Raw genomic sequence first — 52,361 nt, 5'->3', positions numbered from 1 at the left:
ATTAACGAGTTTAGAGGTTAAAATGGTATTTTCATCAAAGCATCATAGTTGTTTAGAGGCAAAAATTAGAGAGTTAAATGAAATATCATCCAGGCTCAATTTACGATATCTTTCTGATGTTAGAAGCAAAAACGGTTTTTTTTTCGAAACGAATGAACTAATAAGAAAGGTTAATCACGAGGTAGGCTCAAATTGCTTGTCTGTTGATGGGGGTATTGAAATCATTCAAAGTGAAATAGATAATCTGAAGAAACAGGAATTTGACCTGCGAATAAACGATAGCCAGCAATATCTGATTGTTCAAAAAGAAAAAAAAGATGACAGAATCAATTTATTTTTGAAACAAGTTGGTTTTGTTAGTGGTGGCTCTCAAATTTTTGCCGGTATTGGGGTATGCGTGGCCTCCCTCGGTGCAGCTTGTGCGGGTTTTGGTGTTCCGCTATTGGTGCAAGGAGGAAATAATGTTTATGAGAATGGGTATTACCTGTTATTAAGAAAAGGGGTTTCAGGTCCGGCAAGAGATGTTTATCGTGATGTGGCTAAAACACTTGGTTATAGTGAAGCTGATGGTGATAGCGTTTACGGCTATGTAGATTTGAGTTTGTCTGGATACGGCATGATGAGATCTGTTGTGAGGCCTGGAACTTTTCGTTTATTTAGATATATTAAAACTGATTACATCAGGGGGTGGCAAGAGATGGGGAAAGTACCTCTGGTTGCTGAACTTTTCGGTGATGCTGTGACTGGTTTCGGTATTTATTCGATTTCTGATGGTGAAAAAAATGAATAATGATGTGACATTGTCATATTACAATATCTTTTTTGTTATTGTTTATTACGCAATATCTATTTTAGTATTTATTATACTTGTTAAGCTGAGAGGGTACGTAAAGGCCCATATTCAAGAAGTGTTTTTTATTCTTATTCTTTTGGTTGTTAATACTGTTCAATATGCTATTTTAGCAAATGGTGGTGTGCTGATATATATATTTCCACATTATTTTAGTATTTACGATTATGATTCAATTACTTATGGTGCTTTGTTTTTTTTAATTGCATATTCCTGTCTTGTGCCTGTGAGTAAATCTTATCGTGATGCATCTGATACAGAGGAAAAAGAAAAGAAGAACAAAGGTAATGGTGAAAAAAATGAATGATGATGTGACATTATCATATTATAATTTATTTTTTGTTGTTATTTATTATGCAATGTCTATTTTCATATTTATTATACTTGTTAAGCTGAGAGGGTATGTAAAGGTCCATATTCAAGAAGTACTATTTACTCTTGTTCTTTTATTTTTTAATACTGTTCAATATACCATTTTAGCAAATGGTGGTGTGCTGATATATATATTTCCACATTATTTTAGTATTTACGATTATGATTCAATTACTTATGGCGCTTTGTTTTTTTTAATTGCATATTCCTGTCTTGTGCCCGTGAGTAAATTTTATCGTGATAAAGAAAATAAAAAAGATTGAGACTTGCTTAATAGTTTATAAATTGCAGTCTATTTTAAAATTATAGAACCCCACCTCCCAAAGAAGTGGAGTTTTATTAGGTATTAATATACCGTATCTTCCCATATACTATAACCACTCGTCCCTGCGATAACATGGCTCCATGTTATGCTTTTATATATTAATGACAATGTTTCTTGAGGTTGCTGGTCATTATGTTCTAAAGAGTTAGGATGGAGGATACTGTATTCCAATATTTTAGCCCCGATGAGCTTTAATTTAAAATATAATTCCAGTCCTCCAATTGAACTTATCCGATAAAGATCAATAAAGCAATCCAATAATTCATTATTGGAAATTGCAACACCTAATAAAGGCGTTGATTTATCAACAGGATTTTTAATTATCACCGGTTGATGATTGACATTTTTCTTACGCAACATTGAGTGGCTTAAACTGTAAACCAAAATTTCATCCTGATGATTTGCCTGGTATTTATTACCAATTGAGTCAAGTGACGAGCAACCAGCGGAAATTAATCCCTGATCCTTCCCTTTTATTGTTAAATAAATTAAGTCAGCCACAATATGTTTACTCCTGTGTCATTTGTATGAATGGTATATGTAAGAAAGTAGTTTGATTTTTAGCTTCATCTCTTTTTCTAACTTCCATCATGCTATCAAAAGGTCAAACGTAGGTATGTCTGCCTGTTTGGAAAGCACTTTGAAGTATTCTGATTTAGTATCTTCTAATGAGGAGAATGTTGATCAAGACTCTTTCCATTCCTCAAAAATAGCGTAATCTGAGTAAAAGTCAACCATTTGAATTAATTTATAGGCAATGATTCATTAGCGATATCGGTATTGCTAATATGATATTCAGTAATGTTGGCTTTGGTACTTGGATATTCTGTTAGGCGTTATTGCTCATTGATTTTACTGATCGGCAAGAAAAACGCAGGAATAGAATCCCGGGGTGGAATATTCCACCCCGAGTTTTTCAGCAAATTGTAAACAGTATTATCTCTTATCGTTATATTGGCGTTATTTATTTTATTTCTGGCATCACACCAATAAAAGAGGTTTTCTTCCTTGGCTCAGATATCAGGGATGCAAGCTCTTCAACACATTTTAGATAATGAGGTGTTTTTTTATGTGCATTGGCAGCCTCTTCATCGACATACGCTTCATAAATATAAAAACGGGTAGGAATATTTTCATCCCGTAATACATCAAAGCGCAAATTACCTTCTTCCTGAATTGAACCCAGATGATTGAAGCGGAAAACTTCAAGAAACTTATCTAATTTGTCCTGTTTAACATTAATTTCAACCATAGTTACGTGCATCTCAATTCTCCTTACCCTTTTTCACTTAAAAACAGCTCATAAGCTTTACTGGCATTTTCATTCTGGTGTACGACCGCGTGAACGGCTTTCAACATAGCAACCGGTGCTTCGGATTGGAAAATATTGCGTCCCATATCGACACCCGCAGCGCCTTGATCAATTGCCTGATAACACATCTCCAGCGCCTCTTTTTCTGGCAGCTTTTTACCACCAGCGATCACAATAGGCACCGGGCATCCGCTGGCAATACGCTCAAAGCCAGTATCGACATAGTAAGTTTTGATAATTTGCGCGCCCATTTCGGCAGCAATGCGGGTCGCCAGAGAAAAATAACGTTGATCCCGAACCATATCCTTGCCAACGCCGGTGACTGCCATAGTTGGCATCCCGTAACGCATTCCCTGATCGACTAACTTGATAATATTTTTGATCGACTGATGCTCATGTTCAGAGCCGATATACACCTGAGCGGCTACCGCACAGACATTCAGGCGTAAAGCGTCTTCCATAGCGACAGCGACTGCTTCATTGGATAATTCCGTCAGAATCGAGTTGGCACCGGAAGCACGTAAAACCACCGGTTTATTGGTTGCGGGCGGAACCTGACTGCGAAGAATACCGCGGGTACACATCAATACATCAGTATGCGGAAACAACGGCGCAATATTGATATCAATGCGTTCAAGGCCGGTTGTTGGCCCCTGAAAGTAACCGTGGTCGAAAGCCAGCATAACCGTTCGATTGGTTTTGGGATTGAAAATACGTGATAGCCGTGATTGCATTCCCCAATCAAGTGCGCCGCAACCTTTCAGTTCAAATAAACTGTTCTTTTGCGGGACATCAAGACCAAAATCTTTACCATCTTTAATATCGTCTAAATCTGCCATTTTTCCTCTCCTAACTAGCTTACACTGGGCCAGCAACCCTTAATGGCGGAGATTGCCGGGCAGTAGAATTAGAAATCGTACTGATTGATATTGTCTTTGGTGAAAATCACCCGTTCAGGTAAAACAACAATACCGTTTCCTTTGGCTTCATAGCTGTAGCCCTGAATGCTGTTTGGTGCAACTGCGACGGTGCCAATATCAGGAATATCGAGTTTATCTCCGACATTTAAATCACCTTTCCTGAGTAATTCGTTGGCGACATGGATTGAAATCCTGCCTTGACTCACAACATCCCATAGCCCGAATTGTTTCACGGTGCCGCGTTCAAGATAGGGGCGCATGACATTGGGGGTACTGAAACCCACTATCGCAACATCTTGTCGTTTCAGATTTTCCGCCGCTTGTGCTGCCGCAGGTAGGGCGTTGGCATCCGGAGCAATAATTGCATCCAGATCACTCCAGGCGTTTAAAATCCCTTCCGCAGTTTGTAAGGATTTCGTGGCATCGTTATAACCAAACTGAGTGGTAACAATTTCCCAACCTGGGTGCTCTGCGGCAATTTTATCTTTGGCTTGTTTTACCCATTGGTTTTGGTCGGTGACTGTTGGGCTGGAGTAAAAAAACGCAACTTTGGCCTGCTCTTTTTTCACCTGATTAGCGGTCATATCAACCAGCATTCCGCCTAATTGATTTGGTGTTCCCTGATTGATATAGATAGAACGGCATTCCGGTGAAGTGTCTGAATCCCAGGTCAGGATTTTCACTCCCCGTTTCATTGCCCGTTTTAGTGCAGGGCACAAGCCTTCCGGTGAAACCGCAGACACCACAATAACGTCATAGCCCTGGTTGACGAAATTATTGATAAGCTGGACCTGTCCGGCAACACTGGGCTCTGTTGGTCCATCATAGGTCACACTGACACCCAGTGTTTTTCCGGCGGCTACGGCTCCCTGACCTCCACTGGTAAAAAAGCCGACACCGACCAGTTTAGGGATAAAAGCGATTCTTTCAGCCGCATGTACCCAAGAGGTGCAAGCCAGACTTAATACACTGATCAGTGCCAGTTTTTTCAGGATTGGTGCTTTCATTACTTTCTCCTATTGTTGGGTTTCCGCATGGCGTTACCTCTGTCGATCAGGAAGGTAATTTCTGATTTCGTCGGCGTTGCATCCAGCCACGGATTTGATGACGATGTAAACTGATTGAACGGCCTACTACCGCAATAATCAGCAGTGCGCCGGAAAGGGCGCTGGATATCTGGTTCGGTATACCGATCATCTGTAACCCCTGTTGCAAATAACCGATTAACAGCATAGCCAGCGCTGTACCGATAATTGAGCCAGAACCGCCGTAAATATTGGCCCCACCTAATACGACGGCGGTGATTGCCGGCATCAGAAATGACGAACCAAGATCAGAACGCGCCGATCCAAAATAGGAAACCAGCACAATAGCGGCGATAGCGGCGGCGATACCCGTCAGGGAATAGATAAGATACAGGGTTCGGGCAACCGGAATGGCGGCATAGTGGGCAGCTTTGTTGTTTTGACCAATCAGAAAAATGTTGCGTCCACTGTGAGTACGATGCATGAAAAGCCAGAAAACCACTACACAGATGATAAACATAGCTAATGGTACAGGCAGACCCAATAAAGTCAGATTGGCGAAGTCAGTGAATGCCTGTGGAAAGCCGCCAATCCCTTCATAACCTGTAGCGCCGAAAATACCGGAAAGCAGAAGCGCACTGCCACCAAACAGGTACAGAGTACCGAGCGTAATAACCAGGGGGTTAACGCCGGTATATAAAATCAGCGCTGCATTGATTATGCCACACATTGCACCGACCATCAGCGTCAGGGGAATGGCTGCGGCCATCGGGATATCCACCTGATTCATCATACCCAGTGATATTGCACACAGGCCAATGGTTGAACCGAATGAGATATCAATACCACCACTGACGATAACCATGGTCAGTGGCAGGGCAACAATGCCGATACAGATAAAATCACTGGTACTGAATAACAGTATATTGATATCCAACATGCGTGGGTTTGCTATCCCAAATAATAAAATTTCCATAACCAGTAATGTGGCTAAGACTAATTCCCAGCCATAACGTTGACCGATATTCATTATGTCACCTGGTCACTTTTGTCATTCTTGAGGAAACGGGCATATTTCTGCTGGCGAATATTCTTCTCAATCGCACAACGAAGGCGTCCGTCAAAAACCAGCACGGCCAGCAGAACAAATCCGGCAATAAAATCGTTCCACCAGGCGGGAAGTTTTAGCAGTACCAATCCGCTGTTTATCTGGGTCAGAAAAAATGCGCCTAAAATAGCGCCCATCACTGAACCTGTCCCGCCGAGCAAACTAATACCGCCCAGCACACAAGCCGCGATAGCTTTCATTTCCAGTCCGTTACCGGTTTGATTGGGGATAAAACCAATCTGGGAAGCAAAAACAATCCCGGCCAGAGCCGCCATAACACCGTTAACTGAAAAAGCGATAATCCGGATGCTGTTTGTACGGACACCAAGCTGGCGTGCGCCTTGCAGGTTGTCACCTGTTGCGTAAAAGCCACGGCCGAAAGCGGTTTTTGCCAGGATCCAGGCCATTGCCAGTACCAAAATCATTAACAACCAGCCGATGGGCGAGATATTCAGCCATAGCGGTGCGGAAAGACTTTTTAGTTCATCAGGCAGACCTTCAATCCATTTACCATCGGTGAGTAATAGCATGAATCCACGGTAAAGTCCCAGCGTGCCAAGGGTGGCAACAATGGCGGGAATTTTTAGCCAGGTGACCAACACGCCGTTAAACAACCCGGCACACATACCGAGCAGAAGAGTGAACAAACAGGAAACGGGCAAACTGAATCCCGCATTCAGTGACATCCCCATGATAACCGCGCATAAGCCGGTAATGGAGCCGACAGAAACATCAATATTTCGGGTTAGCATGACTAATGTTGCACCCATTGCAAGCAGGATAAGGATCTGCGCACTGCTGAAAATCAGGGTGACGGTTTGCAAACTAAAGTATTGCCGGTCGATAACGCCCAGTAAACCAAACAGGGCAAGAATGGCGATTAATGCGGTTATTTCGCGGTTATTCTGGATAAATTTCAACATGATGCTGCCTTATCTGTTTTTATGGTGGAGACAGCCTGCTGTGATTTATGTTCACCAAAGGCGATATGCATAATGGTATCGACATCTATTTGTTGTTTAGTCAACTCGCCATTGATTTCTCCCTGATGCATCACTAATACCCGATCTGCCATCTGAACCACCTCATCCAGATCGGATGAAATGAAAATAATCGCCACCTGTTGCTGGGCGATATTATGAATCAGTTGGTAAATATCGTTGCGTGCCGCGATATCCACGCCACGTGTAGGTTCATCAATAATAAGTACTGCGGGGTGAGCTTCGAGGCATTTAGCAATCAGAATCTTTTGCTGATTACCTCCGGACAGGGTTTTGACTGGCTGATTGATATGGCTGAATTTGATATTCAAAGCTTGACGATAGCGTTCAACGACGGTGGCGTCATAAGTAGGGTGTACCCAAAATGTACTGTTGTTATGGGTTAACGAGCAGATATTCCAGCTTAGGGATGAATCCGGAAATAACCCTGATGATTGTCGATCCTCTGGCAAATAGACTAACCCCTGTTTCAGACGCTGAACAGTTTTTAGCCTGGTAATTGGACACTGTTTTAATTTGATTTCGCCAGATAGCACAGGACGCAGGCCATAAAGTGTTTCGGCTAATTCTGTACGACCCGCACCGACAACACCGGCCAAACCCAAAATTTCGCCGGGTTTCACTGATAACGTGATATTGCGGAAACCTTCGCCATTCAGGTTAGTCACTGTCAATACAGGTAAATCAGATGAGGTCTTTTGCGGGTTATCGTTCAGCTCTGACCACCGCTTTTCTGTGTCGGTTAAGGGTTTATTTTTCGCTGCGGGTGTAATAGCCCGAATGATGTCATCCGTGGTGTAATCGCGGATTTTACCACTCAGCGCAATGCCACCGTCACGCATGACACTCACCTGATCCGCCAACTGACGAATTTCAGGGATTTTGTGAGAAATAAAAATAATGCCGACGCTTTGCTGCTGTAGTTCACGGAGCTGGGTAAATAAGCGTTCGGTTTCCGCCGGTGTCAGGGAGGCAGTAGGTTCATCGAGAATTAAAACGTTTGAATTACGTATCAGGCCACGCATAACTTCTACCAGTTGCTGATCGGCAACATTGAGGCTGCCTGCATTGGCATTGAGATCTAATTGACAGCCAAGTAATTCCAGCAAATGTTTCATTCTGGCTTTATCTGCCTGATGCTTGGGCAAACGAAACAGGATATTTTCCTGTACAGACAAATTAGGAAACAGCAATGGTTCCTGTGGTATCAGATAAATACCAAGTTGATGTGCTTTGGTGGGATTGAGATGGCTAACATTATTGCCGTCAATCTTGATAGATCCTTTATCCGGTTGTTCTATACCGGCAATGATCTTCATCAGTGTTGATTTGCCTGCACCATTACCCCCTAACAGAGCATGTATCTGCCCTGGAAGCAGAGTAAAATCAATATGTTTCAGTACCATTACGCCGGAAAACTGCTTACTGATGCCACTGACTTCTAATAGCGGTGGTACTGCGGTGTTGTTATGTAACATCGCGGCATCCTCTTAATGCAGGTGCTGAGGCAAAAAAATGAACATTTATGTAAATAAAAAACAATTGTTCAACATGGTAGCTGTTAAATTATGATATTGGCACTATTTAGATCACATTTTGTGAAAAAATTAGATCTTCGTAATATTATGTTCAAATTTTTACGGTAAGACTCTGGCGTGTTATACGTTTTAATGGTTATCTGTTGAGTGCGGATAAAAGAAAGTGGTTATGTCGATAAAATCAGCGAAAGAAAAATCAGTTAAAGAGAAAAATGTGTCGTCCGAAGACACCTATCCGGGTAATAGCATGAGTGAAGAAGAGCTGCTTGCGCGTATTGCATGGTTTTACTATCACGATGGCCTGACACAGGGGGACATCGGCGATCTGTTGGGTTTGAGCCGGTTAAAAGTTTCCCGATTACTGGAAAAAGGGCGGCAGTCAGGTGTGATTCGGGTACAAATTAACTCCCGTTATGAGGGGTGTCTGGAACTGGAAGATACCCTGCAAAAACATTTCTCTTTGAAACAGGTGCGCGTTTTACCTGCACTGGCTGATATGAATCTTAATGCCAGATTGGGGGTTGGGGCGGCCCATTTGCTGATGGTGTTGATTGAACCACAGCAATTACTGGCAGTCGGGTTTGGTGAAACCACCATGTGCACATTGCAGCATTTAAGTGGTTTTATCTCATCACAACAAATCAGGCTGGTCACGTTGTCCGGTGGTGTCGGTCCTTATATGACTGGCATCGGCCAGCTGGATGCCGCCTGTCCAATCAGTATTATCCCCACACCACTGCGTGCTTCGACTGCTCAGGTAGCCGAAACATTCCGTCAGGAGAGCAGCGTCCGTGATGTGCTGTTGGCAGCTTGCGCGGCTGATGTGGCTATCGTTGGTATCGGCGCAGTTAATCAGAAACAGCAGGCGACAATTATGCGTTCTGGCTATATCAGCGGTGGTGAACAACTGATGTTTGGCCGGAAAGGTGCGGTAGGCGATATCCTTGGTTATTTTATGCAAGCAGATGGTCAATTGGTGGAAGATATGCAAATTCATCAAGAGCTGATTGGTATCTCTATGCCGGAACTGAAAACGATTCCGACGGTTATTGGTGTTGCGGGAGGAGAAGACAAAGCGGAAGCCATTGTTGCTGCACTTAATGGTCAATATATCAATGCGCTGGTGACGGAAGAACAGACCGCCAGAGCGATGCTGAATTTGCTGCGCTGAACCCACATTCAATCTATCCGTGAATAAACAGAAAAAATTTGAGGTAAGGCTATAAGTTCAAAAAGTCATTAAATTGAGGATAGCATCATGAATCAACGCCGTAGTGTTAATCCATCGGGAAAATATCTGATGGCGCTTGATGCAGGAACAGGGAGCGTTCGTGCAGTAATATTTGATCTTGAAGGGAATCAGATAGCCGCAGGGCAGGCTGAATGGATACATCAGCCTGTACCTGATGTACCGGGCTCAATGGAGTTTGATTTAGTGAAGAACTGGCAACTGGCTTGCCAGTGTATCCGTCAGGCACTGAAAACGGCGGAATTGCCCGCCAGTGCTATCCAGGGGGTGGCGTCCTGCTCTATGCGGGAAGGGATTGTGCTTTATGACAGCAACGGTGAACCGATCTGGGCTTGTGCCAATGTGGATGCGCGTTCCAGCCGTGAAGTGAGCGAGTTAAAAGCGCTGTATAACAATACCTTTGAATATGATGTTTATCGGTGTTCAGGACAAACGTTAGCACTGGGGGCGATGCCTCGTCTGTTATGGCTTGCGCATCACCGTCCGGATATTTACCGTCAGGCGGCCGCCTTAACGATGATCAGTGATTGGCTGGCAAATATGCTCAGTGGTGAATTGGCCGTCGATCCCTCTAATGCCGGTACCACAGGAATGCTGGATTTGGTGAGCCGTGACTGGCGTCCCAACCTGCTTGAGATGGCCGGTTTGCGTTCTGATATTCTTTCTCCGGTAAAAGAGACAGGCACCCTGTTAGGTTACATCACTGAAAAAGCCGCTTCTCAATGCGGGCTTAATATTGGAACACCGGTCATTATGGGTGGAGGTGATGTACAGCTCGGTTGTCTTGGCTTAGGGGTTGTCAAGCCTGCCCAAACCGCGGTTCTCGGGGGTACGTTTTGGCAGCAGGTTGTCAATTTACCGGAGCCGGTCACTGACCCGAATATGAATACCCGGATAAACCCGCATGTTATTCCCGGTATGGTTCAGGCGGAATCCATCAGTTTCTTTACCGGTTTGACAATGCGTTGGTTTAGGGATGCATTTTGTGCGGAAGAGAAATTATTGGCGGAGCGTCTTGGCGTTGATACATATAACTTACTGGAAGATATGGCCGCCAGAGTACCTGCCGGCGCTTATGGTGTCATGCCGATTTTTTCTGACGTGATGCGGTTTAAAGCCTGGTATCACGCGGCACCTTCTTTTATTAACCTTTCGATAGATCCTGAGAAATGCAATAAAGCGACATTATTCCGTGCATTGGAAGAAAATGCGGCGATTGTCTCGGCCTGTAATCTGGATCTGATTTCTGCATTTTCGGCGGTTAAACCGGATTCACTGGTATTTGCTGGTGGTGGTTCGAAAGGAAAATTGTGGAGCCAAATTTTATCTGATGTGACAGGGCTGCCGGTTCGGGTACCGATGGTTAAAGAATCTACTGCTTTGGGGTGTGCTATTGCTGCTGGCGTGGGGGTTGGGCTTTATGATGCCATGAGTGAGACAGGGGAAAAACTGGTGCGTTGGCAACATGAATATCAGCCAAATCCTGAACACTATGAAGTGTATCAAAAGGCTAAAGAGAACTGGCAGGCGATATATGCCGATCAGTTAACTTTGGTCGATCATGGTTTGACAACTTCATTATGGAAGGCGCCGGGATTATAAAAATTTCAGGTGTAATCTTGTCCCTGATTTTCATTTTCTTGTTCTGCTTTTTTTACTACCTATCCCATTAAGGCTATTTTATTTGTTCTTCTTTGTAATAAAGAGTGAGCTTGTGGTGGGATAGGCTCTTTGAGTCACATTTTTTCGTTATTATTAATGCGATTTTTTTATCTGCAATTCTTTAATTCTTATCTTTCTGTTCGAGATATATTCGATAATCTTGTGGTAACATTTATCCTGAAAGACTTCTATTGATTGATGTTAATGTCTTTAATGTCAGATTTCTGGTTAGTTGATACAGTAATAAATTGAAAATAATAACGTCAATTATATTTTCCATAGTAATAATATGAGCATAAATAAAATTAACACAGAAAACATTAAAACAGTTTTCTTTACGATTGGTGATTCAAGATGAATAGCACTAAAACAATCAATATCCAAGATGTTATTAATAATCAAAAACTTTCGAAAGTGCAATGGCAAGTATTAATTCTCTGTTTCTTAGTTGTTGTTATTGATGGTTTTGACACTGTATTAATGGGATATATTGCACCGGCAGTGATAAATGATTTTAAAGTAGAAGGTGCTATTCTTGGCCCGACTATGAGCGCTGCACTTTTTGGGTTATCGTTGGGCTCGATCTTTTCTGGTCCACTTGCCGATCGGTTTGGTCGAAAGTCAGTGCTGACAATATCAGTCACTGTTTTTGGCCTATTTAGTCTTGCCACAGCTTTAGCAGGTTCAATACAGACATTAACTATTTTGCGTTTTTTGACTGGGTTAGGTCTTGGTGCAGCAATGTCAAATGCAGTAACTCTAATGTCTGAATATGCACCAGAGCATCGGCGATCGTTGTTAATAAATATCGTTTTTTGTGGTTTTCCTCTTGGCGCAGCAGTAGGGGGGATAGTGTCTGCATGGATTATTCCACATTTTGGTTGGCAGGGAGTTCTAATTTTAGGGGGGATTTTGCCATTACTTCTATCTCTATTTCTCTTCTCTTTATTACCTGAGTCACTTAGGTATTTGGCTTTTAAAAGAGGGGCGGAAGGTAATATAAGGCGGATTTTGTCTAAAATGACCAACAATCCTTTAAATGATATAAACAAGTTTGCTTTTGATGAAGAAGAAATTATACATAAGTCGTCAGTCAAAGCGGTTTTATCCAATCGATTCTTACTTGGGACTAGCATGTTATGGACAACCTATTTCATGGGAGCATTGGTTTTTTATGTTCTGACAAGTTGGCTGCCGTTTTTAATGAACGATGTTGGTTTCAGTATTAGTATGGCGGCAACACTGACAGCATTATTTCCTTTGGGAGGCGTAATAAGCGCTGTTTTTTCCGGTTGGTTAATGGATCGAATTAATCCTCATAAGGTAGTAGCAACTCATTATATATTAACGGGTATTTTTGTTTTCTTTATTGGTCAGGGAGAAAATATATTATTACTGAGTGTTTTTATATTTCTTGCAGGGATAGCAATGAATGGTGCTCAGGCATCAATGGGGGCTATCTCCGCACAATTTTATCCGACTCATTGTCGGGCAACGGGTGTTGCCTGGATGTTAGGATTTGGAAGGTTCGGCGGGATTTGCGGTGCGTTATTTGGAGCAGAATTGATTAAGCTTGAATTAAATCATAGCAGTATTTTTGCAATTTTATCCATTCCCGCTATTTTAGCTGCTTTAGCATTGACATTTAAAGATGTGAGTTATAGAAGGCGTAAATAGATAACTTTATAAAGGGATTATAAAGTTATTTAATTAATGTCATTCTTATTAGGACTTATTTCGATAAGTGATTTAATAGAGATAATATATATTATTACTAATGTGTTTCTTGGTAATAATAAGTATCAGGAAATGGTGAATGTAATCTTTATTATATAATTATTCCGGCATCTTAAGTTTTAAGAATATTAAATTGAAGTCCTAATTTTATAACGCAATAATAAATATCGTTGAATATTAGGAAGATGATATTATTTTTCTATCATAGAATAATACACAATGAGTTATTTATGATCCTAAATCATTTCATTATGGTATTAAATACAATGCTGATTATATTAGTTTTGTGATCTTGTTATGATAAAATAATATATAAATGAGTTAGTTTTAATTTGTGTTGATTCCTTTTGTGGTATTGATGTTCAGATGTTTTTTGCTGTTGAAAAGTAATGTCTTATGAATTATTTTAACCTCGTTTTATATTTTCAGGTAATTGAATATTTAGTAGTATTTATGTGATTTTCAATGAGTTAAAGTTATTTTTAGGTGTTTGTTCATTATTGGGATGGAGGACTTATTCTACCAGCTATTGTCAAGGTAAACTTTTTGATAGTTTAAGGTGAATCAGTTTGGTTTATCTTTCTAAGCATCTGATTTATTCTTGAAATAGTTTTAATTAGAGATTAATCGAAGGAAGATAAAATATAGTGATGATTTAGTATCTATACATAATAAATGCGATTAATTATCCCATTTATTATGGTGTAATTCAGTGTCAGCCAATAAGAATTATAGCAAGTTAGTATAACGCATATAAAGAATCGAATGAAAAATGAATATTTTATTTCGGATCATAAGATAAATCGTTTATTCCATTGTCGGGGAAACTAGCGTCGGAAAATTATTAATTAGCGGTCATTAACCGGGCTATGGCATCCATATCTGATTGTTTTGGATTGATGTCAGACTGGTCCGTTTTCATTTCTTAGGGCAAGAAATAAGAAAAAAATATGAGTAGTGACTGTCGGGAATGACAGTTTTCGAATTTATAACAGATTCGTTGGGGGAATAGATGAAAGAGAATATTGTTAAATTGGGAAATGTTCTTAAAACTGAACTTGTTTCTCAGGCACCAGAAAATATAACTAATGTAAGTGATAGTTCACCACGGAATCAGAATGTAAAGAAGATCCTCCAGGCACTGATGCCCAGTGAATTATTTTGGTATGAGCGTCTTGCTGCTTTGCAACCACTCCAGTTACCTTTCGAAACCGCCGGGGAGCAAACGGAACCTCGTTGGGCAATAAGCGCCTGGCAGTCCCTACTGCCAGGAAATAGTGAAGAAGACCCATTACGGCTACTATTGCAGACGTTCGTTATTTATCTTGCGCGTTTGACTCAGCAGACCGAATTCCAAGTTGGCTGGTGCGTGGATGAGGCAGAAGATACACCAAGTAGGTTAACGGGTTTGGCACCTGTGGTGCCCATGGCCGTGGAGATAGCGTTTGATAAGCCGTGGAGCATGGTAGCTGATTGGATTGATGACGAACTGGCCCGGCTGGCGCAGCACCGTACATTTAGTCTTGATTTCTTCTCCCGTACTCCCTCACTGCATGCTATCCCAGCGTTGACAACAAGCCGGCCATGGCGGATCGCTATCTCTGTGGTACAGGATGACAGACTGTGTGATCAGGAGATACCCGGTGAGTTGCTGACTCTCCAGATCAATGCGCAGGGCGGTTTTCGCTGGATATACGATGCAAATGGCCTGAGCGCGGAAGAGATTCTGCGGATGAGTGAACACTTACAGGTGCTGGCCCTGTCGAAAAGGATGGATGATGACGTTCCCGTCCGGCAACTTAATTTATTGCCTGAGGCTGAACGTACATTATTACTGGAAACTTGGAACGCCACTCAAACACCGTATCCTGATCAGTTATGTATTCATCAGTTGTTTGAACAACAGGCAGAGAGAACCCCGGAGGCCATCGCGCTGATCGAAGGGGATAAAACTCTCAATTATGCTGAATTGAATATCCGTGCTAACCGGTTAGCCCGCCAACTGATCGAGCAGGGAATTAGCCCAGATGAACATGTGGCGATATTATTAGAACGATCCGTTGAGTTGGTGGTGGCGCAGTTGGCGATCCTCAAGGCCGGGGCGGTTTATGTCCCTGTTGATCCCAGTGTGCCGGATGAGCGGAAAATCTGGTTGATGAACGATTGCTCCGCTAAGTTGTTGATTACCGATGTGCAATCTAATGTTCCACCTGGCCTCTCGGTGCCGCTGTTTCGCTTCTCCGGTGAGGCGGATACCCGCAGAGAAGAAGAGTGTTTTAATCCTGATTTACTGCATTCCAGCGCTGGGGCTGCGTATATCATGTATACCTCCGGCTCGACCGGCACGCCCAAAGGGGTGGTGGTGCCTCATCGTGCTGTGGTCCGGCTGGTTATCAATAATGGCTATGCCGAAATCGAACGGGATGAGCGGGTTGCTTTTACGGCTAACCCGGCGTTTGATGCCAGCACGTTTGAAGTTTGGGCACCGTTGCTCAATGGCGGCACGCTGGTGGTTATCGACCATGCCACGTTGCTGACACCCCAGAAGTTAGTACAAGTGTTACAGGTGCATCACGTCACGGTTCTGTGGCTGACTATCGGATTGTTTAACCGGCTGGCGGCAGAATTATCACCGGTCCTTCCGCAGATTAAGGTGCTGATTTTCGGGGGAGATATCCCTGATCTGCATGTGATTGCCCAGGTTCTGGATCATCATCCGCCACAGCAATTATTACAGGCTTACGGTCCGAGCGAGGGAACCACCTTTACCACGATGTATCCTATTAAGGTTTTACCACAGGGCGTGACCCGGATCCCAATTGGTCAGCCGATAGCGAATACCCGTGTTTATCTGCTGGATGATGACGGTCAACCGGTGCCGATAGGCGTGATCGGCGAGATTTATGTGGGCGGAGACGGGATTGCCTGTGGTTATCTCAATCGCCCTGAGTTGACCGCTGAACGTTTCCTGGTGGATCCGTTTAGTGATCAAGCGGATGCCCGTATGTACCGGACCGGGGATTTGGCTCGCTATCTGCCGGACGGCAATCTGGAATTTCTTGGCCGTAATGATCAACAGGTGAAAATTCGTGGTTTCCGGATTGAACCGGGGGAAATTGAAGCCCGGTTGGTGGAATACCCGGTGGTGCGTGAAGCGGTGGTGCTGGCGCTGAATGACGGACAGGACAAACGTCTGGTTGCTTATGTCGTCGCGCCAGCGGATGACGGCTTGGTTAACAGCCTGCGTAGCCACCTGAGCGCCATGTTGCCTGATTATATGGTCCCGGCGGCGTTTGTGCGTCTGGATGCCTTCCCATTGACGCCGAACGGCAAGTTGGATCGCCGGGCGTTGCCTGCACCCGGTCAGGAGGCTTTCGCCCGTCAGGTCTATGCAGCCCCGCAAGGTGAGATAGAAACTGCACTGGCTGCTATCTGGAGCGAGTTACTGGGTGTTGAGCCGATTAGCCGGCACGACAACTTCTTTGCTTTAGGCGGTCATTCATTGCTGGCGGTACGGATGATGAACCGAGTGACCGCCTTGGGAGTGGAGTTATCGTTAACGGAGTTGTTTAAAGCGCCTTCTTTAATGGCCTTTGCTGAAGTGGTCATCGCCCGGCTTGATGAACCGTGCGGTACATTGCCCGTCATCATGCCGATATCCCGCGAGGGTGAGCTGCCGTTGTCATTCGCTCAACAGCGCCTGTGGTTTCTCGCGCAGTTTGATGGCGTCAGTGATACCTATCATATTCCAATGGCACTGCGTTTGCGGGGGCAGCTTGATATTGCTGCCTGGCAGCAGGCGCTGAATGTCTTGTTTGCCCGTCATGAAGCGTTACGTTCGGTATTTATTGCTGTTGACGGTCAGCCTCAGGTACAACTATTGGCCCCGGACAGTGGATTACCTTTGTCACAACATGATCTGCGTGGGATCACGAAGGTTAAAACGGTACTTGAACGTTTGAGCGCCGAGGAAGTTTATACGCCATTTGATCTCCAGCGTGGCCCGCTTATCCGTGCTTGCCTTATCCGGCTCATGGATGACGAATATCAGTTTTTACTCACCCAGCATCATATTGTTTCCGATGGTTGGTCTATCAATGTGCTGGTACGTGAATTAAGTACCCTCTATACGGCGTTTCTGGCAGAACAATCGGATCCATTGCCACCGCTGGCGATTCAATATCCTGATTATGCCGCCTGGCAGCGTCAGTGGTTGTCGGCCCGTACCCAAATTCAATCCGACTATTGGCGTGCGATGCTGGCGGACGCGCCGGGTCTGCTGGATTTACCCACTGACCGGCCACGTCCGCCAGAGCAGTCGTTTACTGGGAATGTTGTGCCTGTCAATCTGGGTGTGGAATTGACGGCATCCCTTAAACGCCTGAGTGAACAGCACGGTGTCACGTTATTTATGACGCTGTTGTCAGCCTGGGCGGCGGTCTTGTCGCGCTTGTCAGGTCAGGATGATGTGGTGGTTGGTGCACCCAGTGCAGGCCGCCGCCGTCAGGAAGTGGAACCGCTGATCGGTTTCTTTGTGAATACGCTGGCGTTGCGCATTGATTTATCGGGTGAGCCGAATGTGGCTGAGTTGCTGGCACGGGCGCGAAAAGTCGCACTGATGGCACAGGAGCATCAGGATTTACCGTTTGAACAGGTGGTGGAAATCGTGCAACCGCCGCGCCGGCTGGCGCATACCCCGCTGTTCCAGGTGATGTTTGCCTGGCAGAACAATGAAAATTCTGAGTGGAGATTACCGGGGCTGGTCGTGTCATCGGTTGACCAAGCCTTTGATGTCGTTAAGTTTGATCTTGAATTAAACCTGTTTGAGGAAGAAGACGGGGTTGTCGGTCATCTCGGTTATTCAACTGCCCTGTTTGAGCAATCGACAATCGAACGGCACATCGAATATTTGCACGCGGTGCTGCAAGCCATGGTCGCTGATGTTCAGCAGCGGATCGGTGAAATTGACATTCTGGCACCAGCGGAACGTAAATTGTTGTTGGAAACTTGGAACGCGACGGAAGCCGCGTTCCCTGACCAACTGTGCATCCATCAGTTATTTGAACAACAGGTGGAGACGGATCCGGGGGCGATAGCGCTGGTATATGAAGGACAGACGCTTAGTTATGCGCAGCTGAATGCCCATGCCAACCGGCTAGCGCATCAACTGATTGCGTTGGGGGTGGTGCCGGATCAGCGGATAGCAATTTGTGTGACACGTTCACCGGTCATGGTGGTGGGATTGCTGGCGGTGTTGAAAGCGGGCGGTGCTTATGTGCCGCTGGACCCAACTTATCCGGGTGAGCGTCTGGTGCATATTCTGAATGATGCTGCACCGGCTATTTTGCTGGCGGATGAAGCCGGGCGGGCGGTGTTGGGTGAAGCGGTCCTGGCGACGCTAACGGTACTCGATGCAAATATCCTGCCGGATCAGCCGGACAGTAATCCGCAGGTACTTGCATTGACTTCACGGCATCTGGCCTATGTGATTTACACCTCCGGTTCGACCGGTATGCCGAAAGGGGTGATGGTCGAGCATCGTGGTGTGGTTAATCTGGTATTGACACAAATTGCCCGGCTTAACATGCGTGTAACCAGCCGGATGTTGCAGTTTGCTTCATTCAGCTTTGATGCCAGTGTTTGGGAAATCATGATAACGCTGGGTGGGGGAGCTAGTCTGGCTATCCCTGCTGACACCGTTCGTCAGGATCCGCGTCGCCTCTGGCATTATCTGGAAGAACAGGCGGTGACGCATGTCTGTTTGACGCCCGCTTTGCTCCAGGAAGGGGCTGATTTGCCGGAGATAACGATAAAACCCACGTTGGTTCTGGCGGGTGAAACCCCCAGTGCTGCGTTGCTTCAGGCATTGCGGGGCCGGGTAACGCTGTTCAATGCGTATGGCCCGACGGAAACCACGGTTTGCGCGACGACCTGGCGTTGTCCGTTAGATTACATGGATGAATGGGTTCCGATTGGGCAGCCGATGGTTAACACGCGGGTTTATCTGTTGGATATCTATGGTCAGCCCGTACCGTTAGGAACGGTGGGTGAGTTGTACATTGCTGGTATTGGTGTCGCCCGGGGTTATCTCAATCGCCCTGATCTGACTGCGGAACGCTTCCTGGTTGATCCGTTTAGTGATGCGCCAGAGGCGCGGATGTACCGCACTGGGGATTTGGCCCGCTACTTGCCGGATGGCAATCTGGTGTTTGCTGGCCGTAATGACCAGCAGGTTAAGATCCGCGGTTTTCGCATTGAGCCAGGGGAAATTGAAGCGTGTCTGACTGAACATCCTGTGGTGAGTGGCGCACGGGTACTGGTGTTGGGTGATGGGCAAGATAAACGGTTAGTTGCCTATGTGGTAGCGGAAGCCGATGATGGGCTGGCCGTCAGCTTGCGTGACCATTTGAGTGATATTTTTCCCGATTATATGGTGCCAGCGGCGTTTATCTGTCTGGATGCCTTTCCGCTGACGCCGAACGGCAAACTGGATCGCCGGGCGCTACCCGCCCCGGATCAGCAGGCTTTTGCCCATCAGGTTTACGAAGCGCCGCAAGGCGAAATTGAGACAGCATTAGCGACTATTTGGCGTGAATTGCTGGAAGTTGAGCAGGTAAGCCGGCACGACAACTTCTTTGTCCTCGGTGGTCACTCGTTGCTTGCGGTACGGATGATTGAACGTTTGCGGCGTATGGGGTTGGGCATCTCGGTACAAACATTATTCCAGCATTCGACACTCAGTGTTTTGGCTCAGTCTCTGGCTCAATATCGTGAAATCCCGGTGCCTGACAACGGTATTACACCGGATACGGTTGTGTTAACACCGGAGATGTTGCCGCTGATTGATCTGACTCAGCCTGAAATTGACCACATTGTTGAGCAGATACCGGGTGGGATTGCCAATATTCAGGATATCTATGCCCTGTCACCGCTACAGGATGGCATCTTGTTCCACCATTTGCTGGCAAATGAGGGTGACCCTTATTTGTTGATAACCCAGCAGGCTTTTGCCGATCGGTCTTTGCTGGAGCGTTATCTGGCGGCGGTGCAACAGGTGGTTGATCGCCATGATATCCTGCGCACTGCTTTTGTTTGGTCCGGTTTGTCTGTGCCGGCGCAAGTGGTTTGCCGTCAGGCACCATTGTCAGTGACGGAATTGATTTTAAATCTGGCTGACGGTCCGATCAGTGACCAGCTATTCCAACGTTTTGACCCGTGCCGGTATCGTATTGATTTGGATCAGGCGCCGTTGCTGCGCTTTGTGGTGGCGCAGGAAACCGATGGACGTTGGATCCTATTGCAACTGTTGCATCACCTGATTGGTGACCATACCACGTTGGAAGTGATGAACCGTGAAGTGCAGGCCTATCTTGCCGGACGGGCAGAGAGATTGCCTGCACCGACACCTTTCCGCCATCTGGTGGCGCAGGCTCGGCTGGGGGTGAGTCAGGCCGAACATACTCGCTTCTTTACCGACATGTTAGCCGGGGTGGATGAACCGACGTTACCGTTCGGACTCACGGAAGCACATCATGACGGTTCACAGGTCACGGAATCACACCGGATGCTGACGGCCGGGTTGAACGACCGTTTACGTGGTCAGGCCCGGCGTTTGGGTGTCAGTGTGGCGGCATTGTGTCATGTGGCCTGGGCGCAGGTGTTATCGCGTACCAGCGGGCAGGCGCAGGTGGTGTTTGGGACCGTGCTGTTTGGGCGTATGCAGGCAGGCGAAGGCGCTGACAGTGGTATGGGGCTGTTTATTAATACCTTGCCGTTGCGGTTGGATATGGATGAAACCCCGGTACGGGACAGCGTACAGTTCGCCCATAGTCGGCTGGCGGGATTGCTGGTGCATGAACATGCTTCACTGGCACTGGCTCAACGTTGCAGTGGGGTAGCCAGTGGCACACCGCTGTTCAATGCGTTGTTGAATTACCGGCATAATACGCCGCCAGTCACGGCGGATGAAATCATCAGTGGTATTGAATTCCTTGGCGCGCAGGAGCGAACCAACTACCCGTTTGCTCTGTCAGTGGAAGATTTTGGCGATGCCTTGGGGCTGACGGCTCAGGTCGTGCAGCCGTATGATCCGGACCGGCTATGCGGTTATATGCAACAGGCGCTGGCAAGTCTGGTGAATGCGCTTGAACAGGCTCCGGAGACACCAGTACAGGCGCTGGAAATTTTGCCGGAAACTGAACGCACATTATTGCTGAAAACTTGGAATGCCCCGGAAACCGTGTCTTCTGATGCGTTGTGTATCCATCAGCTGTTTGAACAACAAGTGGAAAAAACGCCGGATATCACGGCATTAGAATACCAAGAACAACTTCTCAGTTATGCCGAATTAAATGCCCGTGCTAACCAACTGGCCCATCAACTGATTGCGCTGGGTGTAGAGCCGGATCAGCGGGTGGCGATTTGTGTGTCACGTTCCCCGGCCATGATAGTCGGAATGTTAGCGGTGCTGAAAGCGGGTGGTGCCTATGTGCCATTGGATACCGCCTATCCGGTTGAGCGTTTGATGCATATCCTGAATGATGCCAAACCGGTGGTGGTACTGGCGGATGAAGCCGGACGGGGGGCGCTGGGTGAAGAGGCGCTGGCCGGATTGCTTGTCCTTGACCCGAATACTCAGCTTGATCAACCGGCCAGCAATCCACCGGTGCCAGCGTTGACGCCCCAGCATCTGGCCTATGTGATTTACACCTCCGGCTCAACCGGACAGCCAAAAGGGGTGACGATAGAACATCAGGCGATTTATCAACGCAGTTTAGGTTTTGATGAAACCTATGCGGTGACGGCGCAAGACCGGGTGCTGCAATTTTCCTCTTTTGCTTTTGATGCGTCGGTCGAGGAATTTTTCTCGTCATTATCTCATGGTGCGACGCTGGTGATGCGTGATGATAGCTGGCTGGTTTCGGTACAGGCATTTATTGCTTTAACCCGGCAACATCGTATTACGGTGATGTCTCTGCCGACACTATTTTGGTCTGAACTGGCGGCATTACCGTTACCGGAATGTCTCAGGTTAATTATTATTGGTGGCGAGGCGGTCAAAAAGAGCGCCATTCAGGCGTGGTTTGGGCAGAAAGCCTATCGTCCCCGGTTGTTGAATACCTATGGCCCGACAGAAAATACCGTGATTGCCACCTGTAAGGCGATCTTATCGCCGGAGGACGCTGGTTCTATCGGCCGGCCGGTGAAAAATACCTGCATTTACCTGTTGGGCAGCAACGGCCAACCGGTACCATTAGGCGGTACCGGTGAAATCTATATTGGCGGCGTGGGTGTTGCTCGGGGTTATCTTAACCGGCCAGAATTGAGTGCGGAGCGTTTCCTGATCGATCCGTTCAGTGACAACCCGGATGCGCGCATGTACCGAAGCGGGGATTTAGCCCGTTACCTGCCGGACGGTCATCTGGAATTCCTGGGCCGTAATGACCATCAGGTGAAAATTCGTGGTTTCCGGATTGAACCGGGGGAAATTGAGGCCCGGCTGACGGAATATCCGGCGGTGCAAGAGGCGGTGGTGTTGGCATTGGGTGAAGGACAGAGTAAGCGTCTGGTGGCTTATGTGGTGGCGGAAACGGATGACGGGTTGGTTAACCGTCTGCGTGAACATCTGAGCGCGTTGTTGCCTGACTACATGGTCCCGGCGGCGTTTGTTCAGTTGGATGCTTTCCCGTTGACGCCGAATGGCAAATTGGATCGCCGGGCGCTGCCGGCACCGGGTGAGGACGCTTTTGCCCGTCAGGTTTACCAAGCGCCGCAAGGTGAAATGGAAACTGCCTTGGCTGCGATTTGGCGCGAGTTGCTCGGGGTTGAACACATTAGCCGGTATGACAATTTCTTTGCGTTGGGCGGTCATTCGTTACTGGTTGTCCGGATGATTGAATATTTGCGGCGTATTGGTCTGGGCGTCTCGGTGCAAACGCTGTTCCGACATCAGACACTCCGTGTTCTGGCTCAGTCTCTGGATCAGCATCGTGAAATCCAGGTACCTGAAAACCGCATTACGCCGAATACGACGGTGCTAACGCCAGATCTGCTGCCGCTGATTGACCTGACCCAGCCTGACATTGATCTGATCGTCGGGCAAGTGTCGGGTGGGATAGCCAATATTCAGGATATCTATGCGTTATCGCCATTGCAGGATGGGATTTTGTTCCATCATCTGCTGGCAAACGAAGGTGATCCGTATCTGTTGATTGGTCAAATGGCCTTTGCTGACCGATCTCTGTTAGATCGTTATCTGGCCGCGGTTCAACGGTCAGTTGATCGGCACGATATCTTGCGTACAGCTTTTATCTGGCGAGGATTGTCAGTACCGGCGCAGGTGGTTTTGCGTCAGGCAACCTTGTCGGTGACGGAACTGACACTCGACCCAGTTGACGGGTCGGTTAGTGAGCAGTTGTCCCAACGCTTTGACCCGCATCGGTATCGTCTTGATGTAGGTCAGGCCCCTTTGTTGCGTTTTGTGATTGCGCAGGCAGAAGATGGTCGCTGGATCTTGCTGGAACAGCAGCATCACCTGATAGGTGACCACACCACGCTGGAAGTGATGAACCGTGAAGTACAGGCGTATCTTACCGGTCAGGCGGGCAATCTGCCTGAGCCGGTTCCTTTCCGCAATCTGGTGGCGCAGGCCCGGCTCGGTGTCAGTCAGGAAGAACACACCCGTTTCTTTACCGGGATGTTAGCTGAGGTCGATGAACCGACACTGCCGTTTGGGTTGACGGAGGTGCATCGCGATGGTTCACAGGTGACGGAATTCTACCGGATGCTGACAACCGGGCTGAATGATCGTTTGCGTGATCAGGCCCGGCGTTTGGGCGTGAGTCTGGCCGCCTTGTGCCATGTAGCTTGGGCGCAGGTATTGTCACGTACCAGTGGTCAGGAGAAAGTGGTATTCGGCACCGTGCTGTTTGGGCGTATGCAGGTGGGGGACGGTGCTGACAGCGGCATGGGATTGTTTATCAATACGTTGCCGCTGCGGTTGGATATGGATAATACTTCGGTACGGGACAGCGTACAGATCGCCCATACCCGATTCGCCGGGCTACTGGAACATGAACACGCTTCATTGGCGTTGGCTCAACGTTGCAGCGGTGTGCAGGGTGAGATACCGCTGTTTAGTAGTTTGCTGAACTATCGACATAATGCCTTGCCGACAACGTCGGATGAAATCATCAGCGGCATTGAATTCTTGGGTGGGCAGGAGCGGACTAACTATCCGTTAGCGTTATCGGTGGAGGATTTTGGTGAAGCACTGGGGCTGACGGCTCAAGTGGTGCAACCGTTTGATCCGCAAAGGATATACGGGTATATGCAGCAAGCGCTGGAGAGTTTGGCCGAGGCACTTGAGCAGGCCCCGGAAACACCGGTACGGCAGTTGGAAATTCTGCCGGAAGCGGAGCGTACACTGTTGCTGAAAACCTGGAATGCCACGGAAATCGTGCATCTTGATGCATTGTGTATCCATCAACGGTTTGAACAACAAGTGGAGAAAACGCCGGATGTCACGGCATTAGAATATCAAGCACAGCGTTTCAGTTATGTCGAATTAAATGCCTGTGCCAACCAGCTGGCGTATCAACTGATTGTGCTGGGTGTAGAGCCGGATCAACGGGTGGCAATTTGTGTGTCACGTTCCCCGGCCATGATCGTCGGAATGTTGGCTGTGTTGAAAGCGGGCGGTGCCTATGTGCCATTGGATACCGCCTATCCGGTTGAGCGTCTGGTGTATATCCTAAATGATGCCAAACCGGTGGTGGTACTGGCGGATGAAGCCGGACGGGTGGCGCTGGGTGAAGAGCTGCTGGCCGGATTGCTTGTCCTTGACCCGAATACTCAGCCTGACCAACCGACCAGCAATCCACCGGTGCCAGCGTTGACGCCACAGCATCTGGCGTATGTGATTTATACCTCCGGCTCAACCGGACAGCCAAAAGGGGTGATGATAGAACATCAGGCGGTTTGTCAGCGCAGTTTAGGTTTTGATGAAACCTATGCGGTGACGGCGCAAGATCGGGTGCTGCAATTTTCTTCTTTTGCCTTTGATGCGTCGGTCGAGGAGTTTTTCTCATCATTATCTCATGGTGCGACGCTGGTGATGCGTGATGATAGCTGGCTGGCTTCGGTACAGGCATTTATTGCTTTAACCCGGCAACATCGTATTACGGTGATGTCTCTGCCGACGTTGTTTTGGTCTGAACTGGCGGCATTACCGTTACCGGAATGTCTCAGGTTAATCATTATGGGTGGCGAGGCAGTACAGAAGAGCGCTATTCAGGCGTGGTTTGGGCAGAAAGCCTATCGTCCCCGGTTATTAAATACCTATGGCCCGACTGAAAATACGGTGATTGCCACCTGTAAGGCGATCTTATCGCTTGAAGACGCCGGTTCTATCGGCCAACCGGTGAAAAATACCTGCATCTACCTGTTGGACAGCAACGGCCAACCGGTGCCACTAGGTTGTATTGGCGAAATCTATATTGGCGGTGTGGGCGTTGCCCGGGGTTATCTTAACCGGTCAGAACTGAACGCTGAACGTTTCCTTATCGATCCGTTCAGTGACAACCCAGATGCACGCATGTACCGAAGCGGGGATTTAGCTCGTTATCTGCCGGATGGTCATTTGGAATTCATAGGCCGTAATGACCATCAGGTGAAAATTCGTGGCTTCCGGATTGAACCGGGGGAAATTGAGTCCCGGCTGATGGAGTATCCGGCGGTGCAAGAGGCGGTGGTACTGGCATTAGGTGAAGGACAGAAGAAGCGGTTGGTGGCTTATGTGGTGGCGGAAGTAGATGACGGGTTGGCTAATAGCCTACGTAGTCACTTGAGTGCCATTTTGCCTGATTATATGGTACCGGCGGCGTTTGTTCAGTTGGATGCTTTCCCGTTGACGCCGAATGGCAAATTGGATCGCTGGGCGCTGCCGGTACCGGGAGAGGAGGCTTTTGCTCGTCAGATTTACGAAGCGCCGCAAGGTGAAATGGAAACTGCACTGGCAGCGATTTGGCGCGAGTTGTTGGGGGTTGAACAGATTAGTCGGCATGACAATTTCTTTGCTCTGGGCGGCCATTCGTTACTGGCGGTGCGGATGATGAACCGTGTCGCCGCTTTCGGTGTTGAATTGCCGTTGAGCACGTTGTTTAAAGCCCCTTCTTTAATGGCCTTTGCTGAGGCAATGGGTTCCCGGTTTGATGAACAGCGCGGTACATTACCTGCCATTTTGCCGATATCCCGTGAGGGGGAATTGCCGCTGTCATTCGCTCAACAGCGTTTGTGGTTTCTGGCGCAGCTTGATGGCGTCAGTGATACCTACCATATTCCGGTGGCCTTACGCTTGCGTGGTCAAGTTGATATCGCTGCCTGGCAGCGGGCGCTGAATACCTTATTTGCCCGTCATGAAGCGTTACGTTCTGTCTTCGTTTCCGTTGACGGTCAGCCTCAGGTACGATTATTGGCGGCAGACAGCGGATTGCCTTTGTCTCAACATGATCTGCGCGGGATCCCGGATGCTGAAACGGTACTTGAACGTTTAGGCACAGAGGAAACTTATACACCATTTGATCTCCAGTGTGGCCCGCTGATCCGCGCCCGCCTTATCCGGCTGGCAGATGACGAATATCAGCTTTTGCTCACCCAGCATCACATTGTTTCTGATGGCTGGTCTGTCAATGTGTTGATACATGAATTAAGCACCCTCTATACGGCCTTTCTGACAGCACAAGCTGATCCATTGCCACCGCTGGCAATTCAATACCCTGATTATGCTGCCTGGCAGCGTCAGTGGCTGTCAGCTGAACGTACTCAAATTCAATCCGATTATTGGCGCACCATGCTGGCTGACGCGCCGGTTATGCTGGATTTACCCACTGACCGGCCACGTCCGCTTGAACAGGCGTTTGTGGGGAATACTTTGCCGGTCAATTTGGATGAGGAGTTAACGAAAGCCCTTAAACGCCTGAGTGAACAGCAGGGTGTCACATTATTCATGACGATTTTGTCAGCCTGGGCGGCGGTTCTGTCGCGCCTGTCAGGTCAGGAAGATGTCGTTATTGGCACACCGAGTGCAGGCCGCAGTCGCCAGGAAGTAGAGCCGCTGATCGGATTCTTTGTGAATACGCTGGCGTTGCGCATTGACTTATCGGGTGAGCCGAATGTGGCTGAACTGCTGGCACGGGCGCGACAAGTGGCACTGATGGCACAGGAGCACCAGGATTTACCGTTTGAACAGGTGGTGGAAATCGTGCAACCGCCGCGCCGATTGGCGCATTCCCCGTTGTTCCAGGTGATGTTTGACTGGGAGAACAATGAAAGTACCGAGTGGCGATTACCGGGGCTGGCCGTATCACCGGTCGATCAACCCTTTGATGTCGTTAAGTTTGATCTGGAACTGAGCTTGTCTGAAGAGGAGGGCAGGATTGTCGGTCATCTTGATTATTCAACAGCTCTGTTTGATCAACCGACAATCGAACGACACATCGGATATTTGCACGCGGTGCTGCAAGCAATGATCGCTGACGTTCAGCAGCGGATTGGGAAAATTGATATTTTGGCACCGGCAGAGCGTAAATTGTTGCTGGAAATCGGAAACGCGACAGAAACCGCGTATCCTGACCCATTGTGTATTCATCAGTTATTTGAACAACAGGTGGAGAAAAAACCGGGTGCGACAGCGCTGGAGTATCAAGAGCAGGCTCTCAGCTATGCCGAACTGAATACTCGTGCGAACCGGCTGGCGCATCAACTGATTACACTGGGTATTGCACCGGACCAACGGGTGGCGATTTGCGTGGCGCGTTCACCGGCAATGGTCGTGGGATTGCTGGCGGTGTTGAAAGCGGGTGGAGCTTATGTACCGTTGGATACCGCCTATCCGGGTGAGCGTTTAGCTCATATCCTGAATGATGCGGCACCGGTGGTGGTACTGGCGGATGAAACCGGCCGGGCAGCGTTAGGCGAGTGGGCACTGGCCGGGCTGACAGTACTGGATCCGAATGTTCAGCCTGATCAGCCGGACAGCAACCCGCAGGCACTTGGGTTGACGACACAGCATCTGGCCTATGTGATTTACACTTCCGGCTCAACCGGGCAGCCGAAAGGCGTCATGGTAGAACATCAGGCCATTTATCAGCGTTATCTGGGTTTTAATGAGACTTATGCTGTCATGCCGCAAGACCGGGTGCTGCAATTCGCCTCTTTTTCTTTTGATGTGTCGGTAGAAGATTTCTTCTCGTCGCTATGTAATGGTGCCACGCTGGTGATACGTGATGATCGTTGGTTGGTCTCTGTGAAGGAATTCATCACGTTAACCCTGCAAAGCGGGATCACGGTGGTGTCATTGCCGACTTTATTCTGGTCTGAACTGGCGGCCAGAGATCATGGGTTACTGCTGCCGGATTGCCTCAGGTTGATCATCATTGGCGGTGAGTCGGTCAAAAAGAGCGCTATTCAAGACTGGTTTACCCATGAAACCCACCGTCCCCGCCTATTGAACGGTTATGGCCCGACGGAAAACACCGTGACGGTCACCTACAAGGATGTATTATCGCCGGAAGATGACCGTTCTATTGGTCGGCCAGCTAAAAATGCCGGTATCTACCTGCTGGATAAATATGGTCAACCGGTACCATTAGGCTGCGTCGGTGAAATGTATATTGGCGGTGTGGGCGTGGCGCGTGGTTATCTGCATCGTCCTGAGTTGACCGCTGAACGTTTCCTGATGGATCCATTTAGTCATGTATCGGATGCCCGGATGTATCGTTCCGGGGATTTGGCCCGCTACCTGCCGGACGGTGACCTGGAATTCTTGGGCCGTAACGACCATCAGGTGAAAATTCGCGGTTTCCGCATTGAACCGGGTGAAATTGAGGCTCGGCTGACGGCATATCCGACGGTACAAGAGGCGGTGGTGCTGGCGTCGGGTGAGGGGCAGGATAAGCGTCTGGTGGCCTACGTGGTGGCGTCAGCGGATGAGGGATTGGTGAATAGCCTGCGTAGTTACCTGAGTGCTATTTTGCCTGACTACATGGTGCCGTCGGCTTTTGTGCGTTTGGATGCTTTTCCATCGACGCCAAATGGCAAACTGGATCGCCGGGCGCTGCCGGCACCGGGGGAGGAAGCCTTTGCCCGTCAGGTTTACGAAGCGCCGCAAGGGGAGATTGAAACAGCACTGGCGGCGATTTGGCGTGAACTGCTGGGGATTGAGCAGATTAGCCGGCATGACAATTTCTTCGCACTTGGTGGTCATTCATTGCTGGCGGTGCGAGTGATCAACCGTGTCGCGGCTTTAGGTGTCGAATTGCCGCTAACCACGTTGTTTAAGTTCCCCTCTTTGATGGGTTTTGCTGAGAAGATCCGTGCCCGGTTTGATAAACAAGACCGGGGATTGCCTGCCATCCTGCCGATATCCCGTGAGGGTAAGTTGCCGCTGTCATTCGCTCAACAGCGTTTGTGGTTCCTGGCGCAGCTTGATGGCGTCAGTGATATCTATCATATCCCGGTCGCCCTGCGTTTGCGTGGGCAGTTTGATATCGCCGCTTGGCAGCAGGCGCTGAATACCTTATTTGCCCGTCATGAAGCGTTACGTTCGGTATTTATTGTTGTTGATGGTCAGCCTCAGGTACGACTACTGGCACCGGATAGGGGGTTAACTTTGTCTCAACGCGATCTGCGTGGGATCCCGGATGTTGAAACGGTACTTGAACGTTTAAGCACAGAGGAAGCTTATACGCCATTTGATCTCATGAGTGGCCCGCTCATCCGTGCTTCTCTCATCCGGCTCACAGATGACGAATATCAGTTTTTGCTCACCCAGCATCACATTGTTTCCGATGGTTGGTCTGTTAATGTGCTGATACGTGAATTAAGTACCCTCTATACGGCGTTTCTGGCAGAACAAGCGGATCCATTTCCCCCGCTGGCGATTCAATATCCTGATTATGCTGCCTGGCAGCGTCAGTGGTTGTCGGCCGAACATACCCAAATTCAATCCGACTATTGGCGTATCATGCTGACGGATGCACCGGTTCTGCTGGATTTACCTACTGACCGGCCACGACCCCCTGAGCAGTCGTTTGTGGGGAGTACCTTGCCGGTTAATCTGGATGCCGAGTTAACTCAAGCCCTTAAACGCCTGAGTGAACAGCAGGGTGTCACGTTGTTCATGACGATCTTGTCAGCCTGGGCGGCGGTTCTGTCGCGCCTGTCAGGTCAGGATAATGTGGTGATTGGCACACCGAGTGCTGGCCGCAGTCGTCAGGAAGTGGAGCCGCTGATCGGTTTCTTTGTGAATACACTGGCGTTGCGCATTGATTTATCGGGTGAGCCAAATGGGGCTGAGTTGCTGGCACGGACGCGGCAAGTCGCACTGATGGCACAGGAGCATCAGGATTTACCGTTTGAACAGGTAGTAGAAATCGTGCAACCGCCGCGCCGATTGGCGCATACGCCGTTGTTCCAGGTGATGTTTGCCTGGCATAACAATGAGAATGCCGAGTGGGAATTGCCGGGGCTGACAATGTCACCGGTCGATCAAGATTTTGATATCGTCAAGTTTGATCTGGAACTGATCTTGTCAGAAGCAGAAGGCCGGATTATCGGTTATCTCGATTATGCAACTGCCCTGTTTGATCACCCGACAATCGAACGACACGTAGGATATTTGCACACGGTGCTGCAAGCGATGGCTACTAACGTTCAGCAGCGGATCGGAGAAATCGATATCCTGGCGCCGGCAGAGCGTAAATTGTTGCTGGAAATCGGGAGCACGCCGGAAACCATGTACCCTGACCCGTTGTGCATTCATCAGTTATTTGAACAACAGGCAGAGAAAACGCCGGATGCTGCGGCGCTGATGTATCAAGAACAGACTTTCAGTTATGCCGAACTGAATGCCCGTGCTAACCGTCTGGCCCATCAACTGATCGCGCTGGGGGTTACACCGGATCAACGGGTGGCGATTTGTGTGTCTCGTTCCCCGGCAATGGTCGTAGGGTTGCTGGCGGTGCTGAAAGCGGGTGGGGCCTATGTACCACTGGATACCGCCTATCCAGGTGAGCGTTTAGCCCATATCCTGAATGATGCGACACCCGTGGTGGTACTGACGGATGAAACCGGACGGGCAATATTAGGCGAGCTGGCACTGGCCGGGTTGACGGTACTGGACCCGAATGTTCAGCCTGACCAGCCGGACAGTAATCCTCTGGTACTGGCGTTGACGCCACAGCATCTGGCGTATGTGATTTACACCTCCGGTTCAACCGGACAGCCAAAAGGGGTGACGATAGAACATCAGGCGATTTATCAGCGCAATTTAGGTTTTAATGAAACTTATGCGGTGACAGCGCAAGACCGGGTGTTGCAATTCTCCTCTTTTGCTTTTGATGCATCGATCGAAGAATTTTTCTCGTCATTATCTCATGGTGCGACGTTGGTGATGCGTGATGATCGCTGGCTGGTTTCGGTACAAGAATTTATCTCTTTGATCCGACAACATCGTATTACGGTGATGTCTCTGCCGACGCTGTTTTGGTCTGAACTGGCGGCATTACCGCTACCGGAGTGCCTCAGGTTAATCATTATTGGGGGTGAGGCGGTACAGAAGAGCGCTGTTCAGGCGTGGTTTGCCCAGAAAGCCTATCGTCCACAACTGTTAAATACCTATGGTCCGACTGAAAATACCGTGATTGCTACCTGTAAGGCGATATTATCGCCGGAAGATATGCGTTCTATCGGTCGGCCAGTGAAAAATACCGGTGTTTACCTGCTGGACCCCTATGGTCAACCGGTACCATTGGGCTGCACTGGCGAAATGTATATTGGTGGCGTCGGGGTGGCGCGCGGTTATCTTAACCGGCCAGAATTGAACGCCGGGCATTTTATGCCGGATCCCTTTAGTCCGCTGTCTGGTGCCCGGATGTATCGTACTGGGGATTTGGCTCGCTATCTGCCGGACGGCAATCTGGAATTCCTGGGCCGTAATGACCATCAGGTGAAAATCCGTGGTTTCCGGATTGAACCGGGGGAAATAGAAACCCGGTTGATGGAACATCCGACGGTGCAAGAAGCGGTAGTGTTGGCGCTGGGCGAGGGACAGAATAAGCGTTTGGTGGCTTATGTGGTCGCGGAAACGGATGACGAACTGGCTAATAACCTGCGTCGCCACCTGAGCGCCATGTTGCCTGATTATATGGTCCCGGCGGCTTTTGTTCCGCTGGATGCTTTCCCGCTGACACCAAATGGCAAACTGGATCGTCGGGCGCTGCCGGTACCGGGGGATGACGCTTTTGCCCGTCAGGTCTACGAAGCGCCACAAGGCGGGATAGAAACTGCGCTGGCGGTGATTTGGGGCCAGTTGTTGGGGGTTGAACAGGTTAGCCGGCATGACAATTTCTTTGCGCTGGGCGGCCATTCGTTGCTGGTTATCCGGATGATTGAATCCCTGCGGCGTATTGGTCTGGGCGTCTCGGTGCAAACGCTGTTTCGACATCAGACACTCCATGCTCTGGCTCAGTCTCTGGCGCAACATCATGAAATCCAAATACCTGAAAACCGGATTACACCGGATACCACGGTGTTGACGCCAGATCGGCTGCCGTTGATTAACCTGACCCAGCCTGACATTGATCTGATCGTCGGGCAAGTGCCGGGCGGGGTGGCTAATATTCAGGATATTTATGCGTTGTCGCCGTTGCAGGAGGGGATTTTGTTCCACCATCTGCTGGCAGATGAAGGTGATCCGTACCTGTTGACCGGTCAAATGACCTTTGCTAACCGAGTACTATTAGACAGTTATTTGGCGGCGGTTCAACAGGTGGTTAACCGGCACGATATCCTGCGGACTGCGTTTATCTGGCGAGGATTATCCGTACCGGCGCAGGTGGTTTTACGTCAGACGACCTTGTCGATCACTGAACTGAGGTTAACGTCTGCTGATGGGCCGATCAGGGATCAGTTAACTCAGCGTTTTGATCCACGTCAGCATCGTATGGATCTGGGGCAGGCACCGCTGCTGCGTTTTATGATGGCACAGGAAGAAGAAGGACGCTGGATCCTGCTGGAACATCAGCATCATCTGATTGGTGACCACTCGACGATGGAAGTCATGGATCGTGAAGTGCAGGTGTATCTTGCTGGTCAGGCAGCGCGTTTACCTGCACCGGTTCCTTTCCGCAATCTGGTGGCGCAGGCCCGGCTCGGTGTCAGTCAGGAAGAACACACCCGTTTCTTTACCGGGATGTTAGCTGAGATAGATGAACCGACACTGCCGTTTGGGCTGACGGAGGTGCATCGTGATGGTTCACAGGTGACGGAGTCATATCGGATGTTGACGACTTCACTGAATGACCGTTTACGTAGCCAAGCCCGGCGTTTGGGTGTCAGTTTGGCGGCGCTGTGTCATCTGGCCTGGGCGCAGGTATTGTCGCGTACCAGCGGTCAAGAGAAAGTGGTGTTCGGCACCGTGCTGTTTGGACGGATGCAGGCGGGGGACGGTGTTGACAGCGGTATGGGGTTATTTATCAATACTTTGCCGCTACGTCTGGATATGGATGATACGCCGGTACGGGACAGCGTACAGGCCGCCCATACCCGACTTGCCGGATTATTAGCGCATGAGCACGCTTCATTGGCGCTGGCCCAGCGTTGCAGCGGTGTGCAGGGAGAGATCCCCCTCTTTAGCAGCTTATTGAATTATCGGCATAATGCCCTGTCGGCGATGTCGGATGAACTCGTCGGCGGTATTGAATTTCTGGATGGACAGGAGCGGACTAACTATCCGTTAGTGCTGTCGGTAGAGGATTTTGGTGAAGCTCTGGGGCTGACGGCTCAGGTGGTACAGCCGTTTGATCCGGAACGGGTATGTGGTTATATGCAACAGGCGCTGGAAAGTGTGGTGGAGGCACTTGAACAGGCTCCGGAAACACCGGTACGGCAGTTGGAAATGCTGCCGGAAGCGGAGCGTACACTGTTGCTGAAAACCTGGAATGCGACTGAAACCGTGTACCCTGACCCGTTGTGCATTCATCAATTATTTGAACAACAGGTGGAGAAAACGCCAACGGTGCCAGCGTTGATCGCGGGAGATAAGATTCTTAGCTATGCAGAATTGAATACCCGTGCTAACCAACTGGCCCGCCAACTGATTGAGCAGGGAATTAACCGGGATGAGCATGTGGTGGTTCTGTTAGAACGCTCTATTGAACTGGTGGTGGCTCAGTTGGCTATTCTTAAGGTTGGGGCTGTTTACGTCCCGGTCGATCCCCGTGTACCGGACGAGCGGCAAGTTTGGTTGATGAACGATTGTTCCGCTAAGTTGTTGATCACCGATGTGCAATCTGATATTCCGCTTGGCCTCTCTGTTCCTCTGTTTCGCCTCTCCTGTGAGACCGATACCATTAGAGCGGAAGATTGCCTCAATCCTGATTTACCGTGTTCCAGCGCTGGATCAGCGTATGTCATGTACACCTCTGGTTCAACCGGCATGCCCAAAGGCGTGGTCGTGCCTCATCGTGCTGTGGTCCGGCTGGTCATCAATAATGATTATGCCGAAATCGGACCGGATGATCGGGTGGCTTTTACGGCTAATCCGGCTTTCGATGCCAGCACGTTTGAAGTTTGGGCACCGTTGCTCAACGGCGGTGCGCTGGTGGTTATCGACCATGACACGTTGCTGACACCCTACGAGCTAATGCGGACTTTACAGGTGCATCGCGTCACGGTTTTGTGGCTGACTGTTGGGTTGTTTAACCGGTTGGCGGCAGCGTTGTCCCCGGTTCTTCCGCAGATAAAGATCCTGATTTTCGGCGGAGATATCCCCGATCTGCATGTGGTTGCTCAGGTTTTGGATAATCATCCGCCACAACAATTATTACAAGCTTACGGTCCGAGTGAGGGAACCACTTTTACCACGACGTATCCTATCGTGGCGTTATCGCGGGGAGCGACGAGGATCCCGATTGGTCGGCCAATAGCCAACACGCAAGTTTATCTATTGGATGCAGACGGTCAACCGGTGCCATTGGGTGTGACCGGTGAGATTTATGTGGGTGGAGATGGGGTTGCCCGTGGTTATCTCAATCGCCCTGAGTTGACCGCGGAACGTTTTCTGGTTGATCCGTTTAGTAAACAATCGGATGCGCGTATGTATCGGACCGGGGATTTGGCCCGCTACTTGCCGGACGGTAATCTGGAATTCCTGGGCCGTAATGATCAACAGGTCAAAATTCGGGGTTTCCGGATTGAACCGGGTGAAATTGCGGCCCGGCTGGTGGAATATCCTGCGGTGCAAGAGGCGGTGATGCTGGCGTTAGGAGAGGGATCGGATAAGCGTCTGGTGGCTTATGTGGTGGCGGAAACGCATGACGGGTTGATTAACTGTCTGCGAGAACATCTGAGCGCGTTATTGCCTGACTATATGATCCCGGCGACCTTTGTTCAGTTGGATGCCTTTCCGTTGACGCCGAATGGCAAACTGGATCGTCGGGCGTTACCTGCACCGGGAGAGGAGGCTTTTGCCCGTCAGGTTTACGAGGTGCCGCAAGGTGAGATAGAAACGGCACTGGCGTCTATTTGGCGTGAATTGCTGGGGATTGAGCAGATTAGCCGGCATGACAATTTCTTTGCGCTGGGTGGTCATTCGTTGTTGGTTGTCCGGATGATTGAATCCCTGAGGCGTATTGGTTTGGGCGTATCGGTACAAACACTATTCCGACATCAGACACTGCGTGTTCTGGCTCAGTCTGTGGCTCAACAGCGTGAAATCCAAATACCTGAAAACCGCATGACAGCGGATATGACGGTGTTGACACCGGATCTGCTGCCGTTGATTGATCTGACCCAGCCTGAAATTGATCTGATCGTCGGGCAAGTACCGGGCGGGATGGCCAATATTCAGGATATCTATGCGTTGTCGCCGTTGCAGGAGGGGATTTTGTTCCACCACTTGCTGGCAGACGAAGGTGATCCTTATCTGTTGACCAGTCAGATGGCCTTTGTGGATCGCGCTCTACTGGAGAGTTATTTGGCAGCGGTTCAACAGGTGGTTAATCGACACGATATCTTGCGTACGGCTTTTATCTGGCAAGGATTATCCACACCGGCGCAGGTGGTCTGGCGTCAGGCGACCTTGTCGGTGACTGAACTGACACTGGATCCGGCTGACGGCGCGATCAGTGACCAGCTGAACTGGCGTTTTGACCCACGTCATCATCGTATAGATCTGGGGCAGGCCCCGTTGCTGCGTTTTATCATTGCACAGGAAGAAGGGGGACGTTGGATCTTACTGGAACAGCAGCATCACCTGATTGGTGACCACACCACACTGGAAGTGCTGAACAGTGAAGTACAGGCGTATCTTACCGGTCAGGAGGGCAGCTTGCCTGTCCCAGTTCCTTTCCGCAATCTGGTGGCGCAGGCCCGGCTCGGTATCAGTCAGGCAGAGCACACTCGTTTCTTTACCGAGATGTTAGCTGAGGTCGATGAACCGACACTGCCATTCGGACTGACGGAGGTACATCGTGATGGTTCGCAGGTGACGGAATCTTACCGGATGCTGACGGCGGCGCTGAATGATCGTTTGCGTGGTCAGGCCAAACGTTTGGGCGTGAGTTTGGCAACCCTGTGCCATCTGGCTTGGGCGCAGGTGTTATCGCGCACCAGTGGTCAGGAGAAAGTGGTGTTTGGCACCGTGCTGTTTGGACGGATGCAGGCAGGCGAAGGGGCTGACAATGGGATGGGGCTGTTTATTAATACCTTGCCGTTGCGGTTGGATATGGATGAAACCTCGTTACGGGACAGCGTACAGACCGCCCATACCCGGTTGTCAGGGTTGTTGGAGCATGAACATGCCTCACTGGTGCTGGCTCAACGTTGCAGTGGGGTAGCTAGTGGTACACCCCTGTTCAATGCATTGCTGAACTACCGGCATAATACGCCGCTGGCGGCCTCGGATGAACTCATCAGCGGTATTGAATTCCTTGATGCGCAGGAGCGAACCAACTATCCGTTTTCTTTGTCAGTGGAAGATTTTGGCAACGCACTGGGGCTGACGGCTCAGGTGGTACAACCCTTTGATCCGGAAAAGATATGTGGGTACATGCAGCAGGCGCTGGAAAGTCTGATTGAGGCGCTTGAACAAGCCCCTGAGACCCCGGTACGGCAGCTGGAAATTCTGCCGGAAGCGGAGCGTACCTTGTTGCTGAAAACTTGGAATGCGACAGAAACCGCGTATCCGGACCAGCGGTGTATTCATCAGCTATTTGAACAACAGGTGGAGAAAACCCCTGACGCGACAGCGTTAGTGTATGAAGGGCAGACGCTCAGTTATACCGAATTGAACATCCGCGCTAACCGGCTGGCCCATCAGCTAATTGCACTGGGCGTAGCACCGGACCAACCGGTGGCGATTTGCGTGTCACGTTCATTGGCAATGGTGGTGGGATTGCTGGCGGTGCTGAAAGCGGGTGGTGCCTATGTGCCGTTAGACCCAGCTTATCCGGGTGAACGTCTGGTGCGTATCCTGAATGATGTTGCACTGTCAGTGATACTGGCGGATGAGGCCGGATGTGTGGTATTGGGCAGGGAGTCACTTGCCGGACTGACGGTACTTGACCCCAATCTTTTGCCTGACCAGTCAGACCGTAATCCACAGATACCTGCGCTGACTTCCCGTCATTTGGCCTATGTGATTTACACTTCCGGCTCTACCGGTACACCGAAAGGTGTCATGGTTGAGCATGGCTCTTTGTTAAATTTACATGAAACGCTGACAGAGCGTGCATTTGTGTCTTCACCGGCCCCTTACCGGGTTAGTCTGAATGCCAGTATTTCTTTTGATGCGGCATTGCAAAACATACTTGGCCTGTTGAATGGCTACACGCTGGTGATTGTTCCACAAGATGTGCGCGCCGATAGTGCGGCCTTATTGCAATTTTTAGCCAGGACCCATCTTGATGTGTTGGATTGTACGCCAATGCAATTAGAGATGTTGCTGGCAGCGGGTTTGCATCAGCATCAAAAAGCGTTGACGCTGCTGATTGGTGGTGAGCCTATATCAGGACAAACCTGGCAGGCGGTAGCCGATATACCGCAACTGACAGCTTATAACGTATACGGTCCAACCGAATGTACCGTGGATGCAACGCTGGCCTGCATAGAGCCGGCGCATCCTTACCCGACGATTGGTCGCCCGCTTGCCAATACCCAGCTTTATTTACTGGATAAGTATGGCTGTCCTGTGCCGTTGGGCGTGGTGGGGGAATTGTATATTGGTGGTGCGGGTGTCGCGCGGGGTTATCTGAACCGGCCAGCATTGACCGCTGAACGTTTCCTGATTGATCCGTTCAGTGACAACCCGGATGCGCGCATGTACCGGACCGGGGATTTGGCCCGTTACCTGCCGGACGGTAATGTGGAATTTCTGGGCCGCAATGACCATCAGGTGAAGATCCGAGGCTTTCGCATTGAGTTGGGTGAAATTGAAACCCGATTGTTGGAACACTCTGCGGTGAGTGAATCCGTTGTGCTGGCGTTGGGGGAAGGGCAGGATAAGCGTCTGGTTGCCTATGTAGTGGCGCAAGCGGATGACGGGTTGGTTAACTGTCTGCGTGAACATCTGAGCGCGTTGTTGCCTGACTACATGGTACCGTCCGCCTTTGTGCGCTTGGATGCCTTTCCGTTAACGCCGAATAGTAAATTGGATCGCCGGGCGTTGCCGGTACCGGGCGAGGAGGCTTTTGCCCGTCAGATTTATGCAGCGCCACAAGGCGAGATGGAAACGGCCCTGGCGGCGATTTGGCGTGAATTGCTGGGGGTTGAACAGATTAGCCGGTATGACAATTTCTTTGCCTTGGGCGGCCATTCGTTACTGGTTGTTCGGATGATTGAATCCCTGCGGCGTATTGGTCTGGGCGTCTCGGTGCAAACGCTATTCCAGCATCAGACACTCTATGTTTTGGCTCAGTCGCTGGATCAGCATCGTGAAATTCAGGTACCTGAAAACCGCATTACACCGGATGCTACGATGCTGACACCGGATCTGCTGCCGCTGATTAACCTGACTCAACCTGAAATTGATCTGATCGTCGGGCAAGTGCCGGGTGGGATCGCCAATATTCAGGATATTTACGCATTGTCGCCGTTGCAGGAGGGGATTTTGTTCCACCATCTTCTGGCAGATGAAGGTGATCCGTACTTGTTGACTGATCAGATGTCCTTTGCTGAACGCGCTCTGTTGGATAATTATCTGTCGGCAGTTCAACAGGTGGTTGATCGGCACGATATCTTACGGACCGTGTTTATCTGGCAAGGATTATCTGCACCGGCGCAGGTGGTGTTGCGTCAGGCTCCTTTGTTAGTCACTGAACTGAAGTTAACCTCCGCTGATGGGCCAATCAGTGATCAACTGACCCGGCGTTTTGACCCGCGTCATCATCGTATGGATTTGGGGCAGGCGCCGCTGCTGCGCTTTATGATGGCACAGGAAGAAGGGGGCCGTTGGCTCTTGCTGGAGCAGCAGCATCATCTGATTGGTGACCATTCGACGATGGACGTGATGGATCGTGAAGTGCAGGCATGTCTTGCTGGTCAGGAAGCGCATTTGCCTGTGCCGGTTCCTTTCCGCAATTTGGTGGCGCAGGCCCGGCTTGGTGTTAGTCAGGAAGAGCACACTCGTTTCTTTACCGGGATGTTAGCTGAGGTCGATGAACCGACACTGCCGTTCGGGCTGACGGAGGTGCATCGTGATGGTTCACAGGTGACGGAATCCCACCGGATGCTGACAACCGAACTGAATGACCGTTTGCGCAGTCAGGCCCGGCATTTGGGCGTGAGTTTGGCCGCCTTGTGCCATCTGGCCTGGGCGCAGGTGCTGTCGCGTACCTGCGATCAGGAAAAAGTGGTGTTTGGCACCGTATTGTTTGGACGGATGCAGGCAGGCGAAGGTGCTGACAGCGGCATGGGGCTGTTTATCAATACCTTGCCGTTGCGGCTGGATATGGATAATACCCCAGTGCGGGACAGTGTACTGACAGCCCATAGCCGGTTAGCGGGATTGCTGGATCATGAACATGCTTCACTGGCGCTGGCCCAGCGTTGCAGCGGTATACAGGGGGGGATCCCACTGTTTAGCAGCTTGTTGAATTATCGGCATAATGCCTTGCTGGAAACGACGGACGACATTATCAGTGCTATTGAAGTCCTTGGTGGACAGGAGCGGACCAACTACCCACTGGCACTGTCGGTGGAGGATTTTGGTGAGGCGCTGGGGTTGACGGCTCAGGTGGTGCAGCCGTTTGATCCGGAAAGGCTATGTGGATACATGCAGCAAGCGTTAGAAAGCTTGGTAGAAGCGCTTGAACAAGCTCCGGAGACACCGGTACGGACACTGAACATTTTACCGGAAGCAGAACGGAAACTATTGTTGGAGACCTGGAATGCCACGGAAACCGCGTATCCTGAGCAGTTATGCTTTCATCAATTGTTTGAACAACAGGTGGAGAAAAACCCTGACGCGATAGCGTTAGTGTATGAAGAGCAGATCCTCAGTTATACCGAATTGAACACCTGGGCTAACCGGCTGGCGCATCAGCTGATTGCACTGGGTGTTGTACCGGATCAACGGGTGGCAATTTGCGTAGCACGTTCACCGGCAATGGTAGTGGGATTACTGGCGGTGCTGAAAGCGGGTGGAGCTTATGTGCCGTTGGACCCAACTTACCCGGGTGAACGTCTGGCGCATATCCTGAATGATGCCGCGCCGACTATTTTGCTGGTGGATAGTGTTGGGTGTGCGGTGTTGGGGGCTGAGGGATTGGCTGTGCTGACCGTGCTCGACCCGAATATCCTGTCTGATCAGCCGGATAGTAACCCGCAGGTACCTGCATTGACTTCACAGCATTTGGCTTACGTGATTTACACCTCCGGTTCTACCGGTATGCCAAAAGGGGTGATGGTTGAGCATTGTGGTGTGAGTAATCTGGCGTTGGCGCAAGTTACCCGGCTTGACATACAAGTAACCAGTCGGATGTTGCAGTTTGCTTCCTTTGGCTTTGATGCCAGTGTTTGGGAAATTATGATAGCGCTGGGTGGAGGCGCAAGCTTAATTATCCCTGCCGACGGGGTTCGTCAGGATCCATATCGTCTCTGGCATTATCTGGAAGAGCAGGCGGTGACGCACGCCTGTTTGACGCCAGCGTTACTGCGGGAGGGGATTGATTTGCCGGCGATAACAATAAAACCTACGTTGGTACTGGCGGGTGAAGCCCTGAGTACCGTGTTGCTCCAAGCTCTGAAGGGGAAGGTAACGCTGTTCAATGCGTATGGACCGACGGAAACGACGGTCTGCGCTACGACCTGGCACTGCCCGTCAGACTATATGGATGAATGGGTGCCGATTGGGCAGCCGATGGTTAACACGCGGGTTTATCTGCTGGACACCTATGGTCAGCCGGTACCGTTGGGGGCCGTGGGAGAACTGTATATCGGAGGGGCGGGTGTAGCGCGAGGTTATCTCAATCGTCCTGAGCTGACTACTGAACGCTTCTTGGTTGATCCCTTTAGCGATAAACCGGATGCGCGCATGTATCGAACAGGGGATTTGGCCCGTTACCGGCCAGACGGCAATTTGGAATTCCTGGGGCGTAACGATCAACAGATAAAAATTCGGGGTTTCCGGATTGAACCCGATGAAATTAAGGTCCGGTTGGCGGAGCATCCTGCGGTGAGTGAATCTGTTGTGCTGGCGTTGGGTGAAGGGCAGGATAAACGTTTGGTCGCTTATGTGGTGGCACCTGCGGAAGAGGGACTGGCTAATCGCCTGCGTAGCCACCTGAGTACCCGGTTGCCTGATTACATGGTGCCGGCGGCGTTTGTGCGTCTGGATGCCTTCCCATTAACGCCGAACGGCAAGTTGGATCGCCGGGCGTTGCCTGCGCCTGGGCAGGAAGCTTTTGCCCGTCAACTTTATGAAGCCCCGCAAGGCGAGATGGAAACTGCACTGGCGGCGATTTGGCGTGAATTGCTGGGGATTGAACAGATTAGCCGGCATGACAATTTCTTTGCGCTGGGCGGCCACTCGTTGCTGGTTGTTCGGATGATTGAATCTCTGCGGCGTATTGGTTTGGGTGTCTCGGTGCAAACGCTATTCCAGCATCAGACACTTTGTGTCTTGGCTCAGTCTGTGGCTCAACATCGTGAAACTCAGGTGCCTGAAAACCGGATTACACCGGATACGACGGTATTGACACCAGAATTGTTGCCATTGATTGACCTGACCCAGCCTGACATTGATCTTATCGTTGGGCAAGTGCCGGGCGGGGCCGCTAATATTCAGGATATCTATGCGTTGTCACCGTTACAGGAGGGGATTTTATTCCACCATCTGCTGGCAAACGAAGGTGATCCGTACCTGTTGACTGGACAAGTGGCCTTGGCTGACCGCGCTCTGCTGGATCGTTATCTGACGGCGATTCAACAAGTGGTTGACCGGCACGATATCCTGCGTACCGCGTTTATCTGGCAAGGATTATCCATGCCGGCGCAGGTGGTTTTGCGTCAGGTGCTTTTATCAGTGACTGAATTGACGCTGAACCCAACTGACGGGGCGATCAGCGAGCAATTGGCCCAACGCTTTGATCCACATCATTATCGTCTTGATTTGAGTCAGGCACCGCTGTTGCGCTTTATTGTGGCACCAGAAACTGATGGTCGTTGGGTTGTATTGCAATTGCAGCATCACCTGATTGGTGACCATACGACGTTGGATGTGATGGATCGAGAGGTGCAGGCGTATCTTGACGGTCAAGAAGCGAGTTTGCCTGCGCCGGTTCCTTTCCGCAATCTGGTGGCTCAGGCCCGGCTCGATGTCAATAAGGAGGCGCATACGCGTTTCTTTACCAATATGTTAGCTGAAGTAGATGAACCAACACTCCCCTTTGGGCTGACGGAGGTGCATCGTGACGGTACGCAGGTGACGGAATCTCACCGGATACTGACGGCGGCACTGAATGATCGTTTGCGTGGTCAGGCCAGACGTTTGGGCGTGAGTTTGGCCGCTTTGTGCCATCTGGCCTGGGCACAGGTACTGTCGCGTACCAGCGGTCAGGAGAAAGTGGTGTTCGGCACCGTACTGTTTGGGCGGATGCAGGCGGGGGATGGCGCTGATAACGGCATGGGATTGTTCATCAATACCTTGCCGCTGCGGTTGGACATCAATGATACCCCGGTACGGGACAGCGTACAGGCAGCTCACACCCGACTTGCTGGATTATTAGAACATGAACACGCTTCATTAGCGTTGGTCCAGCGTTGCAGTGGTATTCAGGGTGAGATCCCTCTCTTTAGCAGTTTGCTGAACTATCGACATAATGCATTGCCAACAGAGTCGGATGAACCCATCAGTGATATTGAATTTCTGGGCGGACAGGAGCGGACTAACTATCCGTTTGTGCTGTCGGTGGAGGATTTTGGTGACGCACTGGGACTGACGGCTCAGGTGGTGCAGCCGTTTGATCCGGAACGGATATGCGGTTATATGCAGCAGGCGTTGGAGAGTCTGGCAGAGGCACTTGAACAGGCCCCGGAAACGCCGGTTCGGGCACTCAACATTCTGCCTGAAACGGAGTGTACGTTGCTGTTAAAGACCTGGAATGCGACGGAAACGGCGTATCCTGACCAGTTATGTATTCATCAGTTGTTTGAACAGCAGGTGAAGAAAAACCCGGATGCCACAGCACTGGTGTATGAAAGCCAGACGCTCAGTTATGCAGAACTGAATGCCTGGGCTAACCGGTTGGCTTACCAACTGATTGCCTTGGGCGTGGAGCCGGATCAGCGGGTAGCGATTTGCGTGTCACGTTCACCGGCAATGGTGGTTGGGGTGTTGGCGGTATTGAAGGCGGGTGGTGCCTATGTGCCGCTGGATCCCGCTTACCCGGGTGAGCGTATGGCCCATATTCTGACCGATGCTGCGCCTGCAATGTTGTTGGTGGATGATGTCGGGCGTGCGGCATTAGGGGCAGAGGCGTTGGCTGCGTTGACCGTACTGGATCCGAATATTCTGCCTGACCAGCCGGAAAGTAACCCACAGATATCTGGATTAACCTCACGGCATTTGGCCTATGTGATTTACACTTCCGGCTCGACGGGCACACCAAAAGGGGTGATGGTTGAACATCGTGGGCTGGTCAACCTGACTCTGGATAAAATCGCCCAGTTTGGCATTGGCACTGATAGCCGGATGTTGCAGTTTGCCTCATTGGGCTTCGATGCCAGTGTCTGGGAAATTATGATGGTGCTGGCTGGTGGGGCGACTTTGGTTATCCCTGCTGATATTGTCCGCCAGGACCCAGACCGTCTCTGGCATTATCTGGAAGCACAGGCGGTGACGCACGCTTGTGTAACACCGGCACTGCTTCGGGAAGGTGCCAATTTGTCAGAGATAACGATAAAACCGACATTGATATTGGGCGGTGAAGCTCCCGGTGTGGCGCTGATACAGGCACTGAGAGGAAAAGCAACCCTGTTCAATGCGTATGGCCCGACAGAAATCACCGTGTGCGCCACCAGCTGGCGTTGCCCATCAGATTATACTGGGGCGCTGATCCCTATTGGCCGCCCGACTGCCAACACGCGGGTTTATCTGCTGGATAGTCATGGTCAGCCAGTACCGTTAGGCGCGATGGGGGAGTTGTATATTGGCGGAGCCGGCGTAGCACGGGGTTATCTCAATCGTCCTGACTTGACTGCTGAACGTTTCCTTATTGATCCCTTTAGCGATAACCCGGAGGCGAGAATGTACCGCACTGGGGATTTAGTCCGTTACCTGCCGGATGGCAATTTGGAATTCTTAGGCCGTAGTGACCAACAGGTGAAAGTTCGCGGTTTCCGGATTGAACCCGGTGAAATTGAGGCCGGGTTAGCGGAGCATCCTGCGGTGAGTGAATCGGTGGTGCTGGCGTTGGGTGAAGGGCCGGATAAACGTTTGGTTGCTTATGTGGTGGCGTCAGCGGAGGAGGGATTGGCTAATCGCCTGCGTAGCCACCTGAGTGCTGTTTTACCTGACTATATGGTGCCGGCGGCGTTTGTGCGTCTGGATGCACTTCCACTGACCCCGAACGGTAAGTTGGATCGCCGGGCGCTACCGGCACTGGAGAATGAAGCCTTTGCCCGTCAGGTTTATGCAGCGCCACAAGGCGAAACGGAAACCATATTGGCAGCGATTTGGCGTGAATTACTGGGGATTGAGCAGATTAGCCGGCATGACAACTTCTTCGTGCTGGGTGGTCACTCACTGCTCGCTATGCGAATGATAAATCTTGCTGTTGGCCGGGGTTTGGTTTGCACATTAAATGCGTTGTTCCAATTTCCGGGGTTGGCTGAATTGGCAGCAAAAATCACCTCAGATTCTTTGTCTCAGCCACAAAGTGATGCTATATCGGTGCGACCTGACGGAACAGGGCTGCCGTTGTTCTTTGTGCCCAGTGGGATGGGTGACTATTCCTATGTTTTTGGATTGGCCCGTCAGATTCAGTCAGGTCACCCGATTTATGCACTGCCTTGGTCATCCTCCAATGAGTCGCCGATGTCAACGATGGAAGAGCAGGCAGCAAGAATGATTAGCTTGATGAAAGCGGTTCAACCGGAAGGCCCGTACCGGGTCGGGGGTTACTCTTCCGGCGGTATATTGGCTTATGCTATTACCGAGAGGTTGTTACATGCTGGTGAGAAGGTTAACTTCCTGGGATTGATTGATACGCCGGCTCCTTACTATTTTGGGCAGCATAAAATGCCGCCTAAACATCAGTTCTTTGTCGAGTTAGCAAGGCAATCAGGGGAAGAGTGCACCAAAGAGATGGCGGAGTTATATCGGCAAATTGATGAGTTGAATTTGGTGCAGTTTATTGAAGCGGCACAAGAATTGGCGTTATATCCGGCAAATCTGCGCGCTGATTTAATCGCAAAACGTTGGGAGCAGATAGAGAGTTATGCGCAGATGGTTAGAGATTATGATCCGCAGGCATTAGCGGCAACGCTGCATCAGTTTTATGCAATGGAACCTTCCCCCGCTATTTCTTTTATGATGGATGAAGAGCCGGAATTGTTAAATATAGAACCATCGCTGGGTTGGGAGCAGATAATACCTGATGCTTTGCTTCAACTGATTGGGATACCGGGTAACCATTTTAGTGTATTAGAGGATAATGAACATAAAACGGCTTTAGCTCAGGCTCTGAATAGGGCGCTGGCAATCAGTTGTAATGGGGAGGCGCTATAATACTGATATATTAAGGAATATTGGATAATTTAACGTTGGTGTGATAATCCGGTATATCTTGTTTATACCGGATTTTTCATGAAAAATTATTTAACTGGTTTATGAGAAAGTTTATTCCCCCGGTTGAAAACGTTATTAAAGTTAGTTGTTTTTTTAAATATATTATCTGATTAACCTGAACTTTGCTTAAGAAGGAAATTAAAGTATCTGAGATACGAGCAACGTTTTTGTCAAAGAAAATTCAAGACATTTCAGTCCACTCGGTTTCTTGCTTAATATTCCTTCAATATAAAAGAAAGTATGCTACCATTCACCGATGAAGAGAAAAAAAACACCAACGCCACATGACGCTGTTTTTAAACAGTTTTTAAGTCATATTGATACCGCCAGAGACTTTTTGGAGATTCATTTGCCTGCGACATTACGGGCAGTTTGTGATCTGGATACACTGCGGTTGGAATCAGGGTCGTTTATTGAAGATAATCTGCGTGCGCATTATTCCGACATTTTGTATTCATTGAAAACGGCGCAGGGTGACGGTTACGTGTATTGCGTGATCGAACACCAGAGTTCCCCGGATAAGATGATGGCATTCCGGCTGATGCGATACAGTATTTCCGCAATGCAACGGCATCTGGAGCAGGGACATGAAAAATTGCCGCTGGTCATTCCGGTGTTGTTCTATCACGGGAAAATACAGCCGTATCCGTGGAGTACCCATTGGCTTGACTGCTTCGATGATCCGGCCTTGGCGAAGGAAATCTATTCCGGCGCATTCCCGCTGGTAGATGTGACGGTAATCCCGGATGATAGGATCCTGACGCATAAACGGGTTGCGCTACTGGAAATAGTGCAAAAGCATATCCGGCAGCGAGATATGGCGGAGTTACTGAAAGAACTGGTCATGCTGCTGACGTATGATTACTATACGGATGAACAGCTAAAAAGCATGTTAAACTACTTATTACAGGTGGGAGATACCGCCGATCCAGAGGGTTTTATCCGGCGACTGGCAGAACAGTCCCCGAGGTATGAGGAGGTACTGATGACAATAGCGCAGAAACTGGAGCAGAAAGCACGCAAGGAAGGACTCCAAGAAGGATTGCATAAAGGACTCCAAGAAGGATTGCATAAAGGCGAAAAACAAGGGGTCCTGAAAGTCGCGAGTGCGATGATGGATATTGGCATCGACCGTGAAACGATAATGAAAACCACCGGTCTGAGCCAGAACGAGCTTGAGCAAATACGTCACTAACTCGTGCTGAGAGCTCTTAATCAGCATTCAACGATTCGTGTTAAAAGAGGATCTTACGGGGACTGGCAGAACAGTCCCCGAAGTATGAGTATCGACCGTGAAACGGTGATGAAAATTATCGGACTGGGCTTGAATAAATGTCCGACAAACTTTTACGGGATATATAAGCATTAATAAATCCAATTATTTTTCTCATTTTTCACTGATAGCTTTATGATGGGCAGGTTTTAAACTGTTATTAAAAGTTATTTTTTACTTATGCTTTTAATCGGTATAAAGTTTTAGCTGTTGTTTTTACCACTTTTAACGTCTGCTTTTTATTAAATTTAATCATCATGGTAGATTGTATTTTACGTTTAACTAACATTGATTATACTCACTTTTTATCTTTATTGATGTTGTTTTACTGGTAATTCTGAGTGGTTTTTATAAATCTTTTATCTTCATAAATCAACCCGTAAATAGTCTGATGGTATAAAGATACCTTTTTATGTTTTTTCGGATAATATTCTTTTTTTCGCTGATTTTTTAACTCTCTTTTAATGGCTAATGGACTTCGATTAAATATAATCAATATCCTTTTAAAAATTTAACTTATGGTTAAATGCATTTTTTATATAAATATTTAATACCTCTGTTTTCGTGTTTTTAAATGGTCATGGCAGGCTAGGTAAATATAAAATAAGCGGAGGAGAGCATTTTCGGTAAATATATTAAACATAACAGGGAATAAGTTGTTTTTAGTTACTCAATACCTTTTAAAAATCTGGCATTAATGGGTACCTGTTTTTTTACCCTTAGTTAACTCATCACCGAAAAAGCAGCTTCCTGATCGCTAAAAAAGGGAAAACAAGTAAAAAGAGAGAGTGCACTATGTTTAAAAGATGACAAATTTGTAAAAAGATTCTTATTCCGAGGGTTGTAGTTTTCAACTGGAGAGTGATATTGCTTAATCTCGTTTTTTATCGATTCCATTTCGTAATGGATTCCAAATAGGATACAGCCGGTTAATCAGTTATAACGACACTTATTCTATTATTGAGTGGTTTTACTGCCTGAATTTTTATCTGGTCGTTGAATGTTTTATCCAGCATTATTGCAGCTAATGCAGCGGCCAAAGCACCCAAGGTTAAATGGCCTGAGTCCAGTGGGCTCTGGACTCAGGCATCATTAGCTGCTTAGTGTAGAGTTAGTTCAGGATCCGTTTTAACGTAACCAGAATGGCGGATCGTGTGGGCCTAAAGCATCGTATTGCTCAAGAGGGCGATTTTTATCATCTATACAATATGGTACATCAGTTATCCCTATTTTAAGTGGCTGATAAATCCCCCAACTACTATAAAATAATTTGGCTGATTCTATACATGTGTCAATACCATCAAGGTATTTCATGAAATACATTTCAGAATCAGTCAAAAAATCATTTCTTATTTCTTTCACTAAAAAAGAAATTTTCTCAAGCTCATTCTGCCTTATATATCTCTTATAAAGTCGATCCAATATTTCTTTACTCTCACAATCACTGATTTTGCCATATAAGAAAGTAAAAAAATTTACCATATCAGAAGAGGAACCAAGTTCTACCATAGAGCTTCCCCCCATAAAACCTACATATTCCATATTAAATTACCTTTTAAATTGTATGTCAGTTGGTTTAATTATTCCGTCCGATTTTCGAACAACTTCTCTAATAATGGCATCTTCTTGAGCCGCCGAAACAACTTGTCCACGAACATCAATGACGATTCGTTGTTTCATTCCATTAGGTAAATTCTTCTGCCGCTCAATCGCTTGTTTAACAACATTATTAATCAGGCCATTTTTATTCGTTGCAATGTTATAGTTTTTCACTTCAACACTGCAAACATTGCCCTGACACCAGTCTGGGCGAACACTGCCTTTAGTGCCATAGGGGACTTCTTTACCCTCTTTAAACGTCACTTGACCACTCCAGCCATCCCCTAAATCTTTCCCGACATCAATTTCTGATTTTCTGTGGCCGGGGCGTGAGATTGATGTAATTTCATCACTGGCTTTATTAATAAGCTTAGAAGCTTCCCCAACGTTGCCTTTTTGTAAGGCTTTCTCTGCCGCCTTAATAGTCTTCCCAGCCACATCACCTGCACCGGGAATAATGGCTATCGCGGCGACCAGATAATCTAATGCGCTTTCAGCCTCGACAAAACCTTTAATATCCCCGATAACGGGCACGAAGTCAGTACCAAAGCTGATAATTCCCCCGGCTTGCTTACACGCCTCCGGTGACTGCTGACAAAATGCTCTCTTTTTCTCCTCGTAAGCTTTTATTGTACCCCGTCTTTCTTTCTCTCTCTGCCGCGGACAGAAGGTGTGCCAGTGAATTATAGACAATAACGATTTCCCCGGCATTAGCACCACTGTTAGCCCCTTCTGCGCTATTCGTTGCAATCGCGCCTGCAACACCACCGATAATCTTGCCACCGGTTTGAATGTTCATCGGGTCGCTGAAGGTTTTATCCAGCGTGATTGCTGCCAGTTCCGCTGCTAATTTTGACTATCAGATAATCTTTGTAAATATTCAATGCAGGACACATCAACGTCCTTACCATAATTCACAGCTAAGTCGTTTAAATCTACTTTAGCATTATATTGTTCAGACAATATCTTCAAATAATAATTCTTTAACTCTTCAAAAAGGGATTTATTTTTCATTTAGGCAATCTCCTGCCTTCCGCTTTTGCACTTTTTGTCTTGTCTTTGGGTCATCGAATTGGCAAATACAACCATATATAAGCATATGGTTATATTTAGATTATTTATTGTGTGTTTTCTACTGTAGTTTAATAAAACTGTTTGTTATTAAAATAGGCTCATCATATGATTCTAAGTCTTCACTTAACCACATTTCCCCATTCCTATCTAGATGAAATTTAATTAAAGCTCCAAATTCATCTAATGAAATAATAACATTAAGTTTATCATTAGGATTTAAATATTCCCATGAAATAAGTAAAGAATTGCAAAATAATATTGAATACTCTAAATGATTTTTATCCACATAGTCATCAATATGAAGTGAATTTACAAAACATTCAAACCCAACACAATCCTGAAAATGTTTTTTTGATGCAGAAGAGCTATAATTCATAAGTTTTTTAGAGAAAAAGCAATGTTCTTTTTCAATAAATCCACTGGAAATGATTGATTGTAATTCATCTGTAAGAACCAGATGATTCCCTTTTAACTCTTTCATTTTCTGTTTCATTTTTAAGTTAATTTTTAGCATCATTTTTCCCCTAAATATTGTTTCATACCTTTATCAATCGCATTTTTAAAGCTACTATCCTTTAATCTCTTAGGGTCTAATTCCCCGCCCCTTGGGGCGAACTACTCTGTAGTTGGCCATTGGTTTGATACCCCGCTGCTTGCGGCGGGGTTGTTCATTAATTCATTGACTTTTTTAGGTGCATCAGGAAATGTATTTGAAATAGAATCATAATAATATTTATTTCCTTGATTGCCCTGATAGTGTAATTGCCCTGCTCGTTGACCAGGATTTGGGTTTTCCACATCAATACGTTCTTTACCTACTCCTTTCCAAATTGTTTTACTTGGTACTTGAACCCCGTTTGCACCTATCATTTGACCATTTTTGCTTAACGTATAGTTATGTGAAGATTGTTGGCCTGTATTCTTCCCAACAATCGAAGCAACCGAAACCTTACTACCAATAGCACCACCAATACCGGCAGATTCTACCGCTTCTTTGGCTATCAGTGCACCTTTTTCCCAGGCGGGTTAGCAAGTTATATGATTGTTTTAAACGTTAAGCAAATATCCCAGCTTTTGGTGAACTGCACCTTAAATCAGTTAGTGCCTAACCTTTGGGGGCAGTTCAGATGATCTAGGGGGAACTAAAACCAAAATTTAAAATATATACCCGTTATCTTTCAAGTTGCCTCTTTGTTGGCTGCACTCGCTCACCCCGGTCACAGAGTTCGCTATGCTCCCGGGGATTCGCTCCCTTGCCGTCTCGATGCATCTTGAAATCTATAGGGTATACAAGTTTTATGAATCAATAAGATCCTTTTTAGTTTCAATCAGAAGTTCAATAAATTCATCTAATGGAAACTTCAATTCAACTTGTTCAGATAATATTCTTAAATCGGGAAAAAACTCTACTTCAATATGTTCAATCCCCTTATCCTTATTAATTTGGCAAAGCATTTGATTTTTATATGATATCTCAACTGTTAATTCTTCATATTTATTATCACTGAAAAAATCAACATTAAAATCTGTATGCATAATTATTTATTCCTTTTCGGATCTAGAACACCTGAGAAAGATCCATCTGCATTGTAGCGAACACCTCTTCCATCAGGTAGTCGATATTCAACACCACCACGGGATAACTCTGTTTTGACAGTATCTGGATTTAGTAATACTTCATTAACAAATTTATTTGCTGTCGCATTTTTTTTGGCCACATTTCCTTTTAGTGGTTCAAATGTTCCACCTTGTCGACCTGCGTGCTTTTCCCATGCCCTAGCAGCCTCAGATAGACCTTGTGGATTCATTGGTTTGTTGGCAGAACTTACTAAGTCCTTAATAGTAAATTTATTTCCTTGATTTACTACACTCGTCCCCTTTCCGGTTCTAGGTTTCCCCTCTGTACCCTCATTCGGCTGATAAGGTTGTTTATTCTTCCCAACAATCGAAGCAACCGAAGCTTTACCAAC

22 protein-coding genes and 1 pseudogene are annotated in these 52,361 nt (G+C 48.5%); 8 read left to right on the top strand and 15 right to left on the bottom strand.

The annotated features are described in order from the left end of the window. The 3 genes from ACGF63_RS17875 to ACGF63_RS17865 form a co-directional block, all read left to right on the top strand. Window positions 1–790, top strand: a 790-nt coding sequence (locus ACGF63_RS17875) for a DUF4225 domain-containing protein (protein ID WP_387632466.1), incomplete at its 5' end; no start/stop codon positions are given. After that, window positions 783–1,157 (top strand): hypothetical protein, encoded by a 375-nt coding sequence (locus ACGF63_RS17870; RefSeq protein ID WP_387632463.1) that lies wholly within the window; start codon window positions 783–785, stop codon window positions 1,155–1,157. The genes ACGF63_RS17875 and ACGF63_RS17870, both read left to right, overlap by 8 nt. After that, window positions 1,150–1,485, top strand: coding sequence for a hypothetical protein (locus ACGF63_RS17865; RefSeq protein ID WP_132355077.1), 336 nt, complete (start codon window positions 1,150–1,152; stop codon window positions 1,483–1,485). Before ACGF63_RS17870 ends, ACGF63_RS17865 begins: the two co-directional genes overlap by 8 nt. 83 nt (window positions 1,486–1,568) lie before the next feature. Here ACGF63_RS17865 and ACGF63_RS17860 read toward each other — a convergent pair whose 3' ends face one another. The 7 genes from ACGF63_RS17860 to lsrA all read right to left on the bottom strand — a co-directional run bounded on the left by ACGF63_RS17860 (window position 1,569) and on the right by lsrA (window position 8,391). Then, window positions 1,569–2,048, bottom strand: a complete 480-nt coding sequence (locus tag ACGF63_RS17860) for an Hcp family type VI secretion system effector (protein ID WP_387632460.1) — start codon at window positions 2,046–2,048, stop codon at window positions 1,569–1,571. Between the two features lie 463 nt (window positions 2,049–2,511). Then, window positions 2,512–2,811 (bottom strand): (4S)-4-hydroxy-5-phosphonooxypentane-2,3-dione isomerase, encoded by a 300-nt coding sequence (lsrG, locus tag ACGF63_RS17855; RefSeq protein ID WP_036843249.1) that lies wholly within the window; start codon window positions 2,809–2,811, stop codon window positions 2,512–2,514. 11 nt (window positions 2,812–2,822) lie between these two features. After that, window positions 2,823–3,698 carry a 3-hydroxy-5-phosphonooxypentane-2,4-dione thiolase gene (lsrF, locus tag ACGF63_RS17850; protein WP_021324885.1) on the bottom strand — a complete coding sequence of 292 codons (876 nt, stop codon included), beginning with the start codon at window positions 3,696–3,698 and terminating at the stop codon, window positions 2,823–2,825. Between the two features lie 68 nt (window positions 3,699–3,766). Next, window positions 3,767–4,786: an autoinducer 2 ABC transporter substrate-binding protein LsrB gene (gene lsrB, locus ACGF63_RS17845; protein ID WP_387632456.1), complete on the bottom strand. Its 1,020-nt coding sequence runs from the start codon at window positions 4,784–4,786 to the stop codon at window positions 3,767–3,769. 46 nt (window positions 4,787–4,832) lie between these two features. Beyond that, the gene (gene lsrD / locus ACGF63_RS17840; RefSeq protein WP_152962310.1) at window positions 4,833–5,834 is read right to left on the bottom strand and encodes an autoinducer 2 ABC transporter permease LsrD; all 1,002 of its coding nucleotides are present in this window, start codon (window positions 5,832–5,834) and stop codon (window positions 4,833–4,835) included. Next, window positions 5,834–6,835 carry an autoinducer 2 ABC transporter permease LsrC gene (lsrC, locus tag ACGF63_RS17835; RefSeq protein ID WP_387632454.1) on the bottom strand — a complete coding sequence of 334 codons (1,002 nt, stop codon included), beginning with the start codon at window positions 6,833–6,835 and terminating at the stop codon, window positions 5,834–5,836. The genes lsrD and lsrC overlap by 1 nt, the downstream gene beginning before the upstream one ends. Then, on the bottom strand, window positions 6,829–8,391 hold the full coding sequence (gene lsrA / locus ACGF63_RS17830; RefSeq protein WP_387632451.1) for an autoinducer 2 ABC transporter ATP-binding protein LsrA: 1,563 nt from the start codon (window positions 8,389–8,391) through the stop codon (window positions 6,829–6,831). Before lsrA ends, lsrC begins: the two co-directional genes overlap by 7 nt. A 229-nt stretch (window positions 8,392–8,620) precedes the next feature. Between lsrA and lsrR the strand changes: the two genes are divergently transcribed. The 5 genes from lsrR to ACGF63_RS17805 all read left to right on the top strand — a co-directional run bounded on the left by lsrR (window position 8,621) and on the right by ACGF63_RS17805 (window position 47,640). Further along, window positions 8,621–9,622, top strand: a complete 1,002-nt coding sequence (gene lsrR, locus ACGF63_RS17825; RefSeq protein ID WP_387632449.1) for a transcriptional regulator LsrR — start codon at window positions 8,621–8,623, stop codon at window positions 9,620–9,622. An 87-nt stretch (window positions 9,623–9,709) separates the two neighbouring features. Further along, complete coding sequence (gene lsrK, locus ACGF63_RS17820; protein WP_387632446.1) at window positions 9,710–11,302, top strand: autoinducer-2 kinase; 1,593 nt, start codon at window positions 9,710–9,712, stop codon at window positions 11,300–11,302. A 414-nt stretch (window positions 11,303–11,716) separates the two neighbouring features. Beyond that, on the top strand, window positions 11,717–13,039 hold the full coding sequence (locus ACGF63_RS17815) for an MFS transporter (RefSeq protein WP_387632443.1): 1,323 nt from the start codon (window positions 11,717–11,719) through the stop codon (window positions 13,037–13,039). Between the two features lie 1,072 nt (window positions 13,040–14,111). Next, on the top strand, window positions 14,112–46,385 hold the full coding sequence (locus tag ACGF63_RS17810; RefSeq protein WP_387632440.1) for a non-ribosomal peptide synthase/polyketide synthase: 32,274 nt from the start codon (window positions 14,112–14,114) through the stop codon (window positions 46,383–46,385). A 316-nt stretch (window positions 46,386–46,701) separates the two neighbouring features. Then, window positions 46,702–47,640: an Rpn family recombination-promoting nuclease/putative transposase gene (locus ACGF63_RS17805; protein WP_387632437.1), complete on the top strand. Its 939-nt coding sequence runs from the start codon at window positions 46,702–46,704 to the stop codon at window positions 47,638–47,640. 1,206 nt (window positions 47,641–48,846) lie between these two features. On the opposite strand, the gene ACGF63_RS17800 is transcribed toward ACGF63_RS17805, so the two are convergent. The 8 genes and pseudogenes from ACGF63_RS17800 to ACGF63_RS17765 form a co-directional block, all read right to left on the bottom strand. After that, entirely contained in the window at window positions 48,847–49,260 is a 414-nt protein-coding gene (locus tag ACGF63_RS17800) for a hypothetical protein (RefSeq protein WP_152961580.1), read from the bottom strand. Window positions 49,261–49,266: 6 nt separating this feature from the next. Next, window positions 49,267–49,851, bottom strand: coding sequence for a hypothetical protein (locus ACGF63_RS17795; protein WP_162524050.1), 585 nt, complete (start codon window positions 49,849–49,851; stop codon window positions 49,267–49,269). Between the two features lie 37 nt (window positions 49,852–49,888). Next, the gene (locus ACGF63_RS17790; protein ID WP_152961581.1) at window positions 49,889–50,116 is read right to left on the bottom strand and encodes a VENN motif pre-toxin domain-containing protein; all 228 of its coding nucleotides are present in this window, start codon (window positions 50,114–50,116) and stop codon (window positions 49,889–49,891) included. Between the two features lie 47 nt (window positions 50,117–50,163). Next, window positions 50,164–50,331 carry a hypothetical protein gene (locus ACGF63_RS17785; protein ID WP_152961582.1) on the bottom strand — a complete coding sequence of 56 codons (168 nt, stop codon included), beginning with the start codon at window positions 50,329–50,331 and terminating at the stop codon, window positions 50,164–50,166. 118 nt (window positions 50,332–50,449) lie between these two features. Beyond that, complete coding sequence (locus tag ACGF63_RS17780; protein ID WP_131601404.1) at window positions 50,450–50,908, bottom strand: hypothetical protein; 459 nt, start codon at window positions 50,906–50,908, stop codon at window positions 50,450–50,452. 98 nt (window positions 50,909–51,006) lie between these two features. Further along, the gene (locus tag ACGF63_RS17775) at window positions 51,007–51,261 is read right to left on the bottom strand and encodes a hypothetical protein (RefSeq protein ID WP_387632433.1); all 255 of its coding nucleotides are present in this window, start codon (window positions 51,259–51,261) and stop codon (window positions 51,007–51,009) included. Between the two features lie 426 nt (window positions 51,262–51,687). Further along, a complete protein-coding gene (locus ACGF63_RS17770) occupies window positions 51,688–51,927 on the bottom strand; it encodes a hypothetical protein (RefSeq protein ID WP_036843271.1) in 240 nt (79 codons plus the stop codon). A 2-nt stretch (window positions 51,928–51,929) separates the two neighbouring features. Continuing rightward, window positions 51,930–52,361: pseudogene (locus ACGF63_RS17765) on the bottom strand (hypothetical protein); the annotation flags it as partial.

Origin of the sequence: Photorhabdus sp. RM322S (assembly GCF_042879395.1) — a bacterium.
In the GTDB taxonomy this organism is placed as follows: Bacteria; Pseudomonadota; Gammaproteobacteria; order Enterobacterales; family Enterobacteriaceae; genus Photorhabdus; species Photorhabdus khanii.
This window is presented reverse-complemented; position numbering and strand designations above follow the sequence as displayed.

What these genes read in the sequence shown, in the direction of transcription:
- ACGF63_RS17800 (WP_152961580.1), bottom strand. Translation starts at nt 49,260, where the DNA reads ATGGAATATGTAGGTTTTATGGGGGGAAGCTCTATGGTAGAACTTGGT.
- ACGF63_RS17790 (WP_152961581.1), bottom strand. Translation starts at nt 50,116, where the DNA reads ATGAACATTCAAACCGGTGGCAAGATTATCGGTGGTGTTGCAGGCGCG.
- ACGF63_RS17775 (WP_387632433.1), bottom strand. Translation starts at nt 51,261, where the DNA reads ATGATAGGTGCAAACGGGGTTCAAGTACCAAGTAAAACAATTTGGAAA.
- lsrG (WP_036843249.1), bottom strand. Translation starts at nt 2,811, where the DNA reads ATGCACGTAACTATGGTTGAAATTAATGTTAAACAGGACAAATTAGAT.
- ACGF63_RS17815 (WP_387632443.1), top strand. Translation starts at nt 11,717, where the DNA reads ATGAATAGCACTAAAACAATCAATATCCAAGATGTTATTAATAATCAA.
- lsrD (WP_152962310.1), bottom strand. Translation starts at nt 5,834, where the DNA reads ATGAATATCGGTCAACGTTATGGCTGGGAATTAGTCTTAGCCACATTA.
- ACGF63_RS17770 (WP_036843271.1), bottom strand. Translation starts at nt 51,927, where the DNA reads ATGCATACAGATTTTAATGTTGATTTTTTCAGTGATAATAAATATGAA.
- lsrC (WP_387632454.1), bottom strand. Translation starts at nt 6,835, where the DNA reads ATGTTGAAATTTATCCAGAATAACCGCGAAATAACCGCATTAATCGCC.
- ACGF63_RS17780 (WP_131601404.1), bottom strand. Translation starts at nt 50,908, where the DNA reads ATGATGCTAAAAATTAACTTAAAAATGAAACAGAAAATGAAAGAGTTA.
- lsrB (WP_387632456.1), bottom strand. Translation starts at nt 4,786, where the DNA reads ATGAAAGCACCAATCCTGAAAAAACTGGCACTGATCAGTGTATTAAGT.
- ACGF63_RS17785 (WP_152961582.1), bottom strand. Translation starts at nt 50,331, where the DNA reads ATGAAAAATAAATCCCTTTTTGAAGAGTTAAAGAATTATTATTTGAAG.
- lsrK (WP_387632446.1), top strand. Translation starts at nt 9,710, where the DNA reads ATGAATCAACGCCGTAGTGTTAATCCATCGGGAAAATATCTGATGGCG.
- lsrR (WP_387632449.1), top strand. Translation starts at nt 8,621, where the DNA reads ATGTCGATAAAATCAGCGAAAGAAAAATCAGTTAAAGAGAAAAATGTG.
- lsrF (WP_021324885.1), bottom strand. Translation starts at nt 3,698, where the DNA reads ATGGCAGATTTAGACGATATTAAAGATGGTAAAGATTTTGGTCTTGAT.
- ACGF63_RS17870 (WP_387632463.1), top strand. Translation starts at nt 783, where the DNA reads ATGAATAATGATGTGACATTGTCATATTACAATATCTTTTTTGTTATT.
- ACGF63_RS17865 (WP_132355077.1), top strand. Translation starts at nt 1,150, where the DNA reads ATGAATGATGATGTGACATTATCATATTATAATTTATTTTTTGTTGTT.
- ACGF63_RS17805 (WP_387632437.1), top strand. Translation starts at nt 46,702, where the DNA reads ATGAAGAGAAAAAAAACACCAACGCCACATGACGCTGTTTTTAAACAG.
- ACGF63_RS17810 (WP_387632440.1), top strand. Translation starts at nt 14,112, where the DNA reads ATGAAAGAGAATATTGTTAAATTGGGAAATGTTCTTAAAACTGAACTT.
- lsrA (WP_387632451.1), bottom strand. Translation starts at nt 8,391, where the DNA reads ATGTTACATAACAACACCGCAGTACCACCGCTATTAGAAGTCAGTGGC.